This window comes from Devosia sp. MC532 (assembly GCF_016461625.1).
Lineage (GTDB): Bacteria > Pseudomonadota > Alphaproteobacteria > Rhizobiales > Devosiaceae > Devosia.
The window spans coordinates 1-56,812 of sequence record NZ_JAEMNZ010000010.1 but is presented as its reverse complement, the minus strand read 5'-3'; the positions used below and the strand labels follow the sequence as shown (position 1 = coordinate 56,812).

The 56,812-nt window shown below is 57.4% G+C and carries 56 protein-coding genes, 1 rRNA gene and 1 riboswitch (1 of these 58 cut by a window edge); of the genes, 22 read left to right on the top strand and 35 right to left on the bottom strand.

The genetic code is table 11. From position 1 onward, the window contains the following. From JHC09_RS13020 to JHC09_RS13010, 3 genes are all read right to left on the bottom strand, one after another. Positions 1–126, bottom strand: the beginning of a protein-coding gene (locus tag JHC09_RS13020; RefSeq protein ID WP_199532266.1) for a carbohydrate ABC transporter permease. Its footprint begins 720 nt before the window's first position; the window shows 126 of its 846 coding nt (coding positions 1–126); the start codon lies at positions 124–126; the stop codon falls past the left edge of the window. Next, a complete protein-coding gene (locus tag JHC09_RS13015; RefSeq protein WP_169195718.1) occupies positions 126–1,106 on the bottom strand; it encodes a sugar ABC transporter permease in 981 nt (326 codons plus the stop codon). The genes JHC09_RS13020 and JHC09_RS13015 overlap by 1 nt, the downstream gene beginning before the upstream one ends. Before the next feature lie 73 nt (positions 1,107–1,179). Then, positions 1,180–2,439, bottom strand: a complete 1,260-nt coding sequence (locus tag JHC09_RS13010) for an ABC transporter substrate-binding protein (RefSeq protein ID WP_199532265.1) — start codon at positions 2,437–2,439, stop codon at positions 1,180–1,182. A gap of 451 nt (positions 2,440–2,890) precedes the next feature. Here JHC09_RS13010 and JHC09_RS13005 point away from each other — a divergent pair, with 451 nt between their 5' ends. The 6 genes from JHC09_RS13005 (at position 2,891) to JHC09_RS12980 (ending at position 10,590) form a co-directional block, all read left to right on the top strand. Then, the gene (locus JHC09_RS13005; protein WP_199532264.1) at positions 2,891–3,910 is read left to right on the top strand and encodes a substrate-binding domain-containing protein; all 1,020 of its coding nucleotides are present in this window, start codon (positions 2,891–2,893) and stop codon (positions 3,908–3,910) included. A gap of 59 nt (positions 3,911–3,969) precedes the next feature. Further along, the gene (gene sseA, locus JHC09_RS13000) at positions 3,970–4,803 is read left to right on the top strand and encodes a 3-mercaptopyruvate sulfurtransferase (protein WP_349236548.1); all 834 of its coding nucleotides are present in this window, start codon (positions 3,970–3,972) and stop codon (positions 4,801–4,803) included. 111 nt (positions 4,804–4,914) lie between these two features. Further along, positions 4,915–6,168, top strand: coding sequence for an efflux RND transporter periplasmic adaptor subunit (locus JHC09_RS12995; protein ID WP_199532263.1), 1,254 nt, complete (start codon positions 4,915–4,917; stop codon positions 6,166–6,168). Positions 6,169–6,179: 11 nt separating this feature from the next. After that, positions 6,180–9,299 carry an efflux RND transporter permease subunit gene (locus JHC09_RS12990; RefSeq protein WP_199532262.1) on the top strand — a complete coding sequence of 1,040 codons (3,120 nt, stop codon included), beginning with the start codon at positions 6,180–6,182 and terminating at the stop codon, positions 9,297–9,299. A 60-nt stretch (positions 9,300–9,359) separates the two neighbouring features. Further along, positions 9,360–10,202: an alpha/beta hydrolase gene (locus JHC09_RS12985; RefSeq protein WP_199532261.1), complete on the top strand. Its 843-nt coding sequence runs from the start codon at positions 9,360–9,362 to the stop codon at positions 10,200–10,202. Next, positions 10,195–10,590 carry a GFA family protein gene (locus tag JHC09_RS12980; RefSeq protein ID WP_248309019.1) on the top strand — a complete coding sequence of 132 codons (396 nt, stop codon included), beginning with the start codon at positions 10,195–10,197 and terminating at the stop codon, positions 10,588–10,590. Before JHC09_RS12985 ends, JHC09_RS12980 begins: the two co-directional genes overlap by 8 nt. Here the strand turns inward: JHC09_RS12980 and JHC09_RS12975 are convergent. From JHC09_RS12975 to chvE, 4 genes are all read right to left on the bottom strand, one after another. After that, positions 10,587–11,267 (bottom strand): DJ-1/PfpI family protein, encoded by a 681-nt coding sequence (locus JHC09_RS12975; RefSeq protein ID WP_199532260.1) that lies wholly within the window; start codon positions 11,265–11,267, stop codon positions 10,587–10,589. The two genes, JHC09_RS12980 and JHC09_RS12975, sit on opposite strands and share 4 nt — an antisense overlap. A gap of 16 nt (positions 11,268–11,283) precedes the next feature. Further along, positions 11,284–11,363: riboswitch (ZMP/ZTP riboswitch) on the bottom strand. A gap of 367 nt (positions 11,364–11,730) precedes the next feature. After that, positions 11,731–13,005, bottom strand: coding sequence for a multiple monosaccharide ABC transporter permease (mmsB, locus tag JHC09_RS12970; protein ID WP_169195727.1), 1,275 nt, complete (start codon positions 13,003–13,005; stop codon positions 11,731–11,733). Continuing rightward, a complete protein-coding gene (gene mmsA, locus JHC09_RS12965) occupies positions 13,002–14,534 on the bottom strand; it encodes a multiple monosaccharide ABC transporter ATP-binding protein (RefSeq protein WP_199532259.1) in 1,533 nt (510 codons plus the stop codon). Before mmsA ends, mmsB begins: the two co-directional genes overlap by 4 nt. Positions 14,535–14,685: 151 nt before the next feature. Further along, entirely contained in the window at positions 14,686–15,717 is a 1,032-nt protein-coding gene (gene chvE, locus JHC09_RS12960; RefSeq protein ID WP_211198469.1) for a multiple monosaccharide ABC transporter substrate-binding protein, read from the bottom strand. A gap of 451 nt (positions 15,718–16,168) precedes the next feature. On the opposite strand from chvE, the gene JHC09_RS12955 reads away from it, so the two are divergent. From JHC09_RS12955 to JHC09_RS12935, 5 genes are all read left to right on the top strand, one after another. Further along, positions 16,169–16,942 carry a FadR/GntR family transcriptional regulator gene (locus JHC09_RS12955; RefSeq protein ID WP_199532258.1) on the top strand — a complete coding sequence of 258 codons (774 nt, stop codon included), beginning with the start codon at positions 16,169–16,171 and terminating at the stop codon, positions 16,940–16,942. 127 nt (positions 16,943–17,069) lie between these two features. Next, positions 17,070–17,237 carry a hypothetical protein gene (locus JHC09_RS12950; protein WP_169195732.1) on the top strand — a complete coding sequence of 56 codons (168 nt, stop codon included), beginning with the start codon at positions 17,070–17,072 and terminating at the stop codon, positions 17,235–17,237. 36 nt (positions 17,238–17,273) lie between these two features. Then, the gene (locus tag JHC09_RS12945) at positions 17,274–17,432 is read left to right on the top strand and encodes a DUF3309 family protein (RefSeq protein WP_169195733.1); all 159 of its coding nucleotides are present in this window, start codon (positions 17,274–17,276) and stop codon (positions 17,430–17,432) included. 193 nt (positions 17,433–17,625) lie between these two features. Further along, the gene (locus JHC09_RS12940) at positions 17,626–17,982 is read left to right on the top strand and encodes a DUF883 family protein (RefSeq protein ID WP_169195734.1); all 357 of its coding nucleotides are present in this window, start codon (positions 17,626–17,628) and stop codon (positions 17,980–17,982) included. Between the two features lie 5 nt (positions 17,983–17,987). Then, a complete protein-coding gene (locus JHC09_RS12935) occupies positions 17,988–18,410 on the top strand; it encodes a hypothetical protein (protein ID WP_169195735.1) in 423 nt (140 codons plus the stop codon). 5 nt (positions 18,411–18,415) lie between these two features. Here JHC09_RS12935 and JHC09_RS12930 read toward each other — a convergent pair whose 3' ends face one another. The 4 genes from JHC09_RS12930 to JHC09_RS12915 all read right to left on the bottom strand — a co-directional run bounded on the left by JHC09_RS12930 (position 18,416) and on the right by JHC09_RS12915 (position 21,626). Continuing rightward, the gene (locus JHC09_RS12930; RefSeq protein WP_199532257.1) at positions 18,416–19,321 is read right to left on the bottom strand and encodes a diacylglycerol kinase family protein; all 906 of its coding nucleotides are present in this window, start codon (positions 19,319–19,321) and stop codon (positions 18,416–18,418) included. 1 nt (position 19,322) lies between these two features. Further along, on the bottom strand, positions 19,323–20,687 hold the full coding sequence (locus JHC09_RS12925; RefSeq protein ID WP_199532256.1) for a CHASE3 domain-containing protein: 1,365 nt from the start codon (positions 20,685–20,687) through the stop codon (positions 19,323–19,325). 161 nt (positions 20,688–20,848) lie between these two features. Continuing rightward, positions 20,849–21,403 (bottom strand): RNA polymerase sigma factor, encoded by a 555-nt coding sequence (locus tag JHC09_RS12920; RefSeq protein WP_169195739.1) that lies wholly within the window; start codon positions 21,401–21,403, stop codon positions 20,849–20,851. 4 nt (positions 21,404–21,407) lie between these two features. Continuing rightward, positions 21,408–21,626, bottom strand: a complete 219-nt coding sequence (locus JHC09_RS12915) for a NepR family anti-sigma factor (protein WP_199532255.1) — start codon at positions 21,624–21,626, stop codon at positions 21,408–21,410. A 150-nt stretch (positions 21,627–21,776) separates the two neighbouring features. On the opposite strand from JHC09_RS12915, the gene JHC09_RS12910 reads away from it, so the two are divergent. Both JHC09_RS12910 and JHC09_RS12905 read left to right on the top strand, forming a co-directional pair. Further along, entirely contained in the window at positions 21,777–22,571 is a 795-nt protein-coding gene (locus JHC09_RS12910) for a response regulator (protein WP_199532254.1), read from the top strand. 116 nt (positions 22,572–22,687) lie between these two features. Further along, positions 22,688–22,855, top strand: coding sequence for a DUF1328 domain-containing protein (locus JHC09_RS12905; protein ID WP_169195742.1), 168 nt, complete (start codon positions 22,688–22,690; stop codon positions 22,853–22,855). Positions 22,856–22,887: 32 nt separating this feature from the next. Here JHC09_RS12905 and JHC09_RS12900 read toward each other — a convergent pair whose 3' ends face one another. Continuing rightward, entirely contained in the window at positions 22,888–23,622 is a 735-nt protein-coding gene (locus tag JHC09_RS12900; RefSeq protein ID WP_199532253.1) for a YdcF family protein, read from the bottom strand. Between the two features lie 211 nt (positions 23,623–23,833). Between JHC09_RS12900 and JHC09_RS12895 the strand changes: the two genes are divergently transcribed. From JHC09_RS12895 to JHC09_RS12875, 5 genes are read left to right on the top strand one after another with little or no spacing between them, the layout of a single operon-like run. Next, a complete protein-coding gene (locus JHC09_RS12895) occupies positions 23,834–24,631 on the top strand; it encodes an amino acid ABC transporter ATP-binding protein (protein WP_199532252.1) in 798 nt (265 codons plus the stop codon). A gap of 48 nt (positions 24,632–24,679) precedes the next feature. Beyond that, the gene (locus JHC09_RS12890; protein WP_169195745.1) at positions 24,680–25,429 is read left to right on the top strand and encodes a transporter substrate-binding domain-containing protein; all 750 of its coding nucleotides are present in this window, start codon (positions 24,680–24,682) and stop codon (positions 25,427–25,429) included. 60 nt (positions 25,430–25,489) lie between these two features. Continuing rightward, positions 25,490–26,302 (top strand): ABC transporter permease subunit, encoded by an 813-nt coding sequence (locus JHC09_RS12885; RefSeq protein WP_199532251.1) that lies wholly within the window; start codon positions 25,490–25,492, stop codon positions 26,300–26,302. Continuing rightward, positions 26,299–27,036, top strand: coding sequence for an ABC transporter permease subunit (locus JHC09_RS12880; RefSeq protein WP_199532250.1), 738 nt, complete (start codon positions 26,299–26,301; stop codon positions 27,034–27,036). Before JHC09_RS12885 ends, JHC09_RS12880 begins: the two co-directional genes overlap by 4 nt. A gap of 4 nt (positions 27,037–27,040) precedes the next feature. Beyond that, positions 27,041–28,177 carry a succinylglutamate desuccinylase/aspartoacylase family protein gene (locus tag JHC09_RS12875; RefSeq protein WP_199532249.1) on the top strand — a complete coding sequence of 379 codons (1,137 nt, stop codon included), beginning with the start codon at positions 27,041–27,043 and terminating at the stop codon, positions 28,175–28,177. Between the two features lie 55 nt (positions 28,178–28,232). On the opposite strand, the gene uxuA is transcribed toward JHC09_RS12875, so the two are convergent. The 21 genes from uxuA to JHC09_RS12770 form a co-directional block, all read right to left on the bottom strand. Then, entirely contained in the window at positions 28,233–29,447 is a 1,215-nt protein-coding gene (gene uxuA, locus JHC09_RS12870) for a mannonate dehydratase (RefSeq protein ID WP_199532248.1), read from the bottom strand. Positions 29,448–29,584: 137 nt separating this feature from the next. Next, complete coding sequence (locus JHC09_RS12865; RefSeq protein ID WP_199532247.1) at positions 29,585–30,202, bottom strand: trimeric intracellular cation channel family protein; 618 nt, start codon at positions 30,200–30,202, stop codon at positions 29,585–29,587. Between the two features lie 101 nt (positions 30,203–30,303). Continuing rightward, a complete protein-coding gene (locus JHC09_RS12860) occupies positions 30,304–30,639 on the bottom strand; it encodes a cupin domain-containing protein (protein WP_199532246.1) in 336 nt (111 codons plus the stop codon). 4 nt (positions 30,640–30,643) lie between these two features. Then, positions 30,644–31,405, bottom strand: a complete 762-nt coding sequence (kduD, locus tag JHC09_RS12855; RefSeq protein WP_199532245.1) for a 2-dehydro-3-deoxy-D-gluconate 5-dehydrogenase KduD — start codon at positions 31,403–31,405, stop codon at positions 30,644–30,646. Beyond that, positions 31,405–32,235 carry a 5-dehydro-4-deoxy-D-glucuronate isomerase gene (gene kduI, locus JHC09_RS12850; RefSeq protein WP_199532244.1) on the bottom strand — a complete coding sequence of 277 codons (831 nt, stop codon included), beginning with the start codon at positions 32,233–32,235 and terminating at the stop codon, positions 31,405–31,407. Before kduI ends, kduD begins: the two co-directional genes overlap by 1 nt. 12 nt (positions 32,236–32,247) lie before the next feature. After that, a complete protein-coding gene (locus JHC09_RS12845) occupies positions 32,248–32,982 on the bottom strand; it encodes a FadR/GntR family transcriptional regulator (RefSeq protein ID WP_169195754.1) in 735 nt (244 codons plus the stop codon). Between the two features lie 4 nt (positions 32,983–32,986). Further along, complete coding sequence (locus JHC09_RS12840) at positions 32,987–34,267, bottom strand: TRAP transporter large permease (RefSeq protein ID WP_199532243.1); 1,281 nt, start codon at positions 34,265–34,267, stop codon at positions 32,987–32,989. A 5-nt stretch (positions 34,268–34,272) separates the two neighbouring features. After that, a complete protein-coding gene (locus tag JHC09_RS12835; protein ID WP_199532242.1) occupies positions 34,273–34,797 on the bottom strand; it encodes a TRAP transporter small permease in 525 nt (174 codons plus the stop codon). Between the two features lie 63 nt (positions 34,798–34,860). Next, on the bottom strand, positions 34,861–35,841 hold the full coding sequence (locus JHC09_RS12830; RefSeq protein ID WP_199532241.1) for a TRAP transporter substrate-binding protein: 981 nt from the start codon (positions 35,839–35,841) through the stop codon (positions 34,861–34,863). A 233-nt stretch (positions 35,842–36,074) separates the two neighbouring features. Then, positions 36,075–37,484 (bottom strand): dihydrolipoyl dehydrogenase, encoded by a 1,410-nt coding sequence (lpdA, locus tag JHC09_RS12825; protein WP_199532240.1) that lies wholly within the window; start codon positions 37,482–37,484, stop codon positions 36,075–36,077. A gap of 19 nt (positions 37,485–37,503) precedes the next feature. After that, positions 37,504–38,136: a LysE family transporter gene (locus JHC09_RS12820; protein ID WP_199532239.1), complete on the bottom strand. Its 633-nt coding sequence runs from the start codon at positions 38,134–38,136 to the stop codon at positions 37,504–37,506. 99 nt (positions 38,137–38,235) lie between these two features. Beyond that, positions 38,236–38,628 carry an MAPEG family protein gene (locus JHC09_RS12815; protein WP_199532238.1) on the bottom strand — a complete coding sequence of 131 codons (393 nt, stop codon included), beginning with the start codon at positions 38,626–38,628 and terminating at the stop codon, positions 38,236–38,238. Positions 38,629–38,677: 49 nt separating this feature from the next. Continuing rightward, positions 38,678–39,127 carry a hypothetical protein gene (locus JHC09_RS12810; protein WP_199532237.1) on the bottom strand — a complete coding sequence of 150 codons (450 nt, stop codon included), beginning with the start codon at positions 39,125–39,127 and terminating at the stop codon, positions 38,678–38,680. A 91-nt stretch (positions 39,128–39,218) separates the two neighbouring features. Then, a complete protein-coding gene (gene odhB / locus JHC09_RS12805) occupies positions 39,219–40,481 on the bottom strand; it encodes a 2-oxoglutarate dehydrogenase complex dihydrolipoyllysine-residue succinyltransferase (RefSeq protein WP_199532236.1) in 1,263 nt (420 codons plus the stop codon). A gap of 21 nt (positions 40,482–40,502) precedes the next feature. After that, positions 40,503–43,505, bottom strand: coding sequence for a 2-oxoglutarate dehydrogenase E1 component (locus JHC09_RS12800; RefSeq protein WP_199532235.1), 3,003 nt, complete (start codon positions 43,503–43,505; stop codon positions 40,503–40,505). A 368-nt stretch (positions 43,506–43,873) separates the two neighbouring features. Further along, on the bottom strand, positions 43,874–44,776 hold the full coding sequence (gene sucD, locus JHC09_RS12795) for a succinate--CoA ligase subunit alpha (RefSeq protein ID WP_199532234.1): 903 nt from the start codon (positions 44,774–44,776) through the stop codon (positions 43,874–43,876). A gap of 18 nt (positions 44,777–44,794) precedes the next feature. Further along, on the bottom strand, positions 44,795–45,988 hold the full coding sequence (sucC, locus tag JHC09_RS12790; RefSeq protein ID WP_169195764.1) for an ADP-forming succinate--CoA ligase subunit beta: 1,194 nt from the start codon (positions 45,986–45,988) through the stop codon (positions 44,795–44,797). A gap of 93 nt (positions 45,989–46,081) precedes the next feature. Then, positions 46,082–47,044 (bottom strand): malate dehydrogenase, encoded by a 963-nt coding sequence (mdh, locus tag JHC09_RS12785; protein WP_169195765.1) that lies wholly within the window; start codon positions 47,042–47,044, stop codon positions 46,082–46,084. 471 nt (positions 47,045–47,515) lie between these two features. Continuing rightward, positions 47,516–48,640 (bottom strand): cell division protein ZapE, encoded by a 1,125-nt coding sequence (zapE, locus tag JHC09_RS12780; RefSeq protein ID WP_199532233.1) that lies wholly within the window; start codon positions 48,638–48,640, stop codon positions 47,516–47,518. A 177-nt stretch (positions 48,641–48,817) separates the two neighbouring features. Then, a complete protein-coding gene (locus JHC09_RS12775) occupies positions 48,818–49,423 on the bottom strand; it encodes an AprI/Inh family metalloprotease inhibitor (RefSeq protein WP_199532232.1) in 606 nt (201 codons plus the stop codon). Between the two features lie 127 nt (positions 49,424–49,550). Then, positions 49,551–49,778: a hypothetical protein gene (locus JHC09_RS12770; RefSeq protein WP_169195769.1), complete on the bottom strand. Its 228-nt coding sequence runs from the start codon at positions 49,776–49,778 to the stop codon at positions 49,551–49,553. Between the two features lie 212 nt (positions 49,779–49,990). Between JHC09_RS12770 and JHC09_RS12765 the strand changes: the two genes are divergently transcribed. From JHC09_RS12765 to JHC09_RS12750, 4 genes are read left to right on the top strand one after another with little or no spacing between them, the layout of a single operon-like run. Then, positions 49,991–51,094 (top strand): microcin C ABC transporter permease YejB, encoded by a 1,104-nt coding sequence (locus JHC09_RS12765; protein ID WP_199532231.1) that lies wholly within the window; start codon positions 49,991–49,993, stop codon positions 51,092–51,094. Continuing rightward, entirely contained in the window at positions 51,091–52,188 is a 1,098-nt protein-coding gene (locus JHC09_RS12760) for an ABC transporter permease (protein ID WP_199532230.1), read from the top strand. Before JHC09_RS12765 ends, JHC09_RS12760 begins: the two co-directional genes overlap by 4 nt. Beyond that, positions 52,185–53,789: an ABC transporter ATP-binding protein gene (locus JHC09_RS12755; RefSeq protein ID WP_199532229.1), complete on the top strand. Its 1,605-nt coding sequence runs from the start codon at positions 52,185–52,187 to the stop codon at positions 53,787–53,789. Before JHC09_RS12760 ends, JHC09_RS12755 begins: the two co-directional genes overlap by 4 nt. 10 nt (positions 53,790–53,799) lie before the next feature. Then, positions 53,800–55,653 (top strand): extracellular solute-binding protein, encoded by a 1,854-nt coding sequence (locus JHC09_RS12750; RefSeq protein ID WP_199532228.1) that lies wholly within the window; start codon positions 53,800–53,802, stop codon positions 55,651–55,653. Positions 55,654–55,696: 43 nt separating this feature from the next. Here the strand turns inward: JHC09_RS12750 and JHC09_RS12745 are convergent, their stop codons facing one another. Then, a complete protein-coding gene (locus JHC09_RS12745) occupies positions 55,697–56,308 on the bottom strand; it encodes an exonuclease domain-containing protein (RefSeq protein WP_199532227.1) in 612 nt (203 codons plus the stop codon). A 392-nt stretch (positions 56,309–56,700) separates the two neighbouring features. Then, positions 56,701–56,812, bottom strand: a 5S ribosomal RNA gene (gene rrf / locus JHC09_RS12740); the annotation flags it as partial.

The window sequence follows — 56,812 nt, the reverse complement described above, 5'->3', positions numbered from 1 at the left end:
GCCCGACTTAAAGCTCGTTAGAATGGCGTAGTAGAACGGGAACACCGCAGCCACCACAATCGCCACGACGAGTGCATAGAACAGCACCGTCTTGGTCAATTTCCAAAGGTTCAGTGAGCTATCCATTAGCGAGAACCTCCGTCAAAATTCACCTTGCCCAACCAGATGTAGAGAATGGTGAAGAGCGCGATGATGAGGAACAGCAGCGTCGATTGCGTCGAGCCTTCGGCGAAATTGTCGAACTGGAATAAGTTCTCCTGCGCCAAGACCGACATGGTCTTGGTGGCCTTGGAGTTCGGCGTCAGCACATAGATCAGATCGAAAATGCGCAGCGCATCGAGCACGCGGAAGATGATCGCCACCATCAGCGCCGGACGCACCAGCGGCAGCGTGATCTTGAAGAACTGCTTGACCGGATGCACGCCGTCGATTTCAGCAGCTTCATAGATGTCCTTGGGGATCATCTGCAGGCCCGCCAGAATGAGCAGCGCCATAAACGGCGTCGTCTTCCAGATATCAACGATCAGCACGGCCAGCATGGCGGTATCGGGCGATGCCGTCCAAGCCACTGGCCCGTCCAACAGGCCCAGCTTCATGCCGAGATCATTGAGAATGCCGAACTGATCGTTCAGCATCCAGCTCCACATACGGGCCGATACGATGGTCGGGATCGCCCATGGAATAAGCACGGCAGCGCGGACAAAACCGCGGCCTTTGAATTCAGCGTTGAGCACCAGCGCCACGATCATGCCGAGCACGGTTTCCCAAAGCACGGACCAGAACGCGAAGCGCACGGTGTTCCAAACGGCGTTCCACCAATCGGGGTCGGCCAAAACGCCACGATACAGCACACGGCCGCTCTCAAGCGTGCGGATTTGCAGATAGTTCGCAAACCCAACCCACTGAGCGTCACCAATGCTGTTGAGCTTGGCATCTGTAAAAGAAAAATAGATAGACCGAAGCAATGGCCACCCTGCCACGACCGCTAGGGCGATCAACATTGGCAGAAGGAACAGTCGAGCAGCACGCACGCGCTGCTGCATCAGTTCGGATTTGTTGTGGGCCGCGCCTCTGGGCATCTGCGAAGAAACCGCCTCAGTCGTCATCAGCCTTCCCCCATGGTTCAAGGCAGAGGAGGTGCGGACATAGGTGCCCGCACCCTAACTTCATCCGAAGCGCTTACTTAGCGAGCAGATCGGTCAGGTCGATTTCGAGAACTTCAAGGTTCTCGGCAGCCGAACCATTGCCCGAGAGCGTGTTGTGGACTGCACTCCAGAACAGCGACGAGGCTTCGTTGTAAGAGGCTTGGGTTGGTGCGGAAGGACGCGGAACAGCGTTCTTGAAGATTTCTTCCCAAGCAGCCATGAACGGCGCTGCTGCCAAGACGTCAGCATCCTTGTAGAGGGTCTGAACGGTCGGCAGATTGTTCTGGCTGATCGCACGACGCTTCTGGGAGCCTTCAGAAGCGAGGAACAGCGCCAATTCGGTCGCTGCATCGACTTCCTTGGAATACTTGGAAACCGCGAAGTTCCAGCCACCCAGTGTACCCGATGCCTTAGCGCCTGGGCCTTCACCCGCAGGAAGCGGAGCTACGTCGAACTTGCCCTTAACAGGCGCGTCGGCCGAGTTGCTCAGCGCATAGGCATATGGCCAGTTGCGCATGAACACCGAGTTGCCCAGCTGCCAGACACCACGAGCTTCTTCTTCGCCATAAGCGAGAACGCCTTCTGGTGCGATGGTGCCGATCCAGCTTGCAGCTTCTTCAAGCGCCGCTACAGCCTGCTCGTTATTGATCGAGATGGTGCCGTCAGCTTCGATGATCTGGCCACCGCCGTAAGCGTTAACCCACTCGAGAGCGTTACAGGTCAGGCCTTCATAGGCGTTCGCCTGGAAGACATAGCCCCACATGTCCTTGTTACCTTCGGCGCGCTCAGCATCCATGATCGCCTTAGCGGTCTGGTGCAGCTCAACCCAAGTCTTTGGAACTTCCTTGCCGTGCTTTTCCAGCAGGTCCTTGCGGTAGAACAGTGCTGGCGCGTCGGTAAAGCCTGGGACGGCAACCAATTTGCCATTCACGGTCTGCGATTCAATCACGGACGGGAAGTGAACGCCAACAACGTCCTTGGCAGCTTCGGTCAGGTCAACGAGCTGATCGGCCAGCTGCGGCGCCCAGATAACGTCGGTCTGGTATACGTCGATGTCTGCGTTGCCCGCAGCAAGCCACAGACGGTACTGACCAAACTGGTCACTGGTCGAAGAAGGCATTGGGACGATGGTCACGTCATGGCCGCTTTCGGCCTTGAACAGATCCAGTTCCGACTGCAGGAACTGCAGGCCGGTGCCGGTGTCGCCCGAAACGATAGCGAGGGACGCCGCGTTTGCAGCACCAACCATCGTCACACTCGCCAGCAATCCGGCGATAAGGGTCTTTAGATTCATTCGGAGTCCTCCCGAGAGAATATAAATGGGGGAGACAAAGACAGTCAGCCGCACTCCAGCCGTACTGCTTTTCCTCCCAAAGCGACTTTGCTGTTACCTGTTTCCGGTAGCGTCTTTCAAAGCGCTTTGGACGAGAAGGAACCAGACGGCCCGAAAACTGTCAAGCAAGACTTAACACATTTTCCAGCACGCATTCTTGAGCGTTACTTTTCCTCCAAGAAGATCATGCACTTAAATCCGCAGTATTCAGCCACCCATCCAACCTGAGGTACGAACCGCAATCTGCTCCGATCGGTTTCAAACACCATCTTGCGCAGAAATTTGAAATCGCTTTGAATGGAATCTGAGGAGAAGCGCGGAGTCCCTATCAAAGGGAGCCCGCCTGCTTTAGAGCCAAGGTACACAATCAGCACTCAGCTGAGACACCGACGCGTTCGAAGCGAACCACGCCATGAGACTAAAAGATCTGGCCGAGCACCTGGGCCTTTCGCAGACCACAGTGAGCCGCGCCCTAAATGGCTATCCCGAAGTCAATGAGGAAACGCGCAAGCGCGTGTCCGAAGCGGCTGATCGCTTGGGCTATCGTCCCAATGCCAGCGCTCTTCGCCTGGCGACGGGCCGCAGTGGCGCGGTTGGGCTCGTCACCTCAGCCTCCGAAATCCTCGGTCCCCATATGTCGGAGTTCATCTCCGGCGTCGGCAGCGTGGTCACCAATCGCGACCAAGATATTCTCGTGACTGTGGTCAACAGTCTTGAGGAAGAAATGGCGGCCTATCGACGTTTGGCAGCCAGCAAAAAGGTCGATGCGGTCATCCTGCACTCGCCCACCACCCACGATAAGCGCGCCAAGCTGCTCATGGAACTAGGCCTGCCCTTCGTGCTCCACGGCCGCACCGACATCGGCAAGCCCATCGCCTATCTCGACATCGACAATCAGGGGGCCACCGAACGCGCCACCACCCATTTGCTCGATCTCGGCCACACGCGCATCGCCCTGCTCAATGGCTTCAAGGGACAGACCTTTGCCGAGCACCGCGAGCTGGGCTACCGGATGGCGCTGAAGGCCCGCAGCATTCCCTGCGACCCGAACATGGTCGTCAACACCCCGTTCACCGACGAATTGGGCTTCCGCATCGCCCAATCAATGCTCGCAGCCCCAAATCCGCCAACGGCGTTCCTGCCCGGCTCGATGATGACCGCGCTCGGCGTCTTCCGCGCCATTCGTCAGGCTGGCCTGACCTTGGGCAAAGACGTGTCCATCATCGCCCATGATGACGTTTTCCCCTATCTCAACGCCGACAACATGTACCCCAGCATGTCGACAACCCGCTCCCCCATTCGTCAGGCCGGCATTCGCATTGCCGAGCTGATCAGCCAAATTCTGGCGGGCAAATCGCCAGCCGATCTGCATGAGATTTGGCCCGTTGAACTCGTCTTGCGCGAAAGCTCCGGCCCTGCTCCGATGCGGTAACGCTCTTGTCGGCAGTCCGGCTTCCGCGCTACCACACGACAAAAGACTTGGAGCGTGCTGTGCAGACACCATTTGTCACCACCGATTGGCTTTCGGCTCATTTGGAAGACGACAATCTCGTCATCGTTGATGCCAGCTGGCACATGCCCAATCTCGCCCGTGATCCCCGCACCGAGTTTCGCGAAGGCCACATCCCCGGCGCGGTGTTCTTCGACATCGACGCCATTTCCGACACATCCACCGATCTGCCGCACATGCTGCCAACGCCGGAAGCTTTTGCCCAAGCGGTCGGCGCACTAGGCATTAGCGAAACCAGCCAGATCCTCATCTACGACGAAACCGGCCTGTTCAGCGCCCCGCGCGCTTGGTGGACGTTCAAAATTTTTGGCGCTCAAAACGTCGCCATGCTTGAAGGCGGCGGCCCAAAGTGGCGCAGCGAGCAACGACCGACCCAAACCGGCGACCAATCGCCTGAGCCCACCATTTTCACGCCCAGCTTCACCCCCGAAGCCGTGGTTGATTTCGACACAGTTCTCGCGCGCCTAACCGACAAAAAGGCGCAAATCCTCGATGCGCGCCCTGCCCCGCGCTTTAACGCCGAAGTCCCCGAACCGCGCGCTGGCCTGCGCAGCGGCCATATGCCGGGCGCGATCAACGTGCCCGTCGGCACCCTCAGCGAAGCCGGGCAGTTGCGCTCTGAGACGGAGCTCAAGGCCCTTTTTGCCGAACGCGGCATTGACCTTAATCGCCCGATCATCACCACCTGCGGCTCCGGCATCACCGCCGCCGTGCTGTCCTTGGCCCTGCAACGCGCCGGCGCAAAATCAGTGGCGATCTACGATGGTTCATGGACCGAATGGGGTGGCCGCCCAGACGCGCCGATTGAGCCCTAAAAGGTCCATCCGGACTTTTTCGAGCACCTTACAACATTGTAATGCCCAATAACCCAGCGTCACTGCTAGGGTTGGGCACAATTTTGTCTACCTTACCGACCGAGGTTTTCGTTGATCCGTCAGCTTCTCGCATCTTTTGTTGTTCTCGTGATTGCGGGACTGGCATGGCTTTACTTCATCCCCGGCGCTCCGGCGACGCTAACCCAGCTCGGCATCACCCTGCCCTTTGGCCCGCAGGCCAGTGCTGAACCAGCGCCCGCTGGTGGCGCTCCGGTCGCACAAGGCGGCCCGCGCCCCGGTGGTCCTGGTGGTCCCGGCGCCCGCGCCCGCACCACCAATGTCGTCACCACCCCGGTCACAATGGCGACCATCAACGACACCCTTCAGGCCATTGGTGAAGGCACACCGTCCCGCTCGGTCACGGTCATTTCCCCGGCCGCTGGCACGCTCGCTGAAGTGCTCGTGCGCGCCGGACAAACGGTCAAAGCCGGCGACGTCATCGCCCGCATCGATTCTGCCGCCGAGCAGATCGAGTTTGACCGCGCCACCCTCACCGCCGCCGATGCCAAGGCAACGCTCGATCGCACAACAGGTCTTGCGACCACCAATGTTGTCTCCGGCACCGCCCTCACCGCCGCGCAGCTTGCCGCCAACAATGCCGAATTGGCGCTGCGCACCGCCAAGCTCAACCTCGACCGCCGCACCATCACCTCCCCCATTGATGGCACGCTCGGCCTCATCCGCGTTACGCCCGGCAATTACGTCACCGCCCAGACCCAAGTCACCACCGTCGATGACACCGGCTCCATCCTCATCGATTTCTGGGTCCCCGAACGCTACGCCGATCAGCTGACCGCCGACATGCCGGTTTCCGTCACCGCAGTCGCGCTTCCCGGCCAAGTCTTCACTGGCGAAATCGCTGCGATCGACAGCCGCATCGACGCCGCCAGCCGCACCCTGCAAGTGCAGGCTGAAATCCCCAACACCGACGGCATTTTGCGCGCTGGCATGAGCTTCTCGGTCGCTGTCGCCTTCCCCGGCGAGACCTATCCAGCCGTCAATCCTTTGGCGCTCCTGTGGTCCGCTGAAGGCTCTTACGTCTGGACGCTCGAAGACGGCGCGGCCAAAAAAGTCATGGCCCAGATCGTCCAGCGCAATAGCGATGGCGTGCTGGTGCGTGGCGACCTCAAGCAAGGCGACCCGATCATCACCGAGGGCATTTTGCAGCTCGCCGAAGGCGCTCGCGTCACCGTGCTCGATGGTCCAGGCGCCGAAGAGCGCCCTGCGCCGCCCGCCGATGGCCAAAGCCCAGCAAATGGCGCAAACTCGGCCGAACGCCCAAGCGGCACCCGCCCGAGCAACTAAGGAGGGACGCCATGTCGATCGAGAAAAAGAATGAACGAGGAGGCGCACTCGCCACCCTCTTCGTCAAGCGTCCCGTCTTGGCCATCGTCATCAACGCCCTCATCGTCGTGGCGGGCCTCGCCGCCCTGCTCGGCATTGAAGTGCGTGAACTGCCGCGCGTCGAGCAGCCGGTTCTCTCCATTTCCACCAGCTTCCCCGGCGCTGCCGCCGAAACGGTCGACCGTGAAATCACCGCCATTGTCGAAGGCGCTGTCGCCCGCGTCCAGGGCGTCACCTCGATCTCCTCGTCTTCCTCAGTCGGCCAGAGCCGCGTCACTCTCGAGTTCTCCGAGAGCACCAATCTCGACACCGCCACGTCCGACGTGCGCGACGCTCTCTCCCGCGCCGTCCGCAACCTGCCCGACGACGCCAACGAGCCAACCATCTTTAAGGCCGATAGCGACGCACAGGCCGTCATTCAGCTCGCCGTCACCTCCGACAATCTGACCACCGCTGAACTCTCGACAATCGTGGATGACATCATCTCCGAGCGCCTCGCCGCCGTTGATGGCGTGGCCGAAGTCCAGATCTACGGCACCCGCACCTCCAGCTTTGAAATCGACGTCGATCCGATCAAGCTCGCCAGCCGCGGCCTCACCGTTGCCGACGTCCGCGCCGCCGTCTCGACCATCGCCATCGACACCCCTGCGGGCTCGATCAATGGCCCGAACCAGAACATCGCCGTTCGCGCCATTTCCGAAGTCACCAGCCCCGCGGATTTTGAAAAGCTCCCCGTCGGCAACAACAAAACCCTGCTCGGCGATGTCGCCACCGTGGTTTTTGATGCTGCCGCCAGCACGTCCTCCATTCGCGCCGATGGTCGTCCCGGCATTGGTCTGGGCATCGTCCGTCAGGCCCAATCCAACGCCATCACCATTTCCGAAGGCGTCCACGCCGCCGTTGAAACTCTCAACGAAACCCTGCCTGCTGGCGTCACCGTCAAAATCTCCAGCGACGAGGCCGTCTTCATCAAGGGCGCGCTGCACGAAGTTGAAATCGCCCTCATCGTCGCGCTGGTGGTGGTGATCATCATCATCTTCCTCTTCCTCTTGGATTGGCGCGCCACCATCGTACCCGCCATTTCCATGCCCATCGCCCTTCTCGGCGCTGTTGCGGGCATGTATGCGGCAGGCTTCTCGCTCAACATCCTGACCCTGCTCGCCCTCGTGCTTGCCACGGGTCTGGTGGTCGACGATTCCATCGTCGTTCTCGAAAACATCGTTCGTCGCAAACACATGGGCGCGGGCCCCCGCGCCGCCGCCGTGCTCGGCACGCAGGAAGTGTTCTTCGCCGTTGTCGCGACCACCCTCACCCTAGCCGCCGTGTTTGTGCCCCTGTCCTTCCTCGATGGTCAGACCGGACGCCTCTTCCGCGAGTTCGGCTTCACCCTCGCCATCGCCGTTCTGCTCTCCTCTGTGGTGGCGCTCACCATGGGGCCGATGGTGGCCTCGCGCCTCCTCAAATCCACCGAGCACAAATCCCACGGCGCTGTCGGCAAGCTCGGCAGCATGCTTGCAGGCTTTTATCGCCGCTCGCTGCGCATGGCGCTCAACAACCCGCTGGTTGTCATCGTCATTGCTCTGCTCTTTGCTGGCGCATCGATTTTCGTCTTCTCCGGCCTTCGTCAGGAAATTACCCCGCCTGAAGACCGCTCGATGATTTCGGTCAACGTCTCAGCGCCCAACACCGCCAGCCTTGATTTCGTCCGCACCCGCTTGGGTCAGGTCGAAGCCATGCTCACCCCCTATCTCGACAGCGGCGAAGCCACCTCGCTCTTCGTATTGTCAGGGTGGGGCAATGGCGGCTTCATGACCCTCACCCTTGCCGATTGGAAAGATCGCGAACGTAACCAGGCCGAGATCGCCACAGAAATCAACGCGCTCCTCGCGCAGGTTCCCGGCGTTCGTGGTGGCATTCGTCAGGGCAATAGTCTTGGCATTCGCGGCGGCGGTTCCGGCCTGCAATTTGCTGTGGCCGGTTCCGACTATGCCGAACTGGCAGCCACGGCCCAGACCATTTCCAAAGCTCTTGAGGAAGATGGTCGTTTCGGCCGCGTCACCGTCGGCTATGACACCACCCAGCCTCAGCTGACCCTCACTATCGATCGTCAGCGCGCCGATGCCTTGGGCATCGACATCAATGGCCTCGCCGCCACCATGCAGGCGATGATCGACGGCTCCGAAGTCGGCTCGATCTTCATCAACGACACCTCCTATTCGGTGCGCATGGTCTCGACCACCAATCCGGTCAATGACCCCAAGGATCTCGAATCCCTCTTCGTCAAAACCGGAGACGGGCGTTTCGTCCCGATCTCAACCATCGCCACTATCACCGAAGCACCGGTTCCCCCTTCGCTTCGCCGCGAAGAACAGCGCCGCGCAGTCAACGTCACCGCCAGCCTTGAAGATGGTCTTGCGATGGGCGACGCCTATGCCGAGCTCCAGCGCATCGCCACCCCGCTTCTCGAAAACGGCCAGTCGATCCTCCCGATGGCAGAAGCCAAAACCTTGGGTCAGGCGAACAACGCTCTCGCCCTCACCTTCGGCTTTGCGCTGATCATCATCCTTCTGGTGCTGGCCGCGCAGTTTGAAAGCTTCTGGAGCGCCATCATCGTCATGACCACCGTGCCGCTCGGGGTCGCTGCTGGCATCTACTCCATTCAGCTCACTGGCGGCTCGTCGAACATCTTCGCACAGATCGGTCTGGTGCTGATTGTCGGCATCATGGCGAAAAACGGCATTCTTATTGTCGAGTTCGCCAATCAGCTGCGAGATCGTGGCATGTCGGTCAACGAGGCGATCGAAGAAGCCTCCAACATCCGCCTGCGCCCCGTTCTCATGACCATGATCGCCACCATTTTGGGCGGCGTTCCTTTGGTCGTGGCCACTGGTGCTGGTGCCGAAGCCCGTGCGGCCTTGGGTTGGGTCATCGTCGGCGGCCTCTCCATTGCGTCGGTCGCCACGCTTTACCTCACCCCAGTCGCCTATAAGCTTCTCGCGCGCTTCTCCAAGCCAAAGGTTGAAGAAGAGGCCCGTCTTGAGCGCGAACTTGATGAAGCCAATGACCTGCCGGAGCCCACTCCGGCAGAGTAACCCTTCTTGCCTTAGGGGCGTTTATGGGCAACCGTAGACGCCCCAAAGCAAGGAGGCCGCATGCAATCCGTCCAAAACGGCGCCATCACGCTCGAAACTGAAAGTTTCGGGTCTCCCGACCATCCGGCCATCCTGCTGGTCATGGGCGCCACCACCTCCAAGCTCGGCTGGCCCGAAGCACTGTGTGAAGCGCTGGCGGCCTCCGGTCATTACGTCATCCGCTTTGACCACCGCGACACCGGTCGCTCCACATCCCGCCCCTTCGGCACCACCGCCGACACAGTCGAAGACCTCGTCACCGACGTCCTCGCCATCGCCCACGCTTATAAGCTCACGCGCTATCATCTCGTCGGCATGTCCTTGGGCGGTTTCATCACCCAGATGATCGCCACCGAGCCCCCGCCCGAGCTCGCTTCCATCACCCTCATCGCCGCCGAGCCTCTTGGCTGGGACGGAGCCGAACTTCCCACCCTGCCACCTGAATTCTTTGCCCATTTCGGCGGCCTTGCAGACCTCGACTGGTCCAACCGGGAAGACGTCATCGCCTTCCTTGTCGAAATCCAGCGCCTCTCAACCGGCAAAGCCCCTTTCGATCCAGCGCTCGCCCGCGCCGATGTCGAGCGCCTCCTCGATTACGCGCCGTCCGTGCCCTCCATGTTCAACCACGCCAGCCTCACCACGGCGCGTGATTGGACCGGAGCCTATAAGCGCATCGCCGTCCCCACGCTGGTCATTCACGGCAAGCTTGATCCGCTCCTCCCCCTCCCCAACGGCGAAGCCCTCGCCCATCACATCCCCCACGCCAAACTCACCGTTCTGGCCAACACCGGCCACGAACTCCCCGCCCACGCCTTCCCAACCCTCCTCACCGCCCTCACCACCCACGTACGTGAAAATGGCTGAAGCACCCATGCACAAAGGCTCCTGCCTCTGCGGCGCTATCCAGTTTTCGGTCTCAGCGCCGCTCGCCCCGCCCACCGCCTGCCACTGCATTCAGTGCCGCAAGCAGACAGGGCATTTTGAGGCAGGAACCGATGTGCCCAAATCCGCCCTCAGCCTCACGGGCGAGGAGAATTTGCGCTGGTACCACTCCTCGGAAAAAGTCCGTCGCGGCTTTTGCGGCACCTGCGGTTCCGCCCTGTTCTTTGATCCCGTCCATCTCGGATGGATCGGCATCTTCATGGGTACCTTCGACGGCCCTACCCACACCAAATTGGCGCAACACATCTTCACCGCCGAAAAAGGCGACTACTACGACATCACCGACGGCCTCCCGCAAAACCAACACTAACGCGCCCAAAGCCGCGCCCCGGCCTTGCGCGCGGCCTCTTCGCGTCGCTGCTGAAATGGCGCCGCACTTTCAATGATCGCCTCAACGTCCGCTCTCCGCGCTGTCTTTGGCGAACCTCCGGACAGGGGCGGCGCGGGATCATATTCCATGCCGAGTTGGATAATGCGCGCGCGGTCCTCGCCAAACACCCGCGCCACAAACGCCAGAGCGAAGTCGATCCCCGATGTTACACCCGCGCCGGTAATGCGATTGCGGTCAATCAAGACACGCTCCGCCACCGGCTCAGCGCCCATCAGCGCCAGCTGATCCAGTGACAGCCAATGGCACGTTGCTCGATAGCCCGCGAGCAGGCCGGCCGCCGCCAAGACCAATGACCCCGTGCAAACCGAGGTGACATATTGCGCTGTCTCCGCGCGCTCGCGCAGAAACGCCAACACCGTATCGTCATCCATCAGCGCCAATTGTCCGGGCCCGCCGGGCACAAACAACACATCGGTGCGCTGACAATCGGCGAAAGTCGCGGTCGGCGTCAGCGTCAGTCCAGAGCCGCACCGCAGCGGCTCCAAATCTTTCCAAACGAGATCAATGGTGACGCCCGGAACGCGTGCAAAAACTTCAAATGGTCCAGTCAGATCGAGCTGGGTCAGTCCGGGGTAAATGAGCATAGTGATATGCATGGCAAATCCTCCTCCAAAGATTTGCCCAGGCGAACGGCGTTTCCCGGTCGCGCTCCCTGATGGTGCTCCATCTTTTCGCCAGTCACGCAACGGCTTCAGAGTTGCACCATCCCAACCGCTCTGCAAACAAAAACTGCCTGTGCGTCCGTCGCGCATCGCCACTCTCGGCGATACCAACCTATCCCCTCGCTCCGTGCAGCCCCTATTCTGGTCCCCGCGCCACTGCAGCAACACCAGCGCCCATTACCCCTCCTCAAAGTCACGCCCGAAACGAGCTTGTCATCACTCATCTTTCGGCACGAACGCATGCCACTCGAGCCTCTTTGCGCCCACTTGCCGCCCAGCCACGTGCCCAAAAGTGCCAGCCAAAAGCCACATCGGGGCCAATGGACGCCACAACCAAAAACTCAACAAAAAACCGGGACTTTCGCCCCGGTTTCTAACGCTTCGCCGCCAGCTAAAATCAGGCCGAGCGATTCTTGTTGTAGAGATCGAAGAACACCGCTGCGAGCAGCACCACGCCCTTGATCATCTGCTGCCAATCGATGTTCACGCCCATGATCGACATGCCGTTATTCATCACACCCATGATGAAAGCACCGATCACCGCGCCCGCCACCTGACCGACACCGCCCAGCGCCGAAGCGCCCCCGATGAACACCGCCGCGATCACGTCGAGCTCCAGCCCCTGCCCCGCCTTCGGCGTCGCCGAGTTGAGACGCGCAGCATAGATCATGCCGGCCAGAGCGGCCAAAGCGCCCATGATTGCAAAGATATAGAAGGTGGTGCGTTCGGTCTTGATGCCCGAAAGCGCTGCGGCTTTGAGGTTGCCGCCAATCGCATAAATGCGACGACCAAAGGTCAACTTCTTGGTCAGGAACACAAAGCCCGCGATCAGGATACCCATAACGACGAGCACGTTTGGCAGGCCGCGATAGGACGCCAGCATATAGGCGAAGAACAGCACCAGCGCCGCGATCACCACATTCTTGATGATGAAGAGGCTAAAGGGTTCAACCACATAGCCGCGCGCAATGCGACGCGACCGCGTACGCAGGCTGAAGAACATCATCGCCACAATCGCCACAATCGCGATCACCATAGTGGTGGTGTGAAGCACAACCGGCTTACCGTTCTCGGCGATAAATGGCGTGGTCAAAGGGCCGATAAGATCAGGGATAAAACCGGCCGACAGCATCTGGAATTCTGCAGGGAACGGACCAACCGACTTACCCGCGAGAATGGCCAGCGACAGGCCCTTAAAGATCAGCATGCCCGCCAGCGTCACGATAAATGCCGGAACGCGGTGATAGGCGATAATATAGCCCTGTGCTGCGCCGATAGCGGCGCCCACGACCAGACAGATCGCCCCGGCCACAATCGGGTTCGCCAGGAATGCCAACTCTGGCGGGAACTTCCATCCCACCATCAGCATCGCCGCCAAAGCCCCGACAAAACCTGAGACTGAGCCGACCGAAAGATCGATATGGCCTGCGACGATCACCAGCAACATGCCCAGCGCCATCACGATGATATAGCTGTTCTGCAGGATAATATTGGTCAAATTCACCGGCTTAAACAGAACGCCATTGGTGAAATATTGGAAGAAAAGCATGATCAGGATCAGCGCCAGCAGCAGGCCGTAATCCCGCATATTGGCCTTCAATGCTCCGACGAGGGTCAGCTCTTGGCCCTGTGCAGGCGCTGCAGCTCCAGTTGGTGCGGTGTCTGTGGTCATGATGCTTTTCCTTCGGCGCGCACGATAGAGCGCATGATCTTTTCTTGGCTGGCGTCGCTGGTCGGCATTTCTCCAACGATGCGGCCTTCATTCATCACGTAGAGGCGGTCCGTGATCCCCAGCAGTTCGGACATTTCCGAGGAAATCACGAGGATAGCTTTCCCCTGTGACGCCAGCTGGTTGATAATGGTGTAGATTTCATATTTCGCGCCCACGTCGATGCCGCGGGTCGGCTCATCCAAAATCAGCACGTCTGGATTGGCAAAAAGCCATTTGGACAGCACAACCTTCTGCTGGTTGCCGCCCGAAAGATTACCCGTCACCTGATAGACGCTTGAAGAGCGGATATTGGTTTTCTTGCGATAGTCATTGGCCGCATCCAGCTCGGCCAGATCGTCAATCACCCCGAGGCGAGAAACGCCCGCCAAATTGGCAATCGTGGTGTTGTTCTTGATATGGTCGATGAGGTTCAGACCATAGGTTTTGCGGTCTTCCGTGGCATAGGCGATGCCGCTGGCAATCGCGCGACCAACGGTTGAAATATCAATAGGCTGGCCGTTCTTGGTCACCTGCCCGGAGATCTTCTGCCCCCAGGACTTACCAAAGAGGCTCATGGCAAATTCGGTACGGCCCGACCCCATCAAGCCTGCAATACCAACGACCTCACCCTTGCGCAGAGTGATGTTGACGTCCTTGATAACGTGCCGATCCCGATGTTGTGGGTGATAGGCATTCCAGTTTTTAACTTCCAGAATAACCTCACCAGCATGGGTCTGGCGGGCTGGATAGCGATCTTCCAGTGAGCGGCCCACCATGGAGGTGATGATCCGGTCCTCGGTAATATCCTGCGTATCCATCGTCTCAATGGTCTTGCCGTCGCGAATAACCGTTACCCGGTCCGCCACGCGCGAAATCTCATTGAGTTTGTGGCTGATGATAATGGAGGTGATATTCTGCTTTTTAAATTCCAGCAGCAGATCGAGAAGTGCTTGGCTGTCTTTTTCCGAGAGGGACGCTGTCGGCTCGTCAAGGATCAGAAGCTGCACGCGCTTGGACAGGGCCTTGGCAATTTCCACCAGCTGCTGCTTGCCCACGCCGATATTGGTGATCAGCGTATCCGGGTCTTCCGATAGGCCGACCATGCCAAGCAGTTTACGCGCGCCATCGCGGGTTTCGTCCCAGTCGATAACGCCGCCCTTGGCCACTTCATTGCCGAGGAAAATATTCTCTGCGATGGACAGAAGGGGCACCAGAGCAAGCTCTTGGTGGATGATTACAATGCCCTTGTGTTCACTGTCGCGGATGGACCGGAATTGCTGCTCCTGCCCCTGATAGATGATTTGGCCTTCGTATGAGCCATGCGGATAGACCCCGCTCAAAACCTTCATCAGGGTGGATTTACCGGCCCCATTTTCCCCGCAGATGGCGTGAATTTCGCCTTCACGAACGTCCAGATTGACGTCCTGTAGCGCCTTCACACCCGGGAATGTCTTGGTGATGCTGCGCATCTCCAGAATAGTTTTGGTCATGCTGACCCTATGATTTAGAGCCACAGCGCCCCGCCAGACGCCAGTGCTGTCCCAAGTCATATGGCGGGGCCCTAAGGCTCCGCCTCTCTTCGCTCGCTCACAAGGATCGAAAAGGCCCGGACAACGCCGGGCCTTTCCATCCGTTTAAAGCTTACTGGAGTTCTTCGGCCTTGATGTAACCGGAAGCGATAACGCGTTCTTCGTAGTTGTTCGCGTCAACTTCGTATGGGGTCAGCAGGATCGAAGGCACAACCTTGACGCCGTTGTCATAGGTGGTGGTGTCGAGGCCGGTTGGCTCGCTGCCGCCGATAACGGTGTCGAGCAGCTGCGCGGTGTACTGAGCTAGTTCGCGGGTGTCCTTGAAAATGGTCGAGTACTGTTCGCCAGCGATGATCGCCTTAACCGAAGGAACTTCAGCGTCCTGACCGGTAACAATTGGCCACTTCAGGTCGCCAGAGCCATAGCCAACGCCACGGAGCGAGGAAATGATACCGCGCGACAGACCATCGTATGGTGCCAGTACGCCGTGTACGATCGAACCATCGGAGTAGTTAGCCGACAGGATGTTGTCCATGCGAGCCTGTGCAACAGCACCGTCCCAACGCAGGGTACCAACAACGTCCATGCCCTGCTGGCCGGACTTTACGACAACGTCACCGCTGTCGATCAGTGGCTGCAGAACAGACATTGCGCCGTCGTAGAAGAAGAAGGCGTTGTTGTCGTCTGGCGAGCCGCCGAACAGTTCAACGTTCCAAGGCTTCTGGTCTGCAAAGCGTTCTTCGAGGCCCTTTACCAGGCTGTTTGCCTGCAAAACACCAACCTGGAAGTTGTCGAAAGTGGTGTAGTAGTCGACATTGCCGCTTTCGCGGATCAGACGGTCATAGGCAACAACCTTGACGCCCTGATCAGCAGCCTGCTGCAGAACAGCGGAAAGCGTGGTGCCGTCGATCGAAGCGATAACCAGAGCGTCGACGCCCTTGGTGACCATGTTTTCGATCTGCGCGAGCTGGTTCGGGATATCGTCTTCTGCGTACTGCAGATCGACGGTGTAGCCCATGCCTTCAAGCGCACCCTTGAGTTCATTGCCGTCCGAGATCCAGCGCAAAGACGACTGGGTCGGCATAGCGATACCAACCGAGCCCTTGTCCTGAGCGAAAACGCCCGACAGCGCAGTGGTCGACAGAACAGCAGCACCAACGAGTGCCAGAATTGAGTTACGAACCTTCACGTCTCGACTCCCTAATTTTCGAGATGACTGTTTATGGTCACGACTTAGGAGCCGGATGATTTCTGGCGCAGCTTTGCCGGCTCCTCGCCATGCAAAAGCATCTCGCGCGCCAGTCAGCGCGCAAACGGGGGCCTGCGTCCAACGCAAACCACGGTGCCAATGAATTCCTCCGGTGCAGGCGACATGCGCCTGTTGAGCCCTCCCCTGCTCATGGCCGAAAAGCTAGTGCAATCTGATAGCTTCTGTAAAGTCCCCACACGTGTTTCAGAATATTTTTTCGAACCCAGAAGAAAATTGGACTGCTTGCTTGATCAGAAAAAATTCTCAGACTAACGTCCGGGCTCTGCCGCGGACCTAGTCAAATTATACGGTAGTGAGGATGTAAAACACATCAAAGGTATCTGATATGTTTGATAGTAATGCGCCATCACCCTTATCCAGCGATGGCACTATCAGCGCCGCAGATTCGGTCGCTCGCGATCTGGCAGACATGATCCTGACACAGATGGCGCCCGGCGCGAGCCTGCCCAGCGAAGCCGAGTTAGCAACACGTTATGGCGTGTCGCGCCTCACCATCCGCGAGGCCGTCAAACTCCTGGCTGGTCGCGGCCTCTTGGACTTGGCGCGGGGCCGGCGCGCGGTTGTGCGCGAGCCTGATGGATCGGTCTTCGCTGATTTCCTCACAGCCATATTGCACAATGATAGCAAGGGGCTTTTCGACCTCGTCGAGGTGCGTTTCTCGCTAGAAATGCAATCCGCCACTCTTGCTGCCAAGCGCGTTAATCGCGCCGGGCTGACCGCGATCGAAACCACTTTGGAGCGCATGCGCCATTCTGCGGCCTCCGATAGTCCAGAAGCAGAAGCCGACTTTCACAATGCAGATATTGCCTTTCACGAGGCCATTGCCCTCGCCAGCGGCAATCGCGTTTTAGGCTATCTGTTCGAGGCCATGTCCGGCCCCCTGCGCAATGGCGTTCGCATCAGCGGTCACGGCCAAGCCGCGCGCGGCCACACGATCCAAGACACGATAAATGCCCACCAGCTCATTCTCGACGCCATTCGATCCGGCAATGGGCGCGCGGCCGGTGAAGCCATGCGTGTCCATCTCAAGGACACCGAATCCGACATCCGCGCCGCGCTTGCCAGCATGACCAATCTACGCCCCACGCAAGCTAGTTAGGCCCAGCCGATAGGTGCAAAGCACCGGAAACATGAGCGGAACTAATTTCGCTATGTCTCGTTCTCCCTGCAGCCCCGATGACTGCAGCCGTCTTGTACCCCACAAGCCGGTTTATGGAGATACGATCATGCAGAATATCGAACTCAAATCCCTCGAAGATGCTGGTCGCACCACTGCAGTCTGGTCTTCCGATATTTCGGAGAAACCATCCCGCCTTGAAAGCGTTGCCTTCGCGCTTCTTCCGGCGTCGCTCATCCTAGTCGTCGCCGCGATTTTGCTGGTCGCGCTGCTCTAGGGTCAGAGCTGCGTTCGCGCCACTCAGGAGGATTTTATGACACTCGGCACCATACTTCTTATCATTCTTATCTTGCTGCTAGTCGGCGCACTGCCCAATTGGGGCTATTCGCGCAACTTTGGCTATTTCCCGTCCGGCATTTTGGGCGTGATTTTGGTCGTCGTGATCATCCTGCTGCTGATGGGACGGATTTAGATAAGAACACCCAAAAACGGGCAGACTTCCCTCAGGCTCTTGAGCCCGCCCGTTGCAAGACGGCATTGCCCCCGCCCGTCTTGCCCATGATCCCGGCGACCTAACGGTCTTGCCGGGATCATTCTTTATTGGCCCCTTCGGAACTCAGACCCAGCATTCGCGTTTAGTACACACACATAGTGGAGTATTTTTTATGGCAAGTTCAGACGTCACCACCGCAGCAGCCAAGGCGAAAAGCACAACGCGCGAAGCAGAACTGGAGCTTCAGATTTCACAACTGCGCGAAGACATTAAGTCGATCACGGACACTGTTGGAAAACTCGCAAACAGCAAGACCGAAGAGGCCAAGGGCAAGCTGAACGAAGTTAAAGACGCTGCGGCCAATGAACTTGAACACCTCAAGGCCAAGGGTCAGGACCTGATCGGCGAGGCCCAGGGTCAGGCTGAGCAGTATGAAAAGCAGCTCAAGGACACCATTCGTGAAAAGCCACTGACCTCGGTTGCGACTGCAGTGGGTATTGGCTTCGTCCTCGCCCTTCTGACACGGTAAGCCTTATGGGTCTGATAGCGCCCCTCGCGGCGCTACTCGGCTTAGAGGTAGAGAACATTGCCGACAAGGCAAAGGCGGCAGCCATCGTTTATGGACTGCTGGGCCTGTTCTCGACCATTGCTATCGTCTTCCTGCTTGTCGCAGCCTATCTGGCACTTGCTGATCTTTTTAGCCCGGTGATCGCCGCGCTCCTGCTCGCTGGCCTATTTGTCTTGCTTGCAGTGGCGCTATTCCTCGGCGCTCAGATTGGAAAGAACCAACAAAAGCGCAAGGTCGCTCAGCGTCGTCGGTCCAGTGAAACCGGCGCCTTCATCACCACAGCAGCGCTCACTGCTGTTCCGATGATCCTGCGCGCACCAATGGCGGCTAAGCTTGCACTGCCTGCTGCTATTATCGGTGCCCTAGCTCTGCTCCGGAACCGAGAGTAACCGTCTCAAACCACTGTTGCTGGCTGAACAATTGCCAGTGACAGTGGTTTCAATTCGAGCACCACCCTCTCTTCCAGCGGTATCAATTCCCCATCGATCACGGCGAAAACGCCGCGTTTGCGCTTGGGAAAAGTGAGCACCACCTTGCGCGCCTCGATCTCGGTGACCGATGGGTTGTCTCGCCATTGGCCGGTCACGATATCTTTAACGAGACCCAACAGCGCATTGGATGTCAGTGCACCAGCCACGTAGACGCCGAGCTTGCCGCTATCGAGCCGCGCTGCCACGGGCAACCCACCGGCTGCGACAGGATTGTTGGAGACGGCCACGCCAGAGCTATGCTGAGTCAACAAGCCCTGCGCCGTTTCAATTTCGACTGCAAAGCGGGGCGGGTTCACCGTGGTGGAAAGCACAGCGCGCAGGCTCGCCAGCATTTTGCCGATCCGGCCATGATAGGTCATTGAATTCCGGATCCGTACCAGCCGCGCATGAACGCCGACACCAAACTGAAAAACGAACGGTCGCCCATTGGCCGTTGCGACGTCGACATGGGCTATGCGCCCCGCAGCCAAGGCGTTGATCGCCGCCGTCAGGTCCATCGGCCCACCAATGGCGCGCGCGAACATGTTCATTGTCCCGGCTGGCAAAACACCCAACGGCTTGCCGCAGTGATAGGCCACAGCTGCGGCAACAGAGATCGTCCCATCGCCGCCACCGGCAATAATGCCGTCCACCCCATCATCCTCTGCGGCCGCCTGCAACGCCGCCTCGACCTCATTGCCACAAACCTGCACACACTCAAGCCTATGCCCTTCCGCCTCAAAACTGGTCGTCGCCAGCGCGGTGAAAGCGTCAAGGTCAGTAGTTTTCAGCGTTCCACCATCCCGATTGAGGATCATACGGAAGCGCAATCTAGGCCTCGTGCCCGTGGAGCAGCTGCCCCAGCTGCGGCATGGTTATACGCACGATTAGACCACCGGTATCGCGGCGTATGTACTTCGGTTCCCCACCAAACTGATTGGAGAGCTGTTTGACGATAACCGACCCAAGCCCCTCATCGCTCGTTTCATTTTGAAGCCCCGCGCCATTGTCCTCAACGTCAAGAACGGCAATCCCATCATCACCCTTGTAAAGCTTGACGATGATGGCCCCGTTCTGGCCATTGGGAAACGCATGCTTGAGCGCATTGGTAATCAATTCGCCCACGAGAATACCTAAGGTCGTTGCATCTCGCGCACCAACCTCGATGGGTTCAATTTCAGCGGAAATGCTGACACGCCCACTGTCCGCTTGGGTGTCGGCGATATCCTCGACAACAGCGCCCAAAAACTCAGCCGCACTCGTGGTTTCAAGATCATCCCCCAGTCGCAAACGCCTATGTGCGGAAGCGATGGCGTGGACGCGTTGACGCGCTGCCTCAAGCGCAGTCTTCACCTTATCGGAGCTAGAGCGCATTGCCTGCAAAGCGAGGAGAGACGAGACCGTTGCCAAGGAATTGCCGATACGATGGTTCATATCCTGCAGAAGCGTCTCGACGCGTTCCCGTTCCTTTTCAGCAAGGGTTTTCGCCTCTTCGATAACCTTTGTTCGTTCAGCAACCTCGGATTCGAGCAATTCGTTCTGCGATTTCAGGCCATGCCGTTCCATCGCCAAGAGGCTCACCTGGCGCTGCGTGCGCGCCAGTAACGAATAGGCCAACACCACGGAAGCGAACACTGCGGCGATCATCGCGAAAGCGGATAGGCTTCTTGTCTGACGGATCGCCTCGTTTCTCTGTGCGAGCTTTTCGTCTTCTTCGGCCACAAAGTCCGCCAGCGTCTGAGTGACTTCACTCATCAACCGCGCACCGAGCCCAGTCTCCAAGAGATTGAGCGCTTGCCCGCCTTCATTCAGCCGCGCGAGTTCGACAACCCGCTGCATCTCGGCGAGCTTACCCACGAAAGAACCTGTAATGCCTTCAAGCCGCGCGTGTTGGGCGCGGTCGTCTTCTGTCATGGTCAGTAGAGTGTCGGCATCGTCACTGATGCCTGCGATAGCGGATTGATAAGCCTGATAAAATTGCTCATCGCCGGTCAGCAGATAGCCACGCTGGTTCGCTTCCGCCTCAACAAGCGATTGGCTCAATTGGCTAGCAGATGTCCGCACAGCGAAGGTCTTGGTGACATCTTCAAGCTGACGTTCGAAGCCACGCAGCAAAAGCAGTGACGTCACAACGCCCAAGCACACCAAGGCCAAAGACGACCATATGGCGACCCTGCGCATTTGCGGGCGCAACATGGGTCTCGTCTCTGCCGACTTGGTTTCCATCGTCAAAGGCCCCGATCCGATATTCAAATACACCGCCCCGTCCAAGGCCGACATCAAGACGGCCTTGCATCATATCAATGGCAGTATTGAGGCTCAGGGCAACAGAGATGGCAATAGGGGCACCACTCCCCCTAGAACGAGTGGTTTCCCGATGTCACCTGTGCCGAAACAGCATCGGGACCATAGTCCGACTCGCCGCTGACTTTGAGAATATCGGTGAGACGCGAGCGTGCTCTAGATACGCGGCTCTTCATGGTTCCCACCGCGCAATCACAGATTGCTGCCGCCTCTTCGTAAGAGAAACCCGAAGCGCCAATCAGAATAACAGCTTCACGCTGATCATCTGGCAGCTGCGCCAATGCCTTCTTGAAATCCTCAAGATCCATGGAGCCATACTGCGAGGGATGCACCGATAGTCGTTCGGTAAAAGCACCGTCGCTATCTTGCACCTCGCGGCCACGCTTACGCATCTGGCTATAAAATTCATTGCGAAGAATGGTGAATAGCCATGCCTTGATATTGGTACCCATCTCAAAGCTGGACTGCTTCGCCCAGGCTTTCATAACGGTATCCTGCACCAGATCATCAGCCTTGTCGTGCTTGCCGGTCAAAGACACAGCAAACGCGCGAAGACTAGGCAAGGTCGCCAGCATTTCTCTCTTAAACGACGGAGTCTCGGCTGCCATGTGGTTACTCCCCACCCGTTGGGCCACTAGCAGCTTGAGCCCTTTCGGCCTCATCAAGTTTTTCTAGTAAATCTAGAAGTTGGTCAGGAACGCCCTCGTCCTGCACCGCCCCATAAAGCGCACGCAAACGCGAACCAATATCGGAATTCGGCCCCAACCCGTCGTCTACCCGCCCCTCATGCTTACGCATGTTCGGCTGAGTCACACGATTATCCTTTGTCATTCACCTGACCGTTCAGTCTTGCACTACTCTATTTAACAGTTACCAATGCACACATAAGGCAAAAGTTCCAGTACATCGGAACTTTCCTTTATCGTGGTCGTTAAGGATAAAGTGCAAGCTTGCACAAGCGTCACTGGGGAGCTCTTTTCTATGTCACTTTCTATGCGGATTGCGCCGCACCTGCCCTACCTCCGTCGTTTTTCGCGCGCAGTGACTGGCTCACAAACTTCTGGCGACGCCTATGTCGCCGCTACTCTAGAAACTCTGATTGCCGATATTACCCTATTTCCAGAAGCGTCTAGCGATCGCATAGCGATCTACAAACTCTTCTCGGCCTTGTTCTCCTCCTCTGCCATTACGATCCCATCGCCTGTTTCCAGTTTCATTTGGGAGCAGCGTGCGGCGTCTAACCTTGCCAATTTGGCCCCGCGCCCGCGCCAGGCATTTTTGCTGGTTGCAGTCGAAGGTTTCACCAATGATCAGGCTGCAGAAATTCTTGATGTGAGCGCTGAAGAGTTCACAGTTCTCCTGCGCGAAGCCTCGACCGACATCTCCCGTCAGGTCGCGACCGAAATTATGATCATTGAAGATGAACCGCTCATCGCAATGGACATTGAGCAGATGGTCGAAAGCCTCGGCCATAAGGTCGTCAGCATTGCCCGCACCCACAAAGAAGCTGTGGCGATGTTCAATGACACCAAGCCACGCATGATCCTAGCCGACATTCAACTTGCTGACGGAAGCTCGGGCATTGATGCGGTAAACGACATTCTCAACGCTGCGTCCGTGCCGGTCATTTTCATCACAGCCTTTCCCGAACGACTGCTCACAGGTGAACGTCCGGAGCCAACCTTCCTCGTCACCAAGCCGTTCAACCCAGACATGGTCAAGGCTTTGATCAGTCAGGCCCTATTCTTTGACGAAGGTTCCCGAGCGGCAGCATAAACTGCAAAATCAAATCTAAAGCAGAAGGCCGGTTCATACCGGCCTTTTTCTTTGTCGAACGGAACTCGCAGAGCGGCGGAACAGTTTATATTTCAATTCAAACTTTGGAGATTGAGATGCTGTACTACGCTCTCGTATTCCTCGTTATCGCTCTTATCGCTGGCGTGCTCGGCTTCGGCGGCATTGCAGGCGCCTCTGCGGGCATCGCGCAGATTCTGTTCTTCCTGTTCTTGGCCTTCCTCGTCATATCGCTGGTCATCGGCCTGATGCGCCGTAAAACCTAATCTCAGAAGGCGGTGCTCCGGCACCGCTTTTTTTATTGCCTTGGCGCAGGCAGCATATCCCCAATTCTTCCTGTAACCTTGTAGGCCACAAGGCCAATCCATTCGCGCATGGCAACGGTAAGAACCTCAAGGTTGAGGAGCGGATTTGCCAGGTCCAACCCAAAACTCTCATTGCCCGGACTTCTATAGTCGGTCGGCCAGGCCAGCACCTCTATGCCTTCCGCACGAAACAGCCCGATAGACCGCGGCATATGAAAGGCTGACGTCACCAGCGCGATGCTCCGGCTATTCTTGAGCTGATCTGCGGTGAACGCAGCGTTTTCCGCCGTGTTCCGGGACTCACCTTCTAAAGTAAGGCGCGATCGATCAATTCCGAGCTGAACGAATAGGCGTTCGGCCGATTCCGCCTCTGTTTCGGTTTCGGCTACAATTAGCCCGGACCCGCCGCTAAAGACGATCTGAGCTTGAGGGAAACGCTGTGCCAGGGTCACAGCTTCGACAAACCGATCCCCAGCGCTATTCAGCTCCGTAACGCCGCGCGCCGCGCTGATCCGCCCATAGGTTGAGCCACCCAAAACAAGAATTGTATCGAGGCCGCCCGGAAGCACCGCACGCTCGAATCTATTTTCCAGCGGCGCAATTAAAACCGCGCCAAAGTTGGAGAAACCTGCAAGCAGTGTGAAGACAATCGCCGAGGCGATAAAGCTGATGGCCATACGTCGCTTGCGGAAGAAGGTGCCGATCATCGCTGCGACTAAGAGTATCAAAATAATGCTTAATGGCTGAGCGATGAGCCAAAAAATCTTCGATAGCAGGAAGAACAACGCTACCCCCGATCTACACCCTCTTTGGGTAAAGAACCCTTTTTCACTTGCTATCTCACCGACTTCTGGTTTTCTACCAAATGGTCAAGATTGCGTGCCTCAAAAATAGCGATCACCGGTCAGCAGGAAGGCTCTTTCGAGGGCTAAGGTCAGTATGAGTCAAGCCGAACCCGTTGTGAACGGGGCAAATGCCGTTGTCGAACTGCGGAATATCCATAAGTCCTTTGGTGAGCTTGAGGTCTTAAAAGGCGTTTCGTTCACCGCGAATGAAGGTCAGGTCATCTCGTTGATCGGCTCGTCCGGCTCTGGCAAATCGACGCTTCTGCGCTGCATCAATATGCTTGAAGTGCCCAATCAAGGTGACGTTTCCATTGGTGGTGAAGTCATTTCACTGGTGGGCAACGGCCATGCGCGCCGTATCGGCGATGAAAATCAGATCCGTCGCATCCGCTCGGAACTGGGCATGGTATTCCAGTCCTTCAATCTCTGGGCGCACATGACTGTTCTTGAGAACGTCATGGAAGCCCCTTTGATCGTTCAAAAACGCCAGCGCGCCGAAGTGGAAGCAGAGGCTCGCGCCATGCTCGACAAGGTGGGCATCGGTGCGAAGGCGGACGCTTATCCATCCCAGCTATCGGGCGGCCAGCAACAACGCGCTGCAATTGCGCGCGCACTGTGCATCAACCCACGCGTCATGCTGTTTGACGAACCCACCTCTGCTCTCGATCCAGAGTTGGGTGTTGAAGTGCTACGCGTGATCAAGCTTCTCGCTGACGAGGGGCGCACCATGATCCTTGTGACCCACGATATGGATTTTGCGCGGTCGGTTTCCGACCATGTTATCTTCCTGCATCAAGGGCTTATCGAGGAAGAGGGAACACCTGATCAGGTGTTTGGTGCAACCAAGTCGGCGCGTCTTAAACAATTCCTCAACGCAGCAAACCACGACTGACGAGGATTGGCCTTAAGGCAAATACCAAGAATAACAGGAGAGAACGTTATGAAGAAAATTATGTTTGCCGCCGTTGCCGCACTTGCGCTGACCGGCGCGGTCTCCGCACAGGAAACCGTCCGTATCGCAACTGAAGGTGCATATGCACCTTGGAACTTCCTTGATGACAACGGCAATGCTGCCGGTTTTGAAATCGAGTTGGGCAATGCAATCTGCGCTGAAGCAGGTCTCACCTGCGAGTGGATCCTGAACGACTGGGATTCGATCATCCCGAACCTGCTCGCTGGCAACTACGACCTGATCATGGCTGGCATGTCGATCACTGAAGAGCGTCTCAAGACGATCGACTTCACCCAGAACTACTTCCCGCCAGATCCGTCCAAGTATGTTGCTATGGCAGCGACCGAGCTTGATTATGCCAACCTCTCCGGCGCCCGCGTTGGCGTTCAGGGCGGCACCATTCAGGCTGGCTATGCCGAAGAACACCACGCGGCCAACAACACCATCATCACCTTCGCGACCGCCGACCAGGCGATGGCCGATCTTGCTGCAGGCAACATCGACACCATCCTCGCCGACGGCGCTTATCTTGAACCAGTCGTTGCAGCTTCTGGCGGCGCGATCGAATTCAAGGGCGAAAACGTGCTCATCGGTGGCGGCGTTGGCGCTGGCGTCCGCAAGGATTCCGAAATCAAGACCAAGGTTGATGACGCGATCACCGCTCTGAAGAAGAACGGCACCGTCGACACCATCATTGCGAAGTGGTTTGAAGGCCACGGCCCATATTTCGCTGAATAAGGCTTAAAGCCCAACATCGGCCTTTCCCGCCATCGGGAAAGGCCTTTTAGAGATTCCCATATGTTCGAAGACTTTGCATTCTGGGTCGCCTACCTCACCAACGGTAAGCACATGACCTGGTACGCCAGCTTTCAGTTTACCGTTATTGCAGCCCTGCTCGGTGGGGCGCTTGCTGTTGTCTTCGGGCTAACTGGCGCGACGCTGAAAAGCTCGCGCTTTCTACCGCTCCGTCTGATTGGGTCCACCTACTCCGCTATCGTTCGCGGCGTCCCAGACATCCTCTTCTTCCTCTTCTTCCCGCTCGCCTTCGAGCAGGGCGTCGAGTGGTTCATCTCCACCCAAGTGTGTAGCGCCGACATGATCGCCGCGCAGAACGCACCTTGGCCTCCGTGTAAGGAAGCTAACTGGTTCCTGGGCACCACCGAATACCTGCTACTCGCAAGCGTTTCCCTAGGCCTCGTCTATGGCGCGTTCGCGACCAACGTCATTCACGGAGCGATGCGGTCCGTGCCCCAAGGCCAGCTTGAAGCGGCGCGTGCCTTTGGCATGTCCTCAAGCCAGGTGTTGTGGCGCGTGCATGTCCGCCAGATGTGGGTCTATGCCCTGCCCGGCCTCTCTAACGTCTGGCTGTTGCTCGTAAAAGCAACCTCGCTGCTCTCGCTCCTACAGATTGCCGATATCGTGCTCTGGGCTGATCGTTTGGGTGCACCAAACTTCCTACCCGCTGTGGGGTTGGTCCACGACGATTGGCGCTGGCGGTATTACCTCGTCCTATTCCTCTTCTACATTTTGGTCACGTGGATTTCCGAACGCGTGTTTGAAGCGATTATGCGCAAGGCCGGCCGTGGTATTCTCAGCGAGGTGGCAGCATGATCCAAGAATTCATCGACGATCTGATCGTGATGGCGCCAGCTGTATTGTACAATCTGTACTTTGCTGCCGCATCGATCCCACTTGGCTTCGGTTTCGCGGTGCTTCTCGCACTTGGCAAAGCCTCGCCCAATAAGCTGATCAACCATCTGTCGCGCGGCTTTATCTACGCCTTCCGAGGTTCGCCGCTCTTCATCCAGTTCTTCATGTTTTATTCGCTGGCGCTCTCGCTGAACCTAAGCCTTTGGCGTCCGTTGGGCATCTCCGGTTTTGTGCTGCACCCGCTGTTCATTGGCCCGCTGGTCCTGACCATCAATACCGCCGCATACACCGCCGAGATTTTCTACGGCGCCTTGCGAGCCGTCCCCAAGGGCGCGATTGAAGCCGCGCGTGCCTATGGCATGAGCCGTTCCCAGCAGTTCCGTCGTGTCATCTGGCCGAACATGATCCGCTTCGCGTGGCCCGCCTACACAAATGAAGTTGTGTTCCTGTTCCACGCGACAGCCATTGTCTATTTCGCCGTGCCGGTGCTGAGCGGTCAGCGCGAACTCATGCTCACCGCTAAGGATTTTGTTGAACGCGACTTCAACGCCTTCCTTCATTTCTCGGCAGCAGCCGTTATCTTCCTAGCTGTCTCGCTGGTCATCTTCGCCATTTTTGGCGTGGTTTATCAGCGTCTCATGCGCCACCTCCCCTCCCAGCCGGGCCTTCGTTTTGCGCCCAAATGGTTCCGCTAAGAACATGACTTTCCAGCAGCACTCCACTGTTGTGGCCGGCGATGCGCCTGGCCACTCAACCACGCTTTATTGGTACACAGTCGGCCCCGAAACGGCCGAGACCAAGGTGCATCTGCAAGCCGCCATGCATGCCGATGAACAGCCCGGCACCATGGCGCTCCATCACCTGCTGCCAATGCTGCGTGATGCCGACGCCAACCGAAAGCTCAACGCTCGCTTTGTTATTTTCCCGTCGGTCAATCCGCTCGGTCTCGACACGCGCGTCCTGCGCCGTCACATCGGTCGCTATGATCTCGGAAGTGGCATCAACTTCAACCGCCGTTGGCCAGACCTTTACCCGGCGATTGCGGACAAAGTTGCCGGCAAGCTCGGGACGAACGGCGCTGAGAACGTCAAGGTTTTGCGTGCTGCAGTTGGGGAATGGCTCGATAGCCAGATCCCACTCACCGCAAACCAGAAGTTGCGAGTTCTGGTCATGAAGTCCGCGCACGACGCTGACATCGTGCTCGACCTGCATTGCGACGACGATAGTCTCCAACATATCTTCACCTCGCCCGAGATGACGGGCCTTCAAGCTTTGGCAGATCGTATGGGTGTGGCAGCAACGCTGACCGCCGAAGACAGCGGCGGCGGCTCTTTCGACGAAGTGCTGCCGAACCTTTACCGTAAAGCTCAAGCCGCCAATCCAAGCCTGCCGATCCCGATGGCCGCTGAAACCGCGACCCTCGAATATCGCGGTCAAGCGGACGTGTTCGACCATATTGGCAGTAAGGACGCTAATGGTCTTTATGGCTTCTTCTGTGATCGCGGCTTGATCAACGACACCGTTGAGCCCGCCAGTCCAGCACCCGCGTTCGTGCCGTTTGAAGCGACAGAGGTTCTGCGCACAGACCGCCCGGGCCTGCTCGCCTATCGCGTTGAGCTTGGCGATGAAGTCAAGAAGGGCGACGTGATCGCCGATCTCATCGCCATGGATGGCCCCGAGGCCTTTATCGCCCGCACGCCAATCACCACCAGCGCCGATGGCTTCGTGCTGTCCCGCGTTATGGCCAAGTATGTGCCTGCAGGTGCCTCCATCGCCAAGATCGTGGGCAAGGAAGTCCTCCCCAGCCGCGCTGGCGGTTACCTACTCGAAGACTAAACACAAAGGGCTGGATCGATGATCCAGCCCTTTCTTATTCCCAGCGCTTATCGGCTTACTTAAGCCCGAACGCGCCGTGCTCCAGCGCGGTGAACACGCCACGCAGCTCCGCCAAGCCCTTCATCCGGCCAATAGTGGGATAGCCCGGCTGCGCCCGGCGACCGAGGTCGTCCAAAATATCCTGACCATGATCCGGACGCATTGGTATCTGCCAATCCTTACGCCCCGCAGCCTTGCGGCGGCGCTCTTCCTTGATCACAGCCGCGATAACCGCAACCATATCCGTATCGCCACCCAAGTGCTCGGCCTCATAGAACGAGCCCATGATATCGTCATTGTCACGCTTGACGTTACGCAGGTGCAGGAAGTGGATCTTTTCAGCAAACTGCTCAACGATGGCTGGCAGATCGTTGTCAGGGCGCGCCCCTAGGGAGCCCGTACAGAACGTCATGCCATTCGCTGGGCTATCCACCGCATCGAGGATAAATTTGTAGTCCTCAGCCGTCGACATGATGCGCGGCAGGCCGAGCAAAGCAAACGGCGGATCATCTGGATGGCAGCACAGCCGCAAGCCAAGGTCTTCCGCTGTTGGCACCACTTCCTCGAGGAAGTGGATAAAGTGCTGGCGGAGCTGATCGCGACTGATTGCACCATATTCGTTGAGATGGGACTGCACATCTTCGAGCGACATCGACTCCGTGGAGCCTGGCAGGCCCATGGTGACGTTTCGAGCGAGCTGCTTCTTGTCGTCTTCCGACATCGCTTCAAAGCGACGCCCTGCCTCATCGGCAATGGCATTCGTGAAGTCTGTCGGCGCGCCAGGGCGCTTGAGAATATGGATATCAAAAGCGGCAAAATCGGCGATATCGAAACGCATGCAGGAGCCGCCATGCGCAACCTGCCAGCGCAGATCAGTCCTCGTCCAATCCAGAACCGGCATGAAATTATAGCAGATCGTCTCGATGCCGCTGTCCGCGAGATTACGCATGGAGATCTTGTAGTTAGCGATATGCTCGCGCCAATCGCCCTTCTGCTTTTTCATGTCCTCCGTAACAGGAAGACTTTCGACCACATCCCAGGTGAGCCCAGAGGCAGAACCGTCCTTACGCGTAGAAATTTCCGCATGGCGTTTAGCGATCTCGTCCTTCGTCCAGACGACACCATTGGGAACGTGGTGCAACGCACTCACAACGCCTTCGGCGCCAGCTTGGGTGATGTCATCGATGCTGGTCAAATCCTTCGGACCAAACCATCTCCATGTCTGTCGCACTTAAGGCTCCATAAACTCGATTGTTCTTGAATGTGATAGGCGCGCACAAACGCCCGCGTGCGGATGCTGCCGCGCACGGGGATCTGGCTCGATATGTGATGGTAATGGACGAGCGCTGGGCGCTCGGTCGCGCTGCCCTACTTGCGCATTTGCCTGTCGTAGACGAAGCGCGGCATTTCCCATTTCAAGGTCAATGCCAACATGCGCAGCGTAAAGCCCACCCCGATGGCTACCGCCGCGGTGAGGTCCGGCGAGAAGTCCAGCATGAGCCCGGCGTAATAGATCGCGCCCGTGATCAGCGAGACGGTCGCATAAAGCTCGCCTTGAAACACCAGCGGAATGTCGTTGCACAGCACATCGCGCAGAATGCCCCCGACGATTCCGGTGATGATGCCCGAGACGATGATGATCATCGGATGCAGGTCGAGTTCCATGGCAATGTTGCAGCCAATGATCGAAAAGACCACCAGTCCGAACGCGTCGAGCGCCAAGAAGGGCCACTTCAACCGATCGACGACGCGCGCCAATGGGATGGTCAGCAAGGCCGCGCCACACACCAGTAGCAGCAGATACGGGTTCGCGACCCAAGTGAGCGGATAGTGGCCGATTAGAACGTCCCGCATGCTGCCCCCGCCAAGCGCGGTGACACAAGCGATGAGGCACACGCCAAACCAATCCATGTTCCGACGACCCGCGGCCAGCGCCGCTGTCATGGCTTCGGCAGTAATGGCGATATAGAATGCAATAAGCAGCATGGCCAGCCTGTGGGTGGACGGAAGAATCTGCGGCCACTGTACGGGACCGCATGTCCTCTGTCTCACCCATCGTTTTGGCACAAGTGTTCACAGCGGATCGCTTACAGAAAATCAGCGCGGTGCGGCGTGAACACATCAACCAGCCGCCCCTTCTCAAGCGCGACGACGCCATGCACCAAACCGGACGGCACAATAAAGCTGCCCCCCTGCCCCACGATCTCTGTTTTGCCGTCGATCGTCACCTCAAAGGAGCCTTCGGCGACATAGCTCACCTGAATATGCGGGTGGCTATGCAATGCGCCGATAGCCCCTTTTTCGAAGCCAAATTCGACCTGCATCATTTCCGGGGTATGGATCAGCACACGGCGCGTATTGCCGGGCGACAATTCGATCCATTCACTGGCGTTCGGCTGAGCAAAAAACGCTTGTTGAATCATGTCGTTACCTCGCTAGCCAGCCGCCATCCACGGGGATCGTCGCCCCATGCACGTAATTGGAAGCCGGTGCCAAAAGAAAAACTGCTGCATCACCAATGTCCGACGAAACGCCCCAGCGACCCGCCGGAATACGCCCCAAGATCGACGCCGACCGGTCTGGATCATTGCGCAGCGCTTCAGTGTTATTGGTCTCGATATAACCGGGCGCGATAGCATTCACATTGATGCCCTTGGCCGCCCACTCATTGGCCAGAAGCTTGGTGATGCCCATCACGCCTGACTTGGACGCCGTGTAGCTCGCAACGCGAATACCGCCCTGATAGCTCAACATCGACGCAATATTGACGATCCGCGCTTGTCGCCCCTCGGCTAGGGCTTTGCGCCCCAACGACTGGCAGAGGAAAAACACCGTCTTGAGATTTACATCCATGACGCTGTCCCAGTCCTCTTCCGAGAAGTGGACTGCATCAACGCGCTTGATGATCCCGGCATTGTTGACCAAGCCATGGATTGGGCCGTAATCCGCCCAAGCTGCGTCAAACATACCCTGCGCGGCGCTGGGTGAGCTCAGGTCAGATTGAACGGCGATAAAGCCTGAACCCTGAGCCTCCATTATGGACGCTGTCTCATCCATGGTGGAACGCCCAACACCGATGACCCGACCACCGGCCCGGCCAATGCTGAGCGCAATGCCCTGGCCAATGCCTGTGTTGGCACCAGTCACCATCACGGTCTTGCCCGAAAGGCTAAACGCGGACAGGTCCATTAGTAGAGATCTCCCATCTCTACCTTTTCAATGTCGGTGTAATCGACATTGTCGCCCGCCATCGCCCAGATGAAGGTGTAAGCGCCCGTGCCTACGCCGGAATGGATGGACCAAGGCGGCGAGATAACAGCCTCTTCGTTGCGAACGATGAGATGGCGGGTTTCTTCTGGCTCGCCCATCAGGTGAATGACAAAAGCATCCGGCTTTAGGTCGAAATAGAGATAGGCCTCCATGCGGCGGTCATGCACGTGAGCGGGCATGGTGTTCCACACAGAGCCGGGCGCGAATTGGGTAAGACCGACGACAAGCTGGCAGGTCTTCACACTGTCAGCATTGACGTATTGGAAGATTGTCCGCTCATTGGCGGTATCCGCAGCGCCTGCTTCCAAGCGTTTAGCACCGGACTGCTGTAACAACTTTGTCGGATAGGACGCGTGGGCTGGTGCGCTGAGGAGATAGAACTTTGCGCCCTCTCCCGCGAACTGAACGTCTTTATTACCCATGCCAATGTAGAGCATGTCGCGCGACCCAACCGCGTGGTTTTCGCCGTCGACGACGATTGTGCCTGGTGCGCCAATATTCACGGCGATCAGCTCGCGGCGATCTAGGAAGTTTTCCGTGCCTGTCGGCTTGATGGGCAGGAGTGCCAGGGGGGCGCCAGCAGGCACCGCGCTGCCGACGGCCATACGATCATAGTGTGTGTAAACCCAACGCACCGTGTCCGGTTCGAACAGGTCTTCAACCAAGAAGGCGTCGCGTAGCTCCTCAGTGCCCATTACCGATGCGGCAATCGGATCGATAGCAAAGCGAATTTCGTACTCAGTGCTCATGACAGTCCTCACTTAGTTCTGTTCGTCCAACCGCTGGCGATAGCGCTGCTGGCTGCGAGATAGGTGGTCGCGCATGGCCTCACGCGCGGCGTCTTCGTTTTGGTCGCATATCGCGTTCAGGATGGCGCGATGCTCTTCATGCAACCCGGCTTGATAGTCGTAAGTCAGTACGCTCTCTGTGCCCCAAGGAGAGGCAACATCGCAGGGTATGGTTCGGCTACCGAGCGCCTCCAGCACCTCAAGATAGAAAGGGTTGTTGGTCGCCGACGCGATGGATCGGTGAAATGCGAAATCCGTGCGCCCGGTTGGGGTCCCTTGCTCCAGAAGACGCCCGAACTCATTGAACGTTTCCCGCATCTCTGCTTCTTGGCTCGAGCTACGGCGCACCGCCGCCAAGCCAGCCGCTTCGATCTCAATCCCCATACGCACTTCAAGAACATTGAGGGCGACCGAAATTTTGTGCGTTCCGGCACCACCCAAGGCACTGAACGTCGAGGCAGCGTTGGCCATGACGTAGAGCCCTGCCCCCTGCCGAGGTTCAACGATCCCATCAGCGGCCAAAGCAGCAATTGCTTCACGGATGACCGTGCGGCTAACGCCAAAAACACTTGTTAGCTTGGCTTCACTGGGAAGCTTGGCGCCAGGAACAAACTCCCCGGCCCCAATTCTTTGCCGCAATGTCTCTGCGACCACTGACGCAAGCTTGGGTTTGCGGGCGCGCTCGGCGCCCGCTTCTTGCAAAGCCATGACATCACCGGAACAGGCTTGGGAGCCAAAGCGACAGCGCCGGAATATACGTAACCAGACCCAAGACGATCAGGCCAGCAAGATAGAAGGGCCAAATGCTCTTCATCGCTTCCCAGACCGTTATCTTCCCCACCGCAGCGGCGACAAACTGCACAGGTCCAAGGGGCGGGGTGTTCAAGCCAATGCCTAGGTTGAGGATCATGATCACCCCGAAGTGCACCGGGTTCACACCAAAGGCCGTAACCATCGGAAGGAAGATCGGCGTGGTGATGATGATCAGCGGCCCCATGTCCATAAAGGTACCGAGCAGCAACAAGACGACGTTGATCAGCAGCAGCACCATGAGCGGGTCTTGGGTGATGTTGGAGATCATCTCCGTCAGGATCGGAGCGACACGCAGGTAAGCCATAAGCCAACCGAACGAGGCAGCAGCACCAATGATGAACAACACCATCGAGGTCGTACGTACGGCACCCAGAACTGCGTGAACAAACTCACCCCAGCTCAGGCTACGATAGACGAACAGTGTCACAAGCAGCGCATAAATCACCGCGATGCACGAGCTTTCCGTCGCCGTGAACATTCCTGAACGCACGCCACCGAAGATGATGACAATCAGCATCAGGCCGGGGATGGAAATGAGGAAATACTGGAAGGCCTTACGGAAACCAGGAAATGGCTCAGTCGGATACCCGCGCTTCACAGCCACGAGGTAAGCCGTGATCATCAGCGCAACGGCGAGCAAGAGGCCCGGAATAATGCCAGCAGTGAACAGATCCGCAATTGAGATACGACCACCGCCCGAGAGCGAGTAAATGATCATATTGTGCGACGGCGGCAGCAACAGAGCGATCAAAGCCGCCATTGAGGTGACGTTCACCGCATAGTCAGCACCGTAGCCACGTTCCTTCATTTGCGGGATCATGATCCCGCCAACCGCCGCCGCTTCAGCGACAGCAGAACCGGAAATACCACCAAACAAAGTCGATGCAGCCACGTTCACTTGGCCAAGGCCGCCTCGGACGTGTCCAATAATGGACCCCGCAAAGGCGATAATGCGTGCAGCAATGCCACCGCGCATCATGAGATCGCCAGCGAAGATGAAGAACGGAATAGCCAGAAGCGTAAAGCCCGCTAGCCCCGAGTTGAGCTGCTGAAACACCACCATCGCTGGGCGTCCCAGATAGAGTACGGTCGCAAAGCTAGCGATACCCAGACAGAAGGCAATTGGCGTACCGACCAGCATGAGCGCGGTGAAAACACCGAAAAGGATCCAGTATTCCATGGTGTTTAGGCCTCAGTCACGAGTTCAGAAACGGGTTCATCGATGGGTTCACCAGCCCAGCGCTGTAGGAGGCGCTCAAGCGAGAACAGACACATCAGAACACCCGAAATAACGACGGGGAGGTAGGTCATCGTCTGCGGCACGTGCAGAACGGGAATGGTCACCGTCCAACCACGGATGGCCAGAAGTGCGCCGTAGTAAATCATGCCTGAAGCGAATGCGAAAACCGCAACGTCACTGATCGACCGCAGTACACCCTTTGCCGTTGGGGGCAAAACATAGATCAAGACGTCAAAACCCATATGGAAGTTTTCGCGAACACCAACAGCTGCGCCCAAGAAAATCGTCCAGCTCATCAACATAATGGCGGTCGCCTCAGTCCAAGGCGGCGACGAATTCATCGCGTAGCGCATAAAGACTTGATAGAAGACGATGGCAGTCATGACGACAATGCCAATACCAGCAAGCCAAAGCGCGGCAGTCGAGAGCCCTCTCAGCAGCATGCTGAAAGTGGGGAGCCATGTTTTCATAGGATGTCCTCCGCAGGGTGGAAACCGGGCCCGCGACTTTTGCGGGCCCGGTGCGTACGGGTTTTAGCCCTCGGTTGCCTGAATGCGGGCAACCAGATCCTGCAGCTTTGGATCGGTAACGTACTTGTCGTAGACAGGCTTCATCGCTTCGATGAACGGCGCCTTATCAACTTCGTTGATGGTTGCACCCAGCGCTTCTACAGCGGCCTTGGATTCAATTTCCTTCGCCTGCCAGAGTTCACGCTGGTAAGCGACAGATTCCTTGGCAGCATCGCGCATCGCCTGCTGGGTCTCTGCGTCCAGTCCGTCCCAAACAACCTTGGAAACGACCAGTACTTCTGGAACCATCAAGTGTTCGTCGAGCGAGAAGAACTTGGCAACTTCAGCGTGACCGGCAGTGTCATAGCTGGGGTAATTGTTTTCAGCACCGTCGATAACGCCGGTCTGAATGCTGGAGTACACTTCGCCATATGGCATTGGCGTCGCGTTACCGCCGAGAGCGCCAACCATGTCGACGAAGATATCCGACTGCATCACGCGGAACTTCATGCCGGACATATCAGCTGGGGACGTGATCGGCTTGGAGCTGTTGTAGAACGAGCGCGCACCGCCGTCGTAAAAGTTCAGCGCAACAACGTCCACCTTGTCGAAGGCCGCGAGAATTTCTTCGCCGATTGGACCGTCGAGAACGTTATGGAAGTGCTCAGTGGAGCGGAAAATATAAGGAAGCTGCGTTACGGTCGCTTCTGGAACCTGCGTATTGAAAGCGCCAATCGAGATGCGGTTCATGTCGATGACACCGAACTGCGTCTGCTCGATGGTATCAGCTTCACCACCCAATTGCGCGGAGTGGAACACTTCTACGCTGTACTTCCCGCCGGTCTTTTCCGAGAGAAGTTCGCCGAACTTCTTGACGGCTTCAACGGTTGGGTAGCCATCAGGATGGGTATCGGACGAGCGCAACACAGTCTGTGCGCTAGCAGCTGAAACCATCAGGCTGGAGACAACGAAGGCCAGAATAGCCTTCTTCTGCATATGGAACATATAGAACCTCCCTAGGTGCTCTTAGGCTCGTATCCTCATATCGAGCCCCCGGCGTTTACCGCCCATATCATCTAGTATGCAAGACGATACTAAGCCAACTTGTATGGAAGTATAAAAACCGAGTCAACAGACAAGTTTTAGAATTTGTATGACGACTAAATCTCTAGACCAAACAAAAAGCCCCCAAACCGCATAGGCTTGGAGGCTCAAAACGCAAATTGTAGCGCGAAGCTTTAGATATGAATTGCGCCGTCGCCGAGGGAAAGCGCGGCCTCCCGGATCGCCTCAGAAAGCGTCGGATGCGCGTGCGTTGTGCGCGCAAGATCTTCCGATGCGCCGGAGAATTCCATGAGCGTTACAAGCTCATGGATCATCTCGCCAGCGTTCTTGCCGATGATATGCGCGCCAAGCACGCGGTCAGTTTCAACGTCTGCAAGAATTTTAACAAAGCCTTGCGTCGACATCATCGCCTTGGCGCGACCATTTGCGGTGAAGGGGAACTTGCCGATCTTGTAATCGACGCCTTCAGCCTTGAGCTCATCTTCCGTCTTACCGACGGTCGCCACTTCCGGATTGGTGTAAACCACACCCGGGATAGCTGCGTAATTCACGTGGCCGGCCTGACCGGACAGAATTTCGGCAACCGCAATGCCTTCGTCTTCCGCCTTATGCGCCAGCATTGGGCCAGCAATGACGTCGCCGATTGCATAAATGCCATCGACCGAGCTCTTGTAATGGCCATCCACTTGAACACGGCCACGCTCGTCAACAGCTACGCCGACGATATCGAGGCCCAGCCCCTCGGTGTTCGCCTTACGGCCGATGGCAACCAATGCAACGTCAGCACTCAGCACTTCGGCTGCCCCACCCTGTGCGGGTTCGACACGAACCTTGATGGAGCCATCTTCCTCGCGATCAACACCAGCGACCTTGCTCGACAGCTTGAATTCCATACCCTGCTTCTGCAGCATCCGCTGGAACTGGCGCGCGACTTCGCTGTCCATGCCTGGCAAAATACGGTCGAGATATTCAACAACGGTCACCTGAGCGCCAAGACGCATCCACACCGAGCCGAGTTCCAGGCCAATGACACCAGCACCAATCACCACGAGCTTGTTCGGCACAGCCTGAAGTTCAAGCGCGCCTGTCGAGGTGACAACGGTTTCCTCGTCGATCTCGATGCCCGGCAGGTTAGCAGAGACCGATCCGGTGGCGATCACGATGTTCTTCGTCAGAATTTCAGTCTGAGCACCAGACTGCGGCGTGACCAGCACCTTGCCCGCAGCAGGGATTGAGCCAATTCCGCGGAATACGGTGATCTTGTTTTTCTTGAAGAGATACTCAACGCCACCAACGTTGGATGACACCACGTCGGCCTTGTGGTTCATCATCTGGGGCAAGTTCAGCTTCGGCGTCGAAATATCGATGCCGAGCGCCTTAAAATTGTGGTTCGCTTCTTCGAAAAGCTCAGAGGCGTGCAACAGCGCCTTCGATGGGATGCAGCCGATGTTGAGGCACGTCCCGCCGAGGGTTTGCCATTTCTCGACAACGGCCACCTTCATACCAAGCTGAGCGGCGCGGATCGCGCACACATACCCGCCGGGGCCCGAACCGATGATGGTAAGGTCGAATTGGTCTGCCATTGTTTAAGCCTCAATGAGTTCAGCGCTGCTGCGCGATGGCGACTCGAAACGCCAGCGCAAGGAAGGTTATGCCGGTAACCCGATTGAACCACCGGCCGACACGGTAAAAGCCCTGTCGAACACTGGCTGTCGTAAAGAAAAACGACACCAATGCGAACCAGGTAAAAAGCATTAGGCTCATACTTCCCACGTAGAAAACCTTGGTCTCAAAACCCGTACGGACCGAGACTAAGGACGTGAAGAGAGCCAAGAAAAACAGTACCGCCTTGGGGTTAAGAAGATTGGTCAAAAACCCTAAGGCAAACGCGCCAAGATCGCTCGTCGCTGCATCATCGTTCGCGCCAATTTCTGGCGCTTTGGGCGGCGGACTGCGCAGGGCCGAAATGGCGAGCCAAACGAGATACGCGACGCCGGCCCACTTCAAAACGTTGAACAACAACAAAGACTGCCCAACGATCAAACCAACGCCCAAAAGCGTATAGGTGCCATGGACCAGAATGGATGCGGCGATACCAGCGGATGTGAAGAGCGCGGCGCGGCGGTTGTGCACTACGGCTTGGCGTAGAACCATAGCGAAATCCGCGCCGGGAATAACGGCGTTGATACCGAAGGCCAACATGAGGCCTGCGAATTCAAACCACGGAAAGCTCATCAACCCGCCCTTCAAACGGCCACGACAAGGGTTATACGAGCCAACGTCCCATCACAACGCCAGCATGGTCAAGTGCCCCTGCCCGTTTAGCATGGCAGTTTAGAAAGCAACGCCGACGAACATCAAGATCAGGCCAATTAAAGACACGACCCAGATCATTGAGCGCAATTGCTTTACGTCAATAAAATAGGCGGGCAGATAAGCGCAACGTGCCCAGAACCACAAATGAACTCCCCACTGGGTCAAGCCATCACTGCGGCCTGAAACTTCCGTCGCAATGGCGAGGGCCACAAAGACAGCATAAGTTTCGAGGAAATTGGCGAGTGCTTTTTGCGCTCTAGCGTTAAGCTTGCTCGGTGGGGGCACATTTTCATCGCGCTGGCTGTTGGCGTAATCCACGCCATAATCAACCCGATAAAACGTTGACTGCACGAACAAATAGACCAGCGCCAGCGCGGCGCTCCAAACGAGATAAGTCAACTCTATCGACATAGTACCCTCCTGCGATGTCTGGATACTACGCCGATAAAGCGCGTTTGGTTCAACCTGCGGAAATTTCTTGTGCCTGCTTCAAGACACTGGGCAGCTGTTTATCAATATCGAGGGTGCCACTCTGCACCTGCTCCAAGAACGTTTTGCAGAACACATCCTTGTCGCCCGCCTGATTGAAGGCCGACATGATTTGGCTGCCGCCATAAGTTTCAGCAGCTTGTTGTTGCCCTTCAGCAGCGCCCCCAAGGCGCGTGATGACTCGATCCGCCAAGTCTAAATAGCTGATGTTGCGCAGATACCAGTTGGCCGCCGCGTCCTTATAGATCGGGTCGAGGCCTGTATTCTCGTAGCAATGGGTCGTCATGGCATCGACGATAGCCTTCGAGCCATGGAATGCCATCAACTCGCCGATCAGTGGCGTGTTGCTGGCTGGTTCCTGAGCGGAAATCGTAAAGGGAAACAAGGATAGTGCGGCGACACACAATACAAACCGTCGCAAAATTATCTCCAAAACTACTCAACCGCGGTCCGGCAACACACACGAAAAAGGCCCGCCGAAGCGGGCCTTTTGAAAGCGCAATTGTGACCTTTTAGAGGTCGAGAACGAGACGCTCTGGGGATTCCAAGCTTTCCTTGACGCGAACCAAGAAAGTCACGGCTTCCTTACCGTCAACAATTCGGTGATCGTAGCTAAGCGCGAGGTACATCATCGGACGGATGACGATCTGACCGCCAACCACAACTGGACGTTCCTGGATCTTGTGCATGCCCAGAATGCCGGACTGCGGTGCGTTCAGGATCGGGGTCGACATCAGCGAGCCATAAACACCACCGTTAGAGATGGTGAAAGTGCCGCCCTGCATGTCTGCCATCGACAGCTGCCCGTCGCGTGCCTTCTTGCCGAGGTTGCCGATTTCCTTTTCGATCTCAGCAATCGACATCTGATCCGCGTTACGAACAACAGGAACCACCAGCCCCTTGTCGGTGCCAACGGCAACGCCAATGTGAGCGTACTTCTTGTAGATCAGCTCATCGCCGTCGATCTCAGCATTTACAGCTGGGATTTCCTTGAGAGCCTGCACGACGGCCTTGGTGAAGAAGCCCATGAAGCCGAGCTTTACGCCATGCTTCTTTTCAAAGAGGTCCTTGTAGCGTGCGCGCATGTCCATAACAGGCTGCATGTCCACTTCGTTGAAAGTGGTCAGCATAGCGGCCGTGTTCTGTGCATCCTTTAGACGACGGGCGATGGTCTGGCGCAGACGTGTCATCTTCACGCGTTCTTCGCCGGCCGCATCATCTGGATTGGACGGTGCGCGTGGTGCAGCAGCAGGAGCCGGTGCAGCAGCAGCAGGCGCGGCGGCCACAGCAGCAGGGCGCGCCAGCGAAGCCAACACGTCTTCCTTCAGAACCTGACCGGCTTTGCCGGAACCAGCGATTGAGCCTGCGTCGAGGCCCTTTTCGTTGATCATCTTCTGAGCAGAGGGGGTCGGTGCACGGTCAGTTGCAGCCGCTGCTGGCTTAACAGGCTCTGGACCGGCGGCATTGGCCGCTGGAACTTCGCTCTTTGCAGGAGTCGGTGCGGCTGCTGCAGCCGGAGCTGAAACTGCAGCACCAGTGCCCACGCCAATCGCGCCGAGCAGAGCGCCAACGTCCACTGTCGCGCCGCTTTCTGCAACAATAGCTTCGAGCACGCCCGATGCCGGTGCGGGCACTTCGATAGTGACCTTATCGGTTTCGAGCTCCACCAGTGGTTCATCGGCGGTGACGGTGTCACCAACCTTCTTGTACCACTGACCAATAGTGGCTTCAGATACGCTTTCGCCCAGGGTCGGGACACGGATTTCAGTCGACATATTTGTTGTCCTTGTACTGGTTTACTTAGCGAATGCGTCGTCGAGGAAGGCTTGCAGCTGCGCAAGGTGCGTACGCATCAGACCCGTTGCCGGCGATGCTGCGGCCGGACGACCGACGTAGCGAACGCGCTGGCCTTCACGACCAATCTGGTCAAATACCCATTCAACATAAGGTTGGATGAACGCCCAAGCACCCATATTGCGGGGCTCTTCCTGACACCAAACAACGTCAGCATTAGGGAAGCGGCTCAACTCATCGTGGAGAGCCTTCGCCGGGAACGGATAAAGTTGCTCAACGCGCAGCAGGTAGACGTCGTCAATGCCACGCTTTTCGCGGTCTTCCAGCAGGTCGTAATAGACCTTACCAGTACACAGCACCACGCGACGAATCTTTTCGTCTGACGTGAGGCGGATCGTGGTCTTTGGCAGCCCTGGTGCTTCAGCATCGTCCCAGAGGAGACGGTGGAAGCAGCTATCTGGCCCAAGTTCGACCAAGCCAGAAACGGCACGCTTGTGACGCAGCAGGCTCTTTGGCGTGAACAGGATCAACGGCTTACGGAAGTCGCGTTTCAGCTGACGGCGCAGGACGTGGTAATAGTTCGCTGGCGTCGTGCAGTTGGCGACCTGCATATTGTCTTCCGCGCAAAGCTGCAAGAAACGCTCCGGACGCGCCGAAGAGTGCTCTGGGCCCTGCCCTTCGTAGCCGTGCGGCAGCAGCATCACGAGGCCCGACATGCGGAACCACTTGCGTTCACCCGAAGAGATGAACTGGTCGATAACGACCTGCGCACCGTTCACAAAGTCACCGAACTGCGCTTCCCAAAGGGTCAGAGCGCGCGGCTCTGCCAGTGAGTAGCCATATTCAAAGCCCAGAACAGCCTCTTCCGACAGCATCGAGTTGATGACTTCGTAGCGGGACTGGTCAGCCGACAGATTGTTGAGCGGGGTGTAGGTCTTGTTCTCAACCTGCTGATCGTTCAACACCGAGTGGCGCTGGCTAAAGGTGCCGCGTTCACAGTCCTGGCCCGAGAGTCGGACTGGGTGACCTTCAGTCACCAGCGTACCGAACGCCAGTGCTTCTGCCGTTGCCCAATCAATGCCTTCGCCGCTTTCAATCGCGCCAAGACGGTTGTCCATAAAGCGCTTAACGGTCTTGTGGACGTTGAAGTCAGCCGGAACGGTGGTCAGCTTGGTGCCGATATCGTGCAGAACATCGAGCCCAACGCCGGTTTGACCGCGTCGTGGGCCTTCGAGCTCAGCTGGCTTGAAATCCTTCCAAGCGCCATCGAGCCAGTCAGCCTTGTTCGGACGGTAGTCTTGGCCCGCTTCAAACTCAGCTTCAAGGTTCGCTTTCCAGTCCGCCTTGATCTTCTCGATCTCGGCAGCCGAATAGAGACCTTCCGCAACGAGCTTGTCCGAATAGATCTCCAGCGTCGACTTATGCGAGCGGATCTTGGAATACATCAAAGGCTGCGTGAAGCTTGGCTCATCGCCTTCGTTGTGGCCGAAGCGACGGTAGCAGAACATGTCGATAACAACTGGCTTACCGAACTTCTGACGATACTCAACAGCGACCTTGGCGGCAAAAACCACAGCTTCCGGATCGTCACCATTCACATGGAACACCGGCGCTTCGATCATCTTGGCAACGTCGGTCGGATAAGGCGACGAACGCGAATACATCGGGCTCGTGGTAAAACCGATCTGGTTGTTGATCACAAAATGGATCGAACCACCAGTACGGTGCCCCTTAAGGCCCGACAGACCCAAACATTCGGCGATGACGCCCTGCCCAGCAAAGGCCGCGTCGCCGTGGATCAACAGCGGAAGAACCACAGAACGGTCGGGCTTTGCCGACTGGTCCATGTTCACCAGCTTCGCATCAGGCGCGATAAATTTATCCTGCTTAGCGCGAGCCTTGCCCAACACTACAGGATCAACAATCTCAAGGTGAGATGGGTTTGCCGTCAGCGACAGGTGAACCTTGTTGCCATCGAACTCACGGTCCGACGATGCACCAAGGTGGTACTTCACGTCGCCCGAACCTTCGACGTCTTCTGGGTAGAATGCACCACCCTTAAACTCATGGAACAGCGCGCGATGCGGCTTGGCCATGACTTGCGTCAGCACGTTCAAACGACCACGGTGTGCCATGCCAAGGACGATGTCCTTGATCCCGAGCGCGCCACCGCGCTTGATGATCTGTTCCAGCGCAGGAATGGTGCTTTCGCCGCCATCAAGGCCAAAGCGCTTGGTGCCGGTATACTTCACGTCGAGGAATTTCTCGAAGCCTTCAGCTTCTACCAGCTTGTTCAGGATCGCCTTCTTGCCTTCCGGCGAGAAGGTAATTTCCTTATCTGGACCCTCGATCCGCTCCTGCAGCCACTGCTTGGCTTCCGGATCGGAGATGTGCATGAACTCGATACCCATCGTGCCGCAATAGGTGCGCTGCAGAATGGCGAGCATTTCTGGAAGCGTCGCGTATTCGAGGCCCAGATAGTTATCGATGAAAATCTTGCGGCTGTAGTCAGCATCAGTGAAGCCGTAGCTTGCCGGATCGAGTTCCGGAGCTGGCTCCTTTGCGAGCATGCGCAGCGGGTCGAGATCGGCATGCAAGTGACCGCGCATACGGTAAGCACGGATCATCATGATGGCGCGAATACTGTCGCGTGTGGCCTGCAGCACGTCTGCCGTGCTTGGCGCGGGCTTACCCTCGGTGGTAGCCTTTTTCGCAGCAGCCTTTTCGGTCTTTACCGCGATTTCGCCCCAGTTGCCGTCAAGTGCAGCAACAAGGTCGCCACTCTCGGCCTTCGGCCAATCAGCGCGTCCCCAGCTCGGGCCATCGGCATTCTTCTGTGCGTCTGCCGGACTGTCGTCCAAGCGCGCAAAGAAATTCTGCCAAGTCTCATCGACGCTGGAAGGATCGCTTTTATAGCGAGAGAAAAGTTGTTCGATGTAGTCGGCGTTGCCCCCATACAAGAAGGAGGTCAGTAAGAACGTCTCGTTCTTTTCCTGTCGTGTCATCGCTTTTTGTGCGAGGCGCTCGCCCCGCCATCCTTTAAAACGAGCCGGTGAACCGGCCTTAACGCGGTCCTTAATTTCGATCGGATACTGACCGCTTATCCTTAGTATCCTGTTAAGTGAGCACACCCTGAGCAGGTGTGCGGCTCAATTTCGAACGACCTTGGCCTAATTGACGGCTAGCATCGTTCTAAATGACACGCGGCATATGCTTGTCGCGCCCCAGACAAACCCGAGCGGGCCTGCGGTATATTTCGTTATCCAGCCTAGGCGAGAAAAGACAACTTCACTGACCTAGTGGGATTATTTTCCACCCAACCGCCTTTGAAAGGCGATTGGGTCTAATTCATGTCCGAGCCTGCGCGAAGCGCTTAGCCCTTGAGCACTTCCACAAGAGTGGTGCCCAGACGCGCTGGCGATGGCGAAACGCGAATACCAGCAGCTTCCATGGCAGAAATCTTGGATTCTGCATCGCCCTTGCCGCCCGAAACCACAGCGCCAGCATGGCCCATGGTACGGCCCTTCGGAGCCGTGCGGCCAGCGATAAAGCCAGCCATTGGCTTCTTACGACCCTTCTTGGCTTCGTCGATCAGGAACTGTGCAGCGTCTTCTTCAGCCGAACCGCCGATTTCACCGATCATGATGATCGATTCAGTAGCGTCGTCAGCAAGGAACATTTCCAAGACGTCGATGAACTCAGTGCCCTTAACTGGGTCGCCACCGATACCAACTGCCGTGGTCTGACCCAGACCTTCATTCGACGTCTGGAACACAGCTTCATAGGTCAGTGTGCCGGAGCGCGAAACGATACCGACCGAACCCTTGCGGAAGATCGAGCCAGGCATAATGCCGATCTTGCATTCTTCTGGGGTCAGGATACCTGGGCAGTTCGGGCCCAAAAGGCGCGACTTAGAACGGTCAAGGCGAGCCTTGACGCGCACCATGTCAGCCACCGGAATACCTTCGGTGATGCAGGTGATGAATGGGATTTCCGCCTCAATGGCTTCGATGATCGCGTCAGCCGCGCCAGCAGGCGGCACATAGATCACCGATGCGTCTGCACCAGTGCGTTCCTTGGCTTCTGCAACGGTGGCGAAGATCGGCAGGTTTTCGCCACCAGCGCCGGTCCAGGTTTCGCCACCCTTCTTGGGGTGAATACCGCCGACCATCTGCGTGCCATAGTAAGCCAGCGCCTGCTCGGTGTGGAACGTGCCGGTCTTGCCGGTCAGGCCCTGAACGAGGATCTTGGTCTCTTTATTGACGAGAATAGACATTGTTTCCGGTCCTCTAACTTAGCCGTTCACCGCTGCGACGATCTTCTTCGCCGCATCGTCGAGATCGTCTGCTGCCGTAATGGCGAGACCAGATTCATTGAGAATTTTCTTGCCGAGTTCGACATTGGTGCCTTCAAGGCGCACGACCAGCGGCACCTTCAAACCAACTTCCTTCACCGCAGCGATCACACCTTCAGCAATAACGTCACACTTCATGATGCCACCGAAGATGTTGACCAGAATGCCTTCAACCTTCGGGTCAGCGGTGATGATCTTGAACGCTGCAGCAACCTTTTCCTTGCCCGCGCCGCCACCAACGTCACAGAAGTTCGCTGGCTCTTTGCCATAGAGCTTGATGATGTCCATGGTCGCCATGGCAAGGCCTGCGCCGTTCACCATGCAACCGATGTTACCATCGAGCGCCACGTAAGCGAGGTCCCACTTGGAGGCTTCGATTTCCTTGGCGTCTTCTTCGGTTTCGTCGCGCAGCGCCTTGATATCGTCATGGCGGAACAGCGCATTGCCGTCGAAGGAAACCTTGGCGTCGAGAACGCGCAAATGCCCGTCCTTCATGACGATCAGCGGGTTGATCTCCAAGAGCGCCATGTCCTTTTCGACAAACGCTTTGTAGATGATCGGGAACAGCGACTTAGCGTCTTCTGCTGCCGCGCCATCGAGTTCCAATGCCTTGGTGATAGTGGCGACGTCAGCCGCAGTCACACCAGCTTCCGGATCGATCGCAATGGTATGGATCTTTTCCGGAGTGTCGTGAGCGACAGCTTCAATGTCCATGCCGCCTTCAGTCGAAACGACAAAAGCAACGCGGCCCACGGAACGGTCGACCAGCAGCGAGCAATAAAGTTCGCGTGCAATGTCAGCGCCGTCTTCGATGTAGAGACGGTTCACCTGCTTGCCAGCCTCGCCGGTCTGCGCGGTAACGAGGGTGTTGCCCAGCATGTCCTTGGAGAAAGCGACGACTTCATCGATCGACTTTGCCAAGCGCACGCCGCCCTTAGCATCGGGACCAAGTTCCTTGAACTTGCCCTTACCGCGACCGCCGGCATGGATCTGGCTCTTGACCACATAAAGCGGGCCAGGAAGCGACTGCGCAGCTGCCGCAGCATCGTCCACCGAATAAATGGCGACGCCAGCAGCGACCGGAGCACCGTAGTCTTTCAGCAGTGCCTTGGCCTGATGTTCATGAATGTTCATCGTATTCCCCTTGGGTGGGCAGTTTCGACCCGGACAATTCTAGAGACCGGAGAGGCAAAAGCCGCCGGTAAGTATCCGGCGGCTTCTGAAGTGTTACGCCAGCTTTGGCGCGATTTTCTTACAAGCGTCGATCAGGCCCTCAACGGCACCAACCGACTTTTCAAAGGCCTTTTGTTCGGCCGAATTGAGCGCGATCTCGACGATCTTTTCCGCGCCACCAGCGCCGATGACGACTGGAACGCCAACATAGGTGCCCTTCACGCCATATTCGCCGTTGAGGTAAGCTGCGGACGGAAGCACGCGCTTCTTATCCTTGAGATAGCTTTCAGCCATAGCAATGGCCGACGAGGCTGGAGCATAGAAAGCCGAACCGGTCTTGAGCAGAGCAACGATCTCTGCGCCACCATCACGGGTGCGCTGAGTGATCTCTTCAAGACGCTCCTTGGTCATCCAACCCATCTTAACGATGTCGGTCAGCGGAATGCCTGCAACGGTCGAGTAACGCGCCAACGGCACCATGGTGTCGCCGTGACCGCCAAGAACGAATGCGTTGACGTCTTGGATCGACACACCGAGTTCTTCAGCGATGAAGTGGCAGAAGCGCGAGCTATCGAGCACGCCAGCCATGCCGATCACCTTGTTGGTCGGCAGACCAGAGAACTTCTGCAGCGCCCATACCATCGCGTCGAGCGGGTTGGTGATGCAGATGACGAAAGCGTCTGGTGCGTATTTTGCAATACCCGCACCAACCTGCTCCATAACCTTGAGGTTGATTTCAAGAAGGTCATCGCGGCTCATGCCTGGCTTGCGCGGCACGCCTGCGGTGACGATAACAACGTCAGCGCCTTCGATGTCCTTATATTCAGAAGTGCCCTTCATGACGGCATCGAAGCCTTGGGTCACAGCAGATTGCGCGATGTCGAGCGCCTTGCCCGGACCTACGCCATCGACCACGTCGAACAGGACTACGTCGCCCAATTCCTTCTGAGCCGCCAACAGGGCCAGCGTACCGCCGATCTGTCCTGCACCGATAAGGGCAATTTTCTTGCGCGCCATAAGTCTCATCCCAGACTGCGTTGAATTGGCGCAGTTCATACCGCTTGTGCCAAATCCGGGCAAGTGAACCCTTCGTCGTAATTGCCAAAACGCTCATGCCGATGAGCGATGGGGTAATGCCCAATTGGCAGCCGACAAAGAGGACGGAAATAACCTAAGCTGTCGGTCATTCCGCCCAAAATTCCCTGATATTCCGGGGTTTTGGGCTTTTACGGATTTCCCTGTACCGAACAAGTTAGCAATTCGGAGGGTGGTATGGAAAACGGCGTTTTCGGCCATTTATCCACCCAAATCAGCCGACACGATTTATCGGCGCTAGATCAAGAAATCCGAAAACGGCAAGAGCCTGGACGATAAAAATTACGTCCCCCGGATAGCTTAGCCAAGAACATTCCCTATCCGAACGAAATACCCAAACGCCTTGCGCAGTACATTTTGAATGGCAGTCGTCAGACAGCCCAATCAACCCGCCTATACGCTCGGCGCGTCACGTAGGCCTTTAGCGAGATATTCTTCCGATTGCATCTCGGTGAGACGCGAGAGCGTGCGTTGAAACTCAAACGCCGTCTTTTCGTCTGCACCCAATTGCTCCAGCGGCACCGCAAAGCTTGCCGCCAGTTTGACGCCACGATCATACAAGCTATCGATCAGAAGTATGAAACGCTTGGCAGCGTCCGATTTTGTCCGTCCCATCTGCGGAATATTGTCGAGCACGAGCGAATCAAACTCGTGCGAAATCCGCACGAAGTCGCGCGTGCCAAGTGGCTTCTCGCAAAGATCGACGAAGTTGAAGCGCGCTGCGCCCATAGCCACCAAAGGCACAGGGATCTGTCGGCCAATGCTTTCCACCACGCCGGGAGCCCCCTGCTCACCTCCGGTTATGCGCAGCCACATCTTATCCATGGCCGCGTCCACCTCAGGCCCAGTGCCAAAAGCGTAAACATGCTGGCCTGCAAACTTAAGGCGGCGATAGTCCTGATCGCTAAGAAGCGTGGCCACGACCGTCTTTTCTTTCAAGAGCGCGATAAATGGCAGGAAAAGCTGCCGGTTGAGCCCGTCCTTATAAAGGCCATCAGGCTCAACATTGGAAGTCGCCACCAACGTCACGCCACCGGCAAACAGTTTTGAGAACAGCCGGTCGAGCAGCATGGCATTGGTAATGTCATGCACATGGAATTCGTCTAGGCACAGCACGCGCAGGCCGGACTTCAAAATGGGCTTGGTTACCGCATCCACCGGGTCTGCCGCGCTATCTTTCGCAGATTTGCGAAAAGCCGAGATCGCCACATGCACTTCGTCCATGAACTCATGGAAATGCACGCGCCGCTTCTCGGCCAAAGGCAGCGCTGTGTAGAACAGGTCCATCAGCATGGTCTTGCCGCGGCCCACCTCGCCAACAAGGTAGAGACCCTTCACCGACACCGGCTTTTCAAACAAACCGAAGAAACCGCCCTTGGTCTTGGCGCCGGTGAGATCGGTAAGAATGCGGTCGAACTCGCCCGCAGCATCACGCTGGGCCGGATCGGGCGTCAAAGTTTTCCGTGCGACCAGATCTTCATAGGCGCGGCGTACGGGACCAAAAACAGGAACGGACATGGGCAACTTTATCGGCAGCGATCTAAGCACGGCCTTTCCGGGCATCCCGGAAACCTCTGTCTGCTGCCGGTCAAACAGTGTCCCCCGCGCGTGCGGGGGCGACGGGCGCATGTTTAGGGGCGCGGTGCGGAAGCCGTCAAACAAAAAAGCCGGCCCCAAGGACCGGCTTTCAAAGCTTTAGCGCGACATCGACAGCGCTTGGCCACCACTCATAGTGCCGATATAACGGCCGCTAGAGGGTGCGAGGAAGGCTGCGATATTGCCGTTCTCATCATAAAGCTGGAGCTGGCTGCCAACTTGCTGCCAACCAGTGATGGCCGCAACCTGCGGGATCGCACAACCCGGAGCCGAAGCACGATAGTAGCTCGTACCGGTCTTGGAGGTCAGCGGCAGATTCAACTGGCAAGCCTGCCCCGCTGCTGCGACATTCCAAGAGCCTTCTGGGCCGGAAGCCGTTGGCACGCTGGCGAACGAGCCGCCAGTGGTACCAGCTGTTGCAAAGGTGTTCGAAGTACCACCGAGAGGCGGAAGAGCCGACGTCTGCTGACCGCCCAAAACCGGCTGACCAGAAAGACCCGGCGCCACAGTGCCAGAAACGCCACCGAGAGGAGGCAAACTATTGGTTTGCACAGCCGAGGTCTGCACTGGCTGCAGCTGCTGGGGTGTACCGACCACATTAAGATTCGCCGTATTGGTCCGGCTCGTTGGCGAACAAGCAGCGACCACAAGGGCCATAACCGCTAGGCTCGTCAGGGTAGAAACGCTGCGCGTCCAAACCTGCATTGTTAGACTCCTGCCGCAAAGAATTAAGGCATATTAACACTTGTGGCGGCTTATATGCAAAGCCCCAACATCATTCAATCAACATCCCAAGCACCCCCTATTGCTCAGAACTGTGGCGCATTCACGCTCAGCTCTCTTGCATATCCTTGAGCAATTCCCCCGCGAGAAGCTTTGCGTCTTCCGCTTCATCGTCCGGGACCTCAATACCAACGCCTTCCTCGGCGAAAAGGTTCGGCACGCCCGGCAATCCGCCTTCGCGCAATTCGAGCGGGTGAAAGCCATGGGCGCGCAAGGCCACGAGTAGAATCCTCGCCACAGAAAGGTCTTTCACGCGGGCAATCGTCTCAAAGCGCATCTGCGGCTCCTGTTTGTGCTGCAACCGTGAACCAAGCCCTTGTTCGATACAACCCCATATCCCCTTGCCGCTCCTCACACTGAGGAGAACAGATTGGCCAAAACTCCGCCGAATAAATTATAGATTTGTTGGACCTTAAGCGGCGATGCGTGCATTCTGTACTCCTATGATCTTGCAGCGCATGTCGACGCGTCTGGCCTATCGGAGACAGAATGGGCGCCTATATTCTCCGCCGCCTTTTGCTGATGATACCGACCGTGTTCGGCATCATGGCCATTTCTTTTCTGATCACCCAATTTGCCCCCGGCGGCCCGGTTGAACAGGCACTCGCCAACCTTTCCGGCCAGAACAATGGCGGCATAATGGAGCGCGTCACGGGGGGCGGCAGCGATCAAATCGCGCCACCGAGCAGCAACCAAGGCCCCAACGCCACTGGTTATCGCGGCTCCCAAGGTCTCCCGCCTGAACTGGTCGACAGAATCGAAAAGCAGTTCGGCTTCGATAAGCCGCCGCTCGAGCGCTACTTCTCTATGATCGGCAATTACCTGCGCTTCGACTTTGGCGAGAGCTATTATCGAGACATCTCGGTCATCGATCTCATCCTTGAGAAAATGCCGGTGTCGATCTCGCTCGGTTTGTGGATGACCATTATCTCCTATGGCATTTCCATTCCTCTCGGCATTGCCAAGGCCACTCGCGATGGGTCGCGCTTTGACGTCTGGACCTCCACCATCGTCATCATCGGCTATGCCGTGCCGGGCTTTCTCATCGCCATTGCCTTTATCGTGCTCTTTGCCGGCGGCAGTTTCTGGCAAATCTTCCCACTGCGAGGTCTCACCTCGCCCGGATTTGCCCTGATGCCGTGGTGGCAGCAAATCCTCGACTATGCTTGGCACATGGTGCTACCCATCACCGCCATGGGCTTTGGGGCTTTCGCCACTTCGACGCTCCTCACCAAGAATTCCTTCTTGGATGAAATCTCCAAGCAGTATGTTACAACCGCTCGCGCCAAAGGCCTCACCGAACATCGCGTTCTCTATGGCCACGTTTTCCGCAACGCTATGATGCTGATCATCGCTGGCTTCCCCGGCGCTTTCATCGGCGCTTTCTTTGGCGGGTCCTTGCTGATCGAAACCATCTTCTCACTAGATGGCCTTGGCCTTTTGAGTTTTGAATCGATCATCAACCGCGACTACCCGGTGGTGTTCGGCACGCTCTACATCTTCTCTCTTCTCGGCCTCATCATCAGCCTTATCTCAGACCTCACTTACATGTGGGTCGATCCACGCATTGATTTCGAGAGCCGTGGCCAATGAGCAAGCTCTCGCCAATAAATCAGCGTCGCCTTGCCAATTTCCGCGCCAACAAACGCGGCTATTGGAGTTTTTGGATTTTCCTCGCCGTCTTCATTCTGACCCTCGGCTCTGAATTCATCGCCAATGATAAGCCCATTCTCGTCTCCTATAAGGGCGAGATGCTGGTCCCGGCCTTCATCGATTACCCGGAAGAAAAATTCGGCGGCTTCCTCGCCACCACCAATTATCGCGATCCGTTCATCGCCGATGAGATCAACGCCAATGGCTGGGCCCTCTGGCCCTTGGTCCGCTTCAGCTATGCCACGGTGGACAGAAATATCGCCTTTTCCGGCGCCAATCCGCCGAGCTGGCTGATGGACCGCGAAGCAATCTGTTCGCGCTATCCTCAAGGCACGGCGGACCCTGACTGCCACTCTGGCAATTACCATTATCTCGGCACTGACGACCGCGCCCGCGATGTCCTCGCCCGCCTGCTCTATGGCTTCCGCCTTTCGGTTCTATTTGGGCTCACCCTCACCATTGCCTCCTCCGCCATCGGCATTCTGGCAGGGGCCATGCAGGGCTATTTCGGCGGCTGGGTCGATCTCATTTCCCAGCGCGTCATCGAAATCTGGACCTCAGTCCCTTCGCTCTATCTCCTGCTGATCATCTCGTCAGTGATCACCCCAAGCTTCTGGGTGCTCCTGGGCATTCTGTTGCTGTTCTCTTGGGTCTCGCTCGTCGCCATTGTCCGGGCTGAATTCCTGCGCGCCCGCAATTTTGAATACGTCAACGCCGCCCGAGCACTCGGCGTTTCTGACGGCCAGATTATATGGCGGCACCTGCTACCCAATGCCATGGTCGCCACCCTCACCTTTATGCCCTTCATCATGTCCGGCTCGGTGACCACCCTCACCTCGCTCGATTTTCTGGGTTTTGGTCTGCCCCCCGGCTCCCCCTCTTTGGGTGAGCTTCTGGCGCAGGGCAAAAACAACCTTCAGGCCCCTTGGCTGGGCATCACTGGCTTTTTCACCATCGCCGTCATGATGACCCTGCTCGTCTTCATCGGTGAGGCCGTACGCGATGCCTTCGATCCGCGGAAGATTTTCAAATGACCGCGCCCATGCTTTCCGTCAAAGACCTGACCATTCGCTTCGGCGCCTCTCAGGTCGTCAACAGCATCGCCTTTGATATCGCCCCCGGCGAAACCCTCGCCCTCGTGGGCGAGAGCGGCTCGGGTAAATCCATCACCGCCCTCTCCTTGTTAAAGCTCCAAACCGGGGCCGCCAGCGTATCCGGCTCGATACAGTTCGACGGCCAAGAACTGATCGGCGCGTCCGAAAGCGCACTACGCGCCATTCGCGGCAATGACATTGGCATGATCTTCCAAGAGCCCATGTCCTCGCTTAATCCCGTTCACAGCATCGGCAAGCAGGTCGGCGAAATCTTGGAAGTCCACCAAGGCCTGCGCAAAAACGCTGCTCGAGCCAAAGTGATCGAACTGCTCACCGAGGTTGGCATCCCCGACCCAGTCAGCCGTATCGATGATTTTCCGCACCAGCTCTCCGGCGGCCAACGCCAGCGCGTCATGATCGCCATGGCGCTCGCTAACAATCCCAAGCTCCTCATCGCCGACGAACCCACCACGGCCCTCGACGTCACCGTACAAGCCCAAATCCTCGCGCTGCTCAAACGCCTCCAGGCAGAAAAGGGCATGGCACTACTCTTCATCACCCATGATCTGGGTGTCGTCCGCCGCATCGCCGATCGTGTCGCAGTGATGAATAAGGGCGACATTGTCGAGACCGGCCCAGTCGCCACCATTTTCGACGCTCCGCAACACGACTACACCAAACGCCTTCTTGCCGCCGCGCCGGAAGGCACCCCGCTGCCCCCCGCCACCGACGCCCCCACGATCGTCGAAACCAGTGATCTCAAAGTCTGGTTCGCCATTCAGCGCGGGCTACTTAAGCGCACAACCGGCCACTTACGCGCTGTGGACGGCGTCACCCTCGCCATTCGTCGGGGTGAAACCCTCGGCGTCGTCGGTGAAAGTGGCTCGGGCAAGTCCACCCTCGGCTATGCCCTTCTGCGCCTCATTCGTTCGCAAGGGCGCATTGTCGTCCTCGGCAATGACATTTCCAAACAATCTGGCCGCGCCCTGCGCCCGACGCGCCGCAATATGCAAATCGTCTTCCAAGACCCTTTCGGGTCTCTGAGCCCGCGTATGTCGGTCAGTGAGATTATAGAAGAAGGGCTGACGGTCCACTTCCCCAAACTCACAGCCGATGAGCGCGCGAAAAAAGTCGTCGACGCCCTGCGCGAGGTCGGTCTCGATCCCGACACCGCCACCCGCTATCCGCATGAATTTTCTGGTGGTCAGCGCCAGCGCATCGCCATCGCCCGCGCCCTCGTGCTGGAGCCCGATTTTCTCGTCCTAGATGAGCCGACCTCAGCGCTGGACGTCTCCATACAGGCAGAGATCATCACGCTCCTGCGCGCCGTCCAGCAACGTCGCCAGTTAAGCTATCTCTTCATCAGCCACGATCTGAAAGTCGTCCGCGCCCTTGCCCATCGCCTCATCGTGATGAAAAGCGGTCAGGTGGTCGAACATGGATTTTCCGAAGACATTTTTGCCGCGCCGCAACACGCCTACACCCAGCAATTGCTGACTGCCGCCTTCGACATCACCCCATTAGCGCCCACATTGACTTAGGAGACAGCCGATGACATCGACGCGACGCCTTCTCTCCCTCACCCTTGCCGCCGCTCTCTCCTTGAGCACATCGGCTTTGGCCCTCGCCGAAACTGTCACCGGCGCTTGGACCCACGCCTTCACTATGGGCGACGCCGCCAAGTATCCGGCAGACTTCAAGCATTTTGATTATGTGAATCCAGACGCGCCCAAGGCTGGCACGCTGCGTCTTGGCACCCGCGGGGCCTTTGACACATTTAACCCCATCCTGCCCAAGGGCGATCCGGCGGCAGGGCTGGGCCTCACCTACGACACGCTGATGACCCCCTCGCTCGACGAGAACAACACCTATTACGGACACTTGGCCAAAGAGCTCTTCATCGAGCCCGATTACAGCGCCGTCACCTTCCGCCTCGATCCCGACGCCAAATGGCACGATGGCGAAAAAGTCACCGCCGCCGACGTCGTCTGGACCTTTGAAAAGATGATCGAATTGAGCCCCAATCAGGCTCAGTACTATGCCAGCGTCACCAATGCCGAGGTTCTGACCGATGGCGAGGTAAAATTCACTTTCAACGAAAAGAACAATCGCGAACTCCCCCTGATTTTGGGCCAGCTTCTGGTTCTGCCTCAACACTGGTGGGAAGGCACCGACGCCACGGGCAACAAGCGCGATATTGGCGCCTCGACCCAAGAGCCCCCTCTCGGCTCCGGCGCCTATAAGTTGAAAAGCTTCGACGCGGGCAAAACCATCACCTATGAGCGCGTCCCCGATTATTGGGCCGCCAGCAAACCCACCGAACTTGGCCAGAACAATTTCGACACCCTCGCTTACGAATATTTCCTCGACGAGAGCGTCTGGTTCGAAGGCTTTAAGGGCGACCAATTCGACTACTGGAGCGAATATTCCGCCCGCCGCTGGGCTACGGGCTTTGATTTCCCCGCCGTAGCGGAAGGCCGCGTGGTCCTAGAAACCTTCGCGCAGGACTATAACGCCTCAGGCGCCATGACCGGCTTCATTCCCAATCTTCGCCGCGACAAGTTCCAAGACGAGAAGGTCCGCGAAGCGCTTAACTACGCTTTCGACTTTGAAGAGCTCAACCGCACGGTGTTCTTCGAGCAATACGACCGCATCAACAGCTACTTCTTCGGCCTCCCCTTCGCCTCCAAAGACCTCCCGCAAGGCGAGGAGCTGGATATTCTCGAAAGTGTCAAAGACCTGATCCCGGCCTCGGTCTTCACCGAGGTCTACACCAACCCGGTCGCGGGGGATTCCCAAAAGCTGCGTGGCAATCTTCGGACCGCCCTCGGCCTCCTCACCGAAGCAGGCTACACGCTGCAAGGCAACCAATTGGTCGACGCCAACGGCAAGCAACTCGAGATCGAGCTGCTCATGCATCAAGCCTCACTCGAACCCATCGCGCAGAACATGATCACCAATCTGCGCCAAATCGGCGTCGCCATGACCCTACGCATGGTAGACACCCCCCAATATATCAATCGCCTGCGCAGCTTTGACTACGACATGATCTACACCAGTTGGGCACAGAGCTTTTCGCCGGGCAATGAGCAGCGCTTCTTCTTCGGCACCGGCTCGGCGGAGGCCGAAGGATCACAAAACTACCTCGGACTCGCTGACAAGGGCGTAGACGCCATCATCGAAAAGCTCATTGCTGCTGATGACCGTGCGACGCAAGAAGCAGCCAGCGCGGCCCTCGACCGTGTCCTCCTGCACAAACACCTCGTCGTCCCCGGCTACGCCCTCCAATACTCCCGCACAGCCCGCTGGAACCGCTTCAGCCATCCAGAGACGCTGCCCGAGTTTTCCTCAGGCTTCCCCACGATCTGGTGGTGGGACGAGGCAAAGGCAGCCCAAACCAAATAAACGCCAAAACAATTAAGGGACGCTCCAGCGTCCCTTTTCTCTTCTAAGCGCCGAAGTCAGCCGCGGTAAGCGCTCCCGAGCGCAACAAATGCTGCACGGCAATGCTCAATGAGAATGCATCGCTGAGCGCGTCATGTTCAGTCAGACCCTCGGGCGCCACTCCATAATAGTCCGCCAAACGACTACTCGGCGTCCGCGCCAAATCCTCTATCGGCATGCCCCCGGCAATGAGCAACTTGACCGCATTATCAAAGCGCGTCGCGGGAATGGGCGCAGCGATCCCCTCCACGTAGCAGCTAATAGCCACCATATTTTGCTCGTCTTTCCCCCAAGACCACATCTGCACGCCTTGAGAAAACTGATCTAGCGCAACGAGCGCACCCGCCAAATCCACGCCCTCCTGCGAAAGATGCCGCTCTTCAATGCCAGTCAGCTGCGAGAAGAAAGGATCAAGCCGCGCCACTTTCCCATCCCGCTCATGTGGAACGACATAACGAGTAAAAGTCTCAAGGATCGGGAAGTTCTCCTCCAAGCCCAGTTTCACTGCACCGATCTGGGCAATCACCGGATCGGGATCCTGCCCCCCACACCAAAACCGCCTCTGTGACCCTTCGATACACAGGAACTCGCAATCAAAGAACACCGCCCCACGCATTCATCTCTCCCCACCCAAAGAGAAAGAAGGCTAAGCCTCGGGCGCAGACGACACAAGCACCCTAACCGTTGAACACATCCCTCAACATACGCTGCTCTGCCTCCCTCCCCCTTGCGGGGAGGGAATGAGGGTGGAGGTAGTCTGAACCGGCAGAACCTTCGTTCTTACCTCTCCCTTCGGGGGAGAGGTCGGCCCTCGTGGGCCGGGTGAGGGGGCCTTGTTTCGGGCATACAGATCCAACCCAGCACACCGTTCCAGTCCCTCCCCCGGTCACGGGGGAGGTTAGGTGGGGGCAATTGCACGGAGCTTAGAAACGCAAAAAGCCCCGCTGGTGAGCGGGGCTTTTTGTATTTGGTTTTGATGATCGTCGAGAGAATTTATGTTTTTGGCAGACCTTGCAGTGACCTACTCTCCCAAGTCTTGAGACTTAGTACCATTGGCGCGGAGGAATTTGACGGTCGAGTTCGGGATGGGATCGGGTCTTGGGCTCCTCGCAAGAACCAC

Bases quoted from the DNA above. Each gene is read 5' to 3' on its own strand.
- JHC09_RS13015 (WP_169195718.1), bottom strand. From the start codon at position 1,106: ATGACGACTGAGGCGGTTTCTTCGCAGATGCCCAGAGGCGCGGCCCAC.
- JHC09_RS13010 (WP_199532265.1), bottom strand. From the start codon at position 2,439: ATGAATCTAAAGACCCTTATCGCCGGATTGCTGGCGAGTGTGACGATG.
- JHC09_RS13005 (WP_199532264.1), top strand. From the start codon at position 2,891: ATGAGACTAAAAGATCTGGCCGAGCACCTGGGCCTTTCGCAGACCACA.
- JHC09_RS12990 (WP_199532262.1), top strand. From the start codon at position 6,180: ATGTCGATCGAGAAAAAGAATGAACGAGGAGGCGCACTCGCCACCCTC.
- JHC09_RS12985 (WP_199532261.1), top strand. From the start codon at position 9,360: ATGCAATCCGTCCAAAACGGCGCCATCACGCTCGAAACTGAAAGTTTC.
- JHC09_RS12980 (WP_248309019.1), top strand. From the start codon at position 10,195: ATGGCTGAAGCACCCATGCACAAAGGCTCCTGCCTCTGCGGCGCTATC.
- JHC09_RS12975 (WP_199532260.1), bottom strand. From the start codon at position 11,267: ATGCATATCACTATGCTCATTTACCCCGGACTGACCCAGCTCGATCTG.
- mmsB (WP_169195727.1), bottom strand. From the start codon at position 13,005: ATGACCACAGACACCGCACCAACTGGAGCTGCAGCGCCTGCACAGGGC.
- mmsA (WP_199532259.1), bottom strand. From the start codon at position 14,534: ATGACCAAAACTATTCTGGAGATGCGCAGCATCACCAAGACATTCCCG.
- JHC09_RS12955 (WP_199532258.1), top strand. From the start codon at position 16,169: ATGTTTGATAGTAATGCGCCATCACCCTTATCCAGCGATGGCACTATC.
- JHC09_RS12950 (WP_169195732.1), top strand. From the start codon at position 17,070: ATGCAGAATATCGAACTCAAATCCCTCGAAGATGCTGGTCGCACCACT.
- JHC09_RS12945 (WP_169195733.1), top strand. From the start codon at position 17,274: ATGACACTCGGCACCATACTTCTTATCATTCTTATCTTGCTGCTAGTC.
- JHC09_RS12940 (WP_169195734.1), top strand. From the start codon at position 17,626: ATGGCAAGTTCAGACGTCACCACCGCAGCAGCCAAGGCGAAAAGCACA.
- JHC09_RS12935 (WP_169195735.1), top strand. From the start codon at position 17,988: ATGGGTCTGATAGCGCCCCTCGCGGCGCTACTCGGCTTAGAGGTAGAG.
- JHC09_RS12925 (WP_199532256.1), bottom strand. From the start codon at position 20,687: ATGTTGCGCCCGCAAATGCGCAGGGTCGCCATATGGTCGTCTTTGGCC.
- JHC09_RS12920 (WP_169195739.1), bottom strand. From the start codon at position 21,403: ATGGCAGCCGAGACTCCGTCGTTTAAGAGAGAAATGCTGGCGACCTTG.
- JHC09_RS12915 (WP_199532255.1), bottom strand. From the start codon at position 21,626: ATGACAAAGGATAATCGTGTGACTCAGCCGAACATGCGTAAGCATGAG.
- JHC09_RS12910 (WP_199532254.1), top strand. From the start codon at position 21,777: ATGTCACTTTCTATGCGGATTGCGCCGCACCTGCCCTACCTCCGTCGT.
- JHC09_RS12905 (WP_169195742.1), top strand. From the start codon at position 22,688: ATGCTGTACTACGCTCTCGTATTCCTCGTTATCGCTCTTATCGCTGGC.
- JHC09_RS12895 (WP_199532252.1), top strand. From the start codon at position 23,834: ATGAGTCAAGCCGAACCCGTTGTGAACGGGGCAAATGCCGTTGTCGAA.
- JHC09_RS12890 (WP_169195745.1), top strand. From the start codon at position 24,680: ATGAAGAAAATTATGTTTGCCGCCGTTGCCGCACTTGCGCTGACCGGC.
- JHC09_RS12885 (WP_199532251.1), top strand. From the start codon at position 25,490: ATGTTCGAAGACTTTGCATTCTGGGTCGCCTACCTCACCAACGGTAAG.
- JHC09_RS12880 (WP_199532250.1), top strand. From the start codon at position 26,299: ATGATCCAAGAATTCATCGACGATCTGATCGTGATGGCGCCAGCTGTA.
- JHC09_RS12875 (WP_199532249.1), top strand. From the start codon at position 27,041: ATGACTTTCCAGCAGCACTCCACTGTTGTGGCCGGCGATGCGCCTGGC.
- JHC09_RS12865 (WP_199532247.1), bottom strand. From the start codon at position 30,202: ATGCTGCTTATTGCATTCTATATCGCCATTACTGCCGAAGCCATGACA.
- JHC09_RS12860 (WP_199532246.1), bottom strand. From the start codon at position 30,639: ATGATTCAACAAGCGTTTTTTGCTCAGCCGAACGCCAGTGAATGGATC.
- kduD (WP_199532245.1), bottom strand. From the start codon at position 31,405: ATGGACCTGTCCGCGTTTAGCCTTTCGGGCAAGACCGTGATGGTGACT.
- kduI (WP_199532244.1), bottom strand. From the start codon at position 32,235: ATGAGCACTGAGTACGAAATTCGCTTTGCTATCGATCCGATTGCCGCA.
- JHC09_RS12845 (WP_169195754.1), bottom strand. From the start codon at position 32,982: ATGGCTTTGCAAGAAGCGGGCGCCGAGCGCGCCCGCAAACCCAAGCTT.
- JHC09_RS12840 (WP_199532243.1), bottom strand. From the start codon at position 34,267: ATGGAATACTGGATCCTTTTCGGTGTTTTCACCGCGCTCATGCTGGTC.
- JHC09_RS12835 (WP_199532242.1), bottom strand. From the start codon at position 34,797: ATGAAAACATGGCTCCCCACTTTCAGCATGCTGCTGAGAGGGCTCTCG.
- JHC09_RS12830 (WP_199532241.1), bottom strand. From the start codon at position 35,841: ATGTTCCATATGCAGAAGAAGGCTATTCTGGCCTTCGTTGTCTCCAGC.
- lpdA (WP_199532240.1), bottom strand. From the start codon at position 37,484: ATGGCAGACCAATTCGACCTTACCATCATCGGTTCGGGCCCCGGCGGG.
- JHC09_RS12820 (WP_199532239.1), bottom strand. From the start codon at position 38,136: ATGAGCTTTCCGTGGTTTGAATTCGCAGGCCTCATGTTGGCCTTCGGT.
- JHC09_RS12815 (WP_199532238.1), bottom strand. From the start codon at position 38,628: ATGTCGATAGAGTTGACTTATCTCGTTTGGAGCGCCGCGCTGGCGCTG.
- odhB (WP_199532236.1), bottom strand. From the start codon at position 40,481: ATGTCGACTGAAATCCGTGTCCCGACCCTGGGCGAAAGCGTATCTGAA.
- JHC09_RS12800 (WP_199532235.1), bottom strand. From the start codon at position 43,505: ATGACACGACAGGAAAAGAACGAGACGTTCTTACTGACCTCCTTCTTG.
- sucD (WP_199532234.1), bottom strand. From the start codon at position 44,776: ATGTCTATTCTCGTCAATAAAGAGACCAAGATCCTCGTTCAGGGCCTG.
- sucC (WP_169195764.1), bottom strand. From the start codon at position 45,988: ATGAACATTCATGAACATCAGGCCAAGGCACTGCTGAAAGACTACGGT.
- mdh (WP_169195765.1), bottom strand. From the start codon at position 47,044: ATGGCGCGCAAGAAAATTGCCCTTATCGGTGCAGGACAGATCGGCGGT.
- zapE (WP_199532233.1), bottom strand. From the start codon at position 48,640: ATGTCCGTTCCTGTTTTTGGTCCCGTACGCCGCGCCTATGAAGATCTG.
- JHC09_RS12775 (WP_199532232.1), bottom strand. From the start codon at position 49,423: ATGCAGGTTTGGACGCGCAGCGTTTCTACCCTGACGAGCCTAGCGGTT.
- JHC09_RS12770 (WP_169195769.1), bottom strand. From the start codon at position 49,778: ATGCGCTTTGAGACGATTGCCCGCGTGAAAGACCTTTCTGTGGCGAGG.
- JHC09_RS12765 (WP_199532231.1), top strand. From the start codon at position 49,991: ATGGGCGCCTATATTCTCCGCCGCCTTTTGCTGATGATACCGACCGTG.
- JHC09_RS12760 (WP_199532230.1), top strand. From the start codon at position 51,091: ATGAGCAAGCTCTCGCCAATAAATCAGCGTCGCCTTGCCAATTTCCGC.
- JHC09_RS12755 (WP_199532229.1), top strand. From the start codon at position 52,185: ATGACCGCGCCCATGCTTTCCGTCAAAGACCTGACCATTCGCTTCGGC.
- JHC09_RS12750 (WP_199532228.1), top strand. From the start codon at position 53,800: ATGACATCGACGCGACGCCTTCTCTCCCTCACCCTTGCCGCCGCTCTC.
- JHC09_RS12745 (WP_199532227.1), bottom strand. From the start codon at position 56,308: ATGCGTGGGGCGGTGTTCTTTGATTGCGAGTTCCTGTGTATCGAAGGG.